Annotated in this window: 48 protein-coding genes, 2 tRNA genes and 1 pseudogene (1 of these 51 cut by a window edge); 14 read left to right on the top strand and 37 right to left on the bottom strand. The window is 72.0% G+C overall.

What is annotated here, in order from left to right:
• Positions 1–546, bottom strand: partial view of a D-alanine--D-alanine ligase family protein gene (locus tag ABZV93_RS14340; RefSeq protein ID WP_354935651.1) — the 5' portion only. It extends 549 nt beyond the left edge of the window; 546 of the gene's 1095 nt are visible here — the first part of the coding sequence; its start codon is at positions 544–546; the stop codon falls past the left edge of the window.
• Between the two features lie 143 nt (positions 547–689).
• On the opposite strand from ABZV93_RS14340, the gene ABZV93_RS14335 reads away from it, so the two are divergent.
• Positions 690–1943, top strand: a complete 1254-nt coding sequence (locus ABZV93_RS14335) for a PLP-dependent transferase (protein WP_354934983.1) — start codon at positions 690–692, stop codon at positions 1941–1943.
• Between the two features lie 40 nt (positions 1944–1983).
• Here ABZV93_RS14335 and ABZV93_RS14330 read toward each other — a convergent pair whose 3' ends face one another.
• Both ABZV93_RS14330 and ABZV93_RS14325 read right to left on the bottom strand, forming a co-directional pair.
• Entirely contained in the window at positions 1984–2991 is a 1008-nt protein-coding gene (locus tag ABZV93_RS14330) for an NAD(P)H-dependent glycerol-3-phosphate dehydrogenase (protein WP_354934980.1), read from the bottom strand.
• Between the two features lie 7 nt (positions 2992–2998).
• Positions 2999–3775, bottom strand: a complete 777-nt coding sequence (locus ABZV93_RS14325) for a lysophospholipid acyltransferase family protein (RefSeq protein WP_354934977.1) — start codon at positions 3773–3775, stop codon at positions 2999–3001.
• Between the two features lie 133 nt (positions 3776–3908).
• On the opposite strand from ABZV93_RS14325, the gene cofC reads away from it, so the two are divergent.
• Together cofC and ABZV93_RS14315 are read left to right on the top strand one after the other, a co-directional pair.
• Entirely contained in the window at positions 3909–4607 is a 699-nt protein-coding gene (cofC, locus tag ABZV93_RS14320; protein WP_354934974.1) for a 2-phospho-L-lactate guanylyltransferase, read from the top strand.
• Between the two features lie 31 nt (positions 4608–4638).
• On the top strand, positions 4639–4848 hold the full coding sequence (locus tag ABZV93_RS14315) for a hypothetical protein (protein WP_092656223.1): 210 nt from the start codon (positions 4639–4641) through the stop codon (positions 4846–4848).
• 118 nt (positions 4849–4966) lie between these two features.
• On the opposite strand, the gene ABZV93_RS14310 is transcribed toward ABZV93_RS14315, so the two are convergent.
• From ABZV93_RS14310 to leuC, 3 genes are all read right to left on the bottom strand, one after another.
• A complete protein-coding gene (locus ABZV93_RS14310; RefSeq protein ID WP_354934971.1) occupies positions 4967–5542 on the bottom strand; it encodes an HU family DNA-binding protein in 576 nt (191 codons plus the stop codon).
• A gap of 724 nt (positions 5543–6266) precedes the next feature.
• Complete coding sequence (gene leuD / locus ABZV93_RS14305; RefSeq protein WP_354934968.1) at positions 6267–6878, bottom strand: 3-isopropylmalate dehydratase small subunit; 612 nt, start codon at positions 6876–6878, stop codon at positions 6267–6269.
• 15 nt (positions 6879–6893) lie between these two features.
• Positions 6894–8306, bottom strand: coding sequence for a 3-isopropylmalate dehydratase large subunit (gene leuC, locus ABZV93_RS14300; RefSeq protein ID WP_354934965.1), 1413 nt, complete (start codon positions 8304–8306; stop codon positions 6894–6896).
• 145 nt (positions 8307–8451) lie between these two features.
• Here leuC and ABZV93_RS14295 point away from each other — a divergent pair, with 145 nt between their 5' ends.
• The gene (locus ABZV93_RS14295) at positions 8452–9171 is read left to right on the top strand and encodes an IclR family transcriptional regulator (protein ID WP_092656227.1); all 720 of its coding nucleotides are present in this window, start codon (positions 8452–8454) and stop codon (positions 9169–9171) included.
• 83 nt (positions 9172–9254) lie between these two features.
• Here ABZV93_RS14295 and ABZV93_RS14290 read toward each other — a convergent pair.
• The 4 genes from ABZV93_RS14290 to ABZV93_RS14275 form a co-directional block, all read right to left on the bottom strand.
• Positions 9255–9327: transfer RNA gene (locus ABZV93_RS14290), tRNA-Glu, on the bottom strand.
• A gap of 47 nt (positions 9328–9374) precedes the next feature.
• A tRNA-Gln gene (locus ABZV93_RS14285) sits at positions 9375–9446 on the bottom strand.
• A 95-nt stretch (positions 9447–9541) separates the two neighbouring features.
• Positions 9542–10558 carry a VanW family protein gene (locus ABZV93_RS14280; RefSeq protein WP_354934962.1) on the bottom strand — a complete coding sequence of 339 codons (1017 nt, stop codon included), beginning with the start codon at positions 10556–10558 and terminating at the stop codon, positions 9542–9544.
• A 117-nt stretch (positions 10559–10675) separates the two neighbouring features.
• Complete coding sequence (locus ABZV93_RS14275) at positions 10676–11242, bottom strand: PadR family transcriptional regulator (protein ID WP_354934959.1); 567 nt, start codon at positions 11240–11242, stop codon at positions 10676–10678.
• Between the two features lie 181 nt (positions 11243–11423).
• Here ABZV93_RS14275 and ABZV93_RS14270 point away from each other — a divergent pair, with 181 nt between their 5' ends.
• Positions 11424–13559 (top strand): GNAT family N-acetyltransferase, encoded by a 2136-nt coding sequence (locus ABZV93_RS14270; RefSeq protein WP_354934956.1) that lies wholly within the window; start codon positions 11424–11426, stop codon positions 13557–13559.
• Positions 13556–14350, top strand: a complete 795-nt coding sequence (locus tag ABZV93_RS14265; protein ID WP_354934953.1) for a VC0807 family protein — start codon at positions 13556–13558, stop codon at positions 14348–14350. Before ABZV93_RS14270 ends, ABZV93_RS14265 begins: the two co-directional genes overlap by 4 nt.
• A 48-nt stretch (positions 14351–14398) precedes the next feature.
• Here ABZV93_RS14265 and gltX read toward each other — a convergent pair whose 3' ends face one another.
• The gene (gene gltX / locus ABZV93_RS14260) at positions 14399–15904 is read right to left on the bottom strand and encodes a glutamate--tRNA ligase (RefSeq protein WP_354934950.1); all 1506 of its coding nucleotides are present in this window, start codon (positions 15902–15904) and stop codon (positions 14399–14401) included.
• Positions 15897–16676 carry a fumarylacetoacetate hydrolase family protein gene (locus ABZV93_RS14255; protein WP_354934948.1) on the bottom strand — a complete coding sequence of 260 codons (780 nt, stop codon included), beginning with the start codon at positions 16674–16676 and terminating at the stop codon, positions 15897–15899. Before ABZV93_RS14255 ends, gltX begins: the two co-directional genes overlap by 8 nt.
• A gap of 115 nt (positions 16677–16791) precedes the next feature.
• Here ABZV93_RS14255 and ABZV93_RS14250 point away from each other — a divergent pair, with 115 nt between their 5' ends.
• Entirely contained in the window at positions 16792–17748 is a 957-nt protein-coding gene (locus ABZV93_RS14250) for a 3-methyladenine DNA glycosylase (protein WP_354934946.1), read from the top strand.
• On the opposite strand, the gene cimA is transcribed toward ABZV93_RS14250, so the two are convergent.
• Positions 17745–19331, bottom strand: a complete 1587-nt coding sequence (gene cimA, locus ABZV93_RS14245; protein ID WP_354934944.1) for a citramalate synthase — start codon at positions 19329–19331, stop codon at positions 17745–17747. The genes ABZV93_RS14250 and cimA overlap by 4 nt on opposite strands.
• 462 nt (positions 19332–19793) lie before the next feature.
• On the opposite strand from cimA, the gene ABZV93_RS14240 reads away from it, so the two are divergent.
• The gene (locus ABZV93_RS14240; RefSeq protein ID WP_354934941.1) at positions 19794–21509 is read left to right on the top strand and encodes an ABC-F family ATP-binding cassette domain-containing protein; all 1716 of its coding nucleotides are present in this window, start codon (positions 19794–19796) and stop codon (positions 21507–21509) included.
• Here ABZV93_RS14240 and ABZV93_RS14235 read toward each other — a convergent pair.
• Positions 21403–22476, bottom strand: a complete 1074-nt coding sequence (locus ABZV93_RS14235; RefSeq protein ID WP_354934939.1) for a winged helix-turn-helix domain-containing protein — start codon at positions 22474–22476, stop codon at positions 21403–21405. The genes ABZV93_RS14240 and ABZV93_RS14235 overlap by 107 nt on opposite strands.
• Before the next feature lie 104 nt (positions 22477–22580).
• Here ABZV93_RS14235 and ABZV93_RS14230 point away from each other — a divergent pair, with 104 nt between their 5' ends.
• Positions 22581–23837, top strand: coding sequence for an alpha/beta hydrolase (locus ABZV93_RS14230; RefSeq protein ID WP_354934936.1), 1257 nt, complete (start codon positions 22581–22583; stop codon positions 23835–23837).
• Here the strand turns inward: ABZV93_RS14230 and ABZV93_RS14225 are convergent.
• From ABZV93_RS14225 to ABZV93_RS14205, 5 genes are all read right to left on the bottom strand, one after another.
• Complete coding sequence (locus ABZV93_RS14225; RefSeq protein ID WP_354934933.1) at positions 23822–24073, bottom strand: hypothetical protein; 252 nt, start codon at positions 24071–24073, stop codon at positions 23822–23824. The two genes, ABZV93_RS14230 and ABZV93_RS14225, sit on opposite strands and share 16 nt — an antisense overlap.
• 22 nt (positions 24074–24095) lie before the next feature.
• Complete coding sequence (locus ABZV93_RS14220; RefSeq protein WP_354934930.1) at positions 24096–24359, bottom strand: DUF397 domain-containing protein; 264 nt, start codon at positions 24357–24359, stop codon at positions 24096–24098.
• A 202-nt stretch (positions 24360–24561) separates the two neighbouring features.
• Positions 24562–25650 carry a branched-chain amino acid aminotransferase gene (locus ABZV93_RS14215; RefSeq protein WP_354934927.1) on the bottom strand — a complete coding sequence of 363 codons (1089 nt, stop codon included), beginning with the start codon at positions 25648–25650 and terminating at the stop codon, positions 24562–24564.
• A 236-nt stretch (positions 25651–25886) separates the two neighbouring features.
• The gene (locus ABZV93_RS14210) at positions 25887–26942 is read right to left on the bottom strand and encodes a 3-isopropylmalate dehydrogenase (RefSeq protein WP_354934924.1); all 1056 of its coding nucleotides are present in this window, start codon (positions 26940–26942) and stop codon (positions 25887–25889) included.
• A gap of 100 nt (positions 26943–27042) precedes the next feature.
• Entirely contained in the window at positions 27043–27198 is a 156-nt protein-coding gene (locus ABZV93_RS14205) for a hypothetical protein (protein ID WP_354934921.1), read from the bottom strand.
• Between the two features lie 147 nt (positions 27199–27345).
• Between ABZV93_RS14205 and ABZV93_RS14200 the strand changes: the two genes are divergently transcribed.
• Complete coding sequence (locus ABZV93_RS14200; protein WP_354934918.1) at positions 27346–27912, top strand: cytidine deaminase; 567 nt, start codon at positions 27346–27348, stop codon at positions 27910–27912.
• A 157-nt stretch (positions 27913–28069) separates the two neighbouring features.
• On the opposite strand, the gene serA is transcribed toward ABZV93_RS14200, so the two are convergent.
• From serA to ABZV93_RS14155, 9 genes and pseudogenes are all read right to left on the bottom strand, one after another.
• Positions 28070–29731, bottom strand: a complete 1662-nt coding sequence (gene serA / locus ABZV93_RS14195) for a phosphoglycerate dehydrogenase (RefSeq protein WP_354934916.1) — start codon at positions 29729–29731, stop codon at positions 28070–28072.
• A gap of 305 nt (positions 29732–30036) precedes the next feature.
• Positions 30037–31068, bottom strand: coding sequence for a ketol-acid reductoisomerase (gene ilvC / locus ABZV93_RS14190; protein ID WP_354934914.1), 1032 nt, complete (start codon positions 31066–31068; stop codon positions 30037–30039).
• Between the two features lie 113 nt (positions 31069–31181).
• Positions 31182–31718, bottom strand: coding sequence for an acetolactate synthase small subunit (gene ilvN / locus ABZV93_RS14185; RefSeq protein WP_092656242.1), 537 nt, complete (start codon positions 31716–31718; stop codon positions 31182–31184).
• A gap of 86 nt (positions 31719–31804) precedes the next feature.
• Positions 31805–33565, bottom strand: a pseudogene (locus ABZV93_RS14180) (acetolactate synthase large subunit); the annotation flags it as partial.
• 299 nt (positions 33566–33864) lie between these two features.
• The gene (locus tag ABZV93_RS14175) at positions 33865–34464 is read right to left on the bottom strand and encodes a pyridoxamine 5'-phosphate oxidase family protein (protein WP_354934910.1); all 600 of its coding nucleotides are present in this window, start codon (positions 34462–34464) and stop codon (positions 33865–33867) included.
• Between the two features lie 35 nt (positions 34465–34499).
• Positions 34500–36176: a dihydroxy-acid dehydratase gene (gene ilvD, locus ABZV93_RS14170; protein ID WP_354934907.1), complete on the bottom strand. Its 1677-nt coding sequence runs from the start codon at positions 36174–36176 to the stop codon at positions 34500–34502.
• A gap of 142 nt (positions 36177–36318) precedes the next feature.
• The gene (locus ABZV93_RS14165; RefSeq protein WP_354934904.1) at positions 36319–37569 is read right to left on the bottom strand and encodes a glycosyltransferase 87 family protein; all 1251 of its coding nucleotides are present in this window, start codon (positions 37567–37569) and stop codon (positions 36319–36321) included.
• Positions 37570–37819: 250 nt separating this feature from the next.
• Positions 37820–38785, bottom strand: coding sequence for a 2-hydroxyacid dehydrogenase (locus tag ABZV93_RS14160; protein ID WP_354934901.1), 966 nt, complete (start codon positions 38783–38785; stop codon positions 37820–37822).
• A complete protein-coding gene (locus ABZV93_RS14155) occupies positions 38785–39966 on the bottom strand; it encodes a patatin-like phospholipase family protein (protein WP_354934898.1) in 1182 nt (393 codons plus the stop codon). The genes ABZV93_RS14160 and ABZV93_RS14155 overlap by 1 nt, the downstream gene beginning before the upstream one ends.
• 110 nt (positions 39967–40076) lie before the next feature.
• Between ABZV93_RS14155 and ABZV93_RS14150 the strand changes: the two genes are divergently transcribed.
• Together ABZV93_RS14150 and ABZV93_RS14145 are read left to right on the top strand one after the other, a co-directional pair.
• Positions 40077–41246, top strand: a complete 1170-nt coding sequence (locus ABZV93_RS14150) for a PQQ-dependent sugar dehydrogenase (RefSeq protein WP_354934896.1) — start codon at positions 40077–40079, stop codon at positions 41244–41246.
• A complete protein-coding gene (locus ABZV93_RS14145) occupies positions 41243–42538 on the top strand; it encodes a PQQ-dependent sugar dehydrogenase (protein ID WP_354934894.1) in 1296 nt (431 codons plus the stop codon). The genes ABZV93_RS14150 and ABZV93_RS14145 overlap by 4 nt, the downstream gene beginning before the upstream one ends.
• A 91-nt stretch (positions 42539–42629) precedes the next feature.
• Here ABZV93_RS14145 and gatB read toward each other — a convergent pair whose 3' ends face one another.
• From gatB to gatC, 3 genes are all read right to left on the bottom strand, one after another.
• Positions 42630–44129 carry an Asp-tRNA(Asn)/Glu-tRNA(Gln) amidotransferase subunit GatB gene (gene gatB / locus ABZV93_RS14140; RefSeq protein WP_354934891.1) on the bottom strand — a complete coding sequence of 500 codons (1500 nt, stop codon included), beginning with the start codon at positions 44127–44129 and terminating at the stop codon, positions 42630–42632.
• Positions 44130–44229: 100 nt separating this feature from the next.
• Positions 44230–45729, bottom strand: coding sequence for an Asp-tRNA(Asn)/Glu-tRNA(Gln) amidotransferase subunit GatA (gene gatA / locus ABZV93_RS14135; protein WP_354934888.1), 1500 nt, complete (start codon positions 45727–45729; stop codon positions 44230–44232).
• Complete coding sequence (gene gatC / locus ABZV93_RS14130) at positions 45729–46046, bottom strand: Asp-tRNA(Asn)/Glu-tRNA(Gln) amidotransferase subunit GatC (RefSeq protein WP_354934885.1); 318 nt, start codon at positions 46044–46046, stop codon at positions 45729–45731. The genes gatA and gatC overlap by 1 nt, the downstream gene beginning before the upstream one ends.
• Before the next feature lie 357 nt (positions 46047–46403).
• Between gatC and ABZV93_RS14125 the strand changes: the two genes are divergently transcribed.
• On the top strand, positions 46404–47078 hold the full coding sequence (locus ABZV93_RS14125) for an ACT domain-containing protein (protein WP_354934882.1): 675 nt from the start codon (positions 46404–46406) through the stop codon (positions 47076–47078).
• A 3-nt stretch (positions 47079–47081) separates the two neighbouring features.
• On the opposite strand, the gene ligA is transcribed toward ABZV93_RS14125, so the two are convergent.
• The 6 genes from ligA to ABZV93_RS14095 form a co-directional block, all read right to left on the bottom strand.
• The gene (gene ligA / locus ABZV93_RS14120) at positions 47082–49199 is read right to left on the bottom strand and encodes an NAD-dependent DNA ligase LigA (RefSeq protein WP_354934879.1); all 2118 of its coding nucleotides are present in this window, start codon (positions 49197–49199) and stop codon (positions 47082–47084) included.
• Positions 49200–49209: 10 nt separating this feature from the next.
• Positions 49210–50787 (bottom strand): D-aminoacylase, encoded by a 1578-nt coding sequence (locus ABZV93_RS14115; protein WP_354934876.1) that lies wholly within the window; start codon positions 50785–50787, stop codon positions 49210–49212.
• Between the two features lie 84 nt (positions 50788–50871).
• Entirely contained in the window at positions 50872–52419 is a 1548-nt protein-coding gene (locus ABZV93_RS14110) for a Na+/H+ antiporter NhaC family protein (RefSeq protein ID WP_354934873.1), read from the bottom strand.
• A gap of 50 nt (positions 52420–52469) precedes the next feature.
• Positions 52470–53591: an o-succinylbenzoate synthase gene (menC, locus tag ABZV93_RS14105; protein ID WP_354934870.1), complete on the bottom strand. Its 1122-nt coding sequence runs from the start codon at positions 53589–53591 to the stop codon at positions 52470–52472.
• 4 nt (positions 53592–53595) lie between these two features.
• Positions 53596–54261, bottom strand: a complete 666-nt coding sequence (locus tag ABZV93_RS14100) for an SIS domain-containing protein (protein WP_354934867.1) — start codon at positions 54259–54261, stop codon at positions 53596–53598.
• Complete coding sequence (locus ABZV93_RS14095) at positions 54258–55145, bottom strand: hypothetical protein (protein WP_354934864.1); 888 nt, start codon at positions 55143–55145, stop codon at positions 54258–54260. The genes ABZV93_RS14100 and ABZV93_RS14095 overlap by 4 nt, the downstream gene beginning before the upstream one ends.
• Before the next feature lie 281 nt (positions 55146–55426).
• On the opposite strand from ABZV93_RS14095, the gene ABZV93_RS14090 reads away from it, so the two are divergent.
• Positions 55427–56641, top strand: a complete 1215-nt coding sequence (locus ABZV93_RS14090) for a M20/M25/M40 family metallo-hydrolase (protein WP_354934861.1) — start codon at positions 55427–55429, stop codon at positions 56639–56641.
• The last annotated feature ends 108 nt before the right edge of the window (positions 56642–56749 follow it).

Below are 56749 nucleotides of genomic sequence, written 5' to 3'. Positions count from 1 at the left end.
GAAGACCGGGTAGCCGAGGGAGGCGACCGCCTCCTCGCACGCGGCCTGGTCGGCGGCCCACGCACCCGGCTTCAGCAGCGTGTACGGCACCACCGGGAAGCCCTGTCCGGAGAAGACGAGCTTGGCGAAGTGCTTGTCCATGGCGACCGCGCTGGCGAGCACACCGGCGCCGACGTAGCGGACGTCGGCCATCTCCAGCAGGCCCTGGAGCGTGCCGTCCTCACCGAACGGCCCGTGCAGCAAGGGGAAGACGACGTCGACCTCGCCGAGGGTGCCGGGCACCGTGGCCGGGTCGAGCGACACCAGCTCACCGCCGCGGTCGTTGGCGAGCACCACGGCGGTGCCCTTCTCGTCGACCTCGGGCAACCTGCCCGCCCCGATCGCGAGCCGCTCCGGATCGTCCGTCTCCAGCACCCAGCGGCCGTCGACGGTGATGCCGACGGGGATGACGTCGTAGCGCTCCCGGTCCAGCGCCCGCAACACGCTGCCGGCGGTCGCGCACGACACGGCATGCTCGGAGCTGCGGCCGCCGAAGACGACGGCCACCCGGGGCTTGCGTCCGGCCCGCGCGGACGGGTCTGCACCCGCCTGCGGACCCCGCTCGTACTCGCTCACCGGCCTGACCCTACCGGTCGCCGACATCAGGCGCTGACCGGTCAGCCCGGCCACGTCTCGGGAAGAATCGGCGTATGTCCGACTTCGAGGAGCACGCAACGCCGGAGCAGCCGCCGGCCCCGTCCCAGTCCACGCCGATGGCGCAGTCGCCGGAAGAGTCCCAGTCGCGGTCGCCCGACCGGCCGCCGGAGGCACCCGCACTCGGCCTGGACACGGTGGCGGTCACCGCCGGCCGGCCACCACACGAACCGGACCAGCCGCTGAACCCGCCGGTGGTGCTCGCCTCCACCTACGTCGCCGGCGGAGAACTGGAGTACGGCCGGTACGCCAACCCCACCTGGTCGGCGTTCGAGGAGGTGCTGGGCGCCCTGGAGGGCGGCCGGGCGCTGGCCTTCCCGTCGGGCCTGGCGGCGGTGGCCACGGTGCTCGACCTGGTGCCGGTCGGTGGTGTGGTGGTCGCGCCCCGGCACGCCTACCTCGGCACGGTCGGGCAGCTGGCCGACCTGGTGGAGTCCGGCCGGCTCAGCGCCGCGCCGCTGGTCGACGTCGCCGACACCGAGGGCACGCTGGCGCTGCTGCCCGGCGCCGACCTGGTGATCCTGGAGTCGCCCACCAACCCCGCGCTGGAGGTCGCCGACCTGCCCGCCCTGTGCGCGGGCGCCCGCGAGGCCGGTGCGGCGGTGGTGGTCGACAACACGTTCGCGACGCCGATGCTGCAGCGGCCGCTGGAGTACGGCGCGGACGTCGTGCTGCACTCGGCGACGAAGTACCTCGCCGGCCACAGCGACCTGGTGCTCGGTGCGCTGGTGACCGCCCCGACCGAGCGCGGCAACGAGCTGTACGACCTGCTGGACTCCCGGCGCCGCAAGCTCGGCTCCACACCCGGTGCGTTCGAGACCTGGCTGGCCCTGCGGGGACTGCGCACTCTCCCCCTGCGGGTCGAGCGGGCATGCGCCAACGCCGCCGTGCTGGCACACCGGCTGGCCCAGCACCCGGCAGTGGAACGGGTGCGGTACCCCGGGCTGCGCGACGATCCCGGCCACACCCGTGCGACCGCCCAGATGACCGCGTACGGCGCGATCATCGCGGTGGAGGTACGCGGAGGCGCCGAGGCCGCCGAGGCGCTCACAGCGGCGACCAGGCTGTGGGTGCGCGCGACCAGTCTCGGTGGCGTCGAGTCGACGCTGGAACGCCGGCGCCGGTGGGCGGGTGAGAGCGCCACGATTCCCGACAACCTGGTGCGGCTCAGCGTCGGCGTGGAGGACGTCGAGGACCTGTGGGCCGACCTGTCCGCGGCCCTGACGGCCGTCAGTCCCGACGCCGGTTGAGACGCCGGTTGGGACGCCGGTCCCGACACCGGTTTGAGAATCACCAGCCGTGGCGCTCGGGCTTCGCGCCGCGACTGACCAGGCTGGCGATCAGGTGCGAGGGTGACAGCTCACCGCGGACGACGCGGGTCACGTGCTCGGCGACCGGCATCTCCACCCGGTGCCGGCCGGCGAGCTCCAGCAGCGCCGCGCAGGTGCGTACGCCCTCGGCGACCTGACGGCTGCCCGCGCGGGCCTCGGCGACCGTACGCCCCTCCCCCAGGGCTTCGCCGAGCTGACGGTTGCGCGACAGCGGGGAGCTGCAGGTGGCCACCAGGTCGCCCAGTCCGGCCAGTCCCGCGAAAGTGTGCGGGTTCGCACCCAGGGCCACCCCGAGCCGGGTCACCTCGGCCAGTCCGCGGGTGATGAGCGAGGCCCGGGTGTTGTCGCCGAACCCCCGCCCCGCGGCGACTCCGACCGCGAGCGCGATGACGTTCTTCGCCGCGCCCGCGAGCTCGCACCCCACGACGTCGGTGTTGGTGTACGGCCGGAACGCCGGTGAGTGACACACCTGCTGCAGTCGCGTCGCGACGTCGGCGTCCACGGACGCGACGACGCTCGCCGCCGGCTGCCGTTCGGCCACCTCGCGGGCGAGGTTGGGACCGGTGACGACGGCGACCCGCTCGGGCGGAACCCCGGCAGCCTCGGCGATCACCTCGCTCATCCGCTTGCCGGAGTGGAGTTCGACGCCCTTGGCCAGGCTGACCAGCACCGCGCCGGCGGGAACGAGCGGCGCCCACCGGGTGAGGTGGGAACGCAGCTCCTGCGCGGGTACGGCGAGGAACACGTGGTGCGCTCCGGCCAACACCGCTTCGACGTCCGCGGTCGCGGTCACCGCCGCCGGCAACCGCACCCCCGGCAGGTAGTCCGGGTTCTCCCGCCGGGCCGTCATCGTCTCGACGAGTGTCCGCCGCCGGGCCCACAGGCCGACGGTCGCCCCCGCGTCGGCGAGCACCAGCGCGAAGGCCGTGCCCCAGGAACCTGCGCCGAGAACCGCCGCCCGGGTCATGCGAAGGTCACGTCCTCGAGGTCCGCCGCTTGTAGGGGTTGCCGATGCTGGGCAGGTCCGTCTTGCCCGGATCGAACCGCGCGGCCGGCGGGGACTCGTGCCGCAGGCCCGCCACCATCCGGGTGAGAACATCCATCAGCTCGTTGGTGGCCTTCTTCAACAGCGAGGGCGTGAACGGGACGTCGCGGTAGGCGGACAGGTCGAACGCCGGGCCTGCCTGCATCCGCATCGTCTTGCGGGGCAGCAACCGGGGGATCTTGGCGTACGGGAGCAACACGTCCTGCGCACCCCACTGGGCGATGGGAACGATCTCACATCCAGTACGCAAGGCGATTCGCACCGCACCCGTCTTGCCGATCATCGGCCACAGGTCGGGGTCCCGGGTGATCGTTCCCTCGGGGTAGACGACGACGCACTCGCCGCGATCGACCGCCTGGCAGGCTTCCTTGAGTGCGTCGCCCGCGGTGCGCTTCTCCCGGTGCACGGGGATCTGCCCGGCAGACCGCAGGAACCGGCCCACCACCGGGACGTCGAACAGGCTCGCCTTGGCGAGAAAGCGAACCGCGCGTCCCTGGTCGTGCAGGAAGTGCCCGAGCGCGATCGGGTCGAAGTAGGACAGATGGTTGGTGACCGCGACGAAACCGCCCTCGCGTGGGATGTGTTCGCCACCCCGCCAGTCACGCCTGGTGAAAGCCACCATGGCCGGTCGAATGGTGCCGACCGCGATGTCGTAGGCCCGACCGGTGCGGGGCAGGGGCACGCTGTCCTCCTCGTCGATCCTCACCAACGTGAGGTAGCTGAGCTGCCGTCGGCCGTCGGCTCCCCGGCCGCGCCGCTTGCCAAAGTGTGAAGTACGCGGCAACCGGTGTCGACCGGCGGGTCGGGGTCACTTGCCCGAGGCTGAGAGGATCGGAGCGATGTCAACGCATGAACGTCCCGTGGCGCCGGCCGGTTCCATCGGCTGGAGCCTGGTGGTGCCCGTGAAACCGGCGGCGGTCGGAAAGTCCCGGCTCGCACCGTTCGCTGGTGGGCATCGGACCGAACTCGCCCAGGCGATGGCGATCGACACCATCACCGCAGCCCTCGCGTGCCCACGAGTGGTCGAACTGTTGGCGATCACTCCCGACCGTGAGCTCGCCGAGGTGCTGGCCGGAGTGGGCGCGGTCGTCGTCACCGACGAACCCGCGGCCGGGCTGAACGCCGCACTGCTGCACGGTGCCCGGCTGGCGCGTTCGCGCCGCCCCGGCGCCGCCGTCGCCGCGATGCTTGCCGATCTTCCTGCCCTGCGGCCGAACGAGCTGACGACAGCGCTCGACGCCGCGACGGCCTGGCCGACGTCGTTCGTCCCGGACGCCGCGGGTGTGGGCACGACGCTGTACTGCGCGGCGCCGGGCGTGGAGTTCGCGCCGCGGTTCGGCGGGCCGTCGCGCCGAGCACATCTCGACGCCGGCGCCGTCGAGCTCACCCCGGTGCCGATCACGTCAGTACGCCGCGACGTCGACACCGGCGCGGATCTCCACCAGGCCAGGGATCTGGGCGTCGGGCCGCGGACCCGGACAGCCCTGGCGGCGATGGCGCGGGCCGGCGACCCGGTGGCGGAGACCGGAACCTCCTGACAACCGGACCGGATGCCCTAGGCTGCCGGTCATGCAGGCGACGGTGCGAACCTTCGACCCCGGCTCTCGCGCGGGCACGGTGCTGGCCGACGACGGCGTCGAGTTGCCGTACGACGCGACCGCCCTTCCCGGCGGCCTTCGCCATCTGCGGATCGGGCAACGGGTCCAGGTGGAGTTGACAGCCCCGGACGAGCCCGCGACCCGGGTGCGCTCGCTGCACATCTACACGCTTCCGCACTGATCCGGCGTACTTCCGGCGTACCGATCTCGCGCAGACGCAAGCGAAGGGCCGAGCCCCTGCGGGGATCGGCCCTTCGCTTTGTCCTGCACGGGTCCGGTCGGTGACCGGTGGAACGCCGTCAGCGCTTGGCGGTGCGCTTGGCCGGAGTCCGCTTGGTGGTGGCCTTCTTGGCCGCCGTGCCCGTGGTCTTCTTGGCCGTGGTCTTCTTGGCCGTGGTCTTCTTGGCGGTCGTGGCCTTGGTGCCGGCGCGCCCGGTCGTCGTGGTCTTCTTCGCCGCCGGCCTCTTGGCCGGCGCCTTGGTGCCGGCGACCTTGCTCGCTGCTGTCTTCGTCGCAGGGGCCTTGGTGGCGGCGGTCTTCGTGCCGGCGCGGCCGGTCGTCGTGGTCTTCTTCGCCGCGGCGAGCTTCGGCAGCTTCTTTGCACCGGAGACGACGGCCTTCAGCTCCGCACCAGCGCGGAACTTCGGCACCGACGTCTTCTTGGCGCGCTTACGCTCGCCCGTGCGGGGGTTGCGGACCATCCGGGCCGGACGGTCGATCTTCTCGAACGCGCCGAAGCCGGTGATCGCCACCTTTTCTCCGGACGCCACAGCACGAGTGATCGTGTCGATCACGGACTCGAGCGCGTGCTGCGCATCCTTCTTGTTGTCGTCGAAGCGCGAAGCGAGCACCTCGACCAGCTGGGACTTGTTCACTGTTTCCCTCCGTGAACGGGATTGATACGAGCCTGCGCTCGGTTCATGCGCACGTTAGGAAATGTAGCGCCGTTCCTCAATCACCGTCGCCATCGGTTCCCAACGTCGACGGGGATTCTGCCCCTTGCGCGCGCACCTGAGGCCTGCCCGTACGCACCGTCCGGACGAGTTGACCACGGTCCCGGCAGGCCGCCGCTCCCCTGCTCTGGTTGGGGATGCGGCGTCCTCCCTGGGCCCTCGCCAGGCCCTCCGCCGGCGGGGCGGCCCGGCGGCCGGAGTGCCCGCCGGTGCGAGTACGTCGACCGGGCCGGTACCGAAACTCCCTTGCATGGTTGGGATCTGGCGTACTCGTCATCGGTCCATGTCGCGTCGTCGGCCGGTCGGCGTTCCGACCTGAGCGCCACCTCGACAGCTGCATTCGCCCAGGTCGCCCCCTCGGCCGACAAGATCGTCAGCCGCCCGGTAGGGCCAGGGATCCTCACCGTGCAAGGGCGGCGCCGCCGGTTCGCGGCGGATGCTCCGACGGTCGAGAAAATCTGAAAAAAAGTCAGCGATGACTTCTCTCGCTTCGGCGTGTCGCACCCGGCATGTCGCGCACGACTGCACGAAGAAGCCCGGTGCGGAGCCAGTTTCGCTGGCATCCGCACCGGGCTGGAAGCGTTCCCAGGACGAGCCCGTCCCTGCGGTCAGGGCCGGTTTCACGCCCCGGGGAAGGCGTTCGCCGTCACGTCCTCACCGGCAACGTGGTCGGCTTGTAGCTGGGCCGACGGGCTTCGTAGGCGTCGATCTCGGTGACGTGGGAAAGGGTGAGCCCGATGTCGTCCAAGCCCTCCAGCAACCGCCAGCGGGTGTAGTCGTCGATGTCGAAGGACTCCCGGATCGCCTCCGGGCCCGAGCCCGCGAGCACCAGCCGGTGCTCCAGGTCGACCGACACCTTGGTGTCCGGGTCCTCCTCCAGCAATGCCCACAGGCGTTCGATCACCTTCTGGTCCACCAGGGCGGCCAGCAGGCCGGCCTTGCCCGAGTTGCCACGGAAGATGTCGCCGAAGCGGGAGGAGAGGACGACCTTGAAGCCCGCGTCCTGCAACGCCCAGACGGCGTGCTCACGCGAGGATCCGGTGCCGAAGTCCGGGCCGGCGACCAGGATCGAGGCGCCCTGGTGTTCGGGCCGGTTGAGTACGAAGTCGGGGTCGCCGCGCCACGCGGCGAACAGCCCGTCTCCGAAGCCGGTACGGGTGACCCGCTTGAGGTAGACGGCGGGGATGATCTGGTCGGTGTCGACGTTGGCCCGGCGCAGGGGCAGCGCCTTGCCGCTGTGCAAGGTGAACTTGTCCATGGTGGGTGCTCCCGGTCAGGCGGTGACGGACGGCAGGTCGGCGGGTGCGGCGAGGTGGCCCGCGACCGCGGTCGCGGCGGCCACCAGCGGGGACACGAGGTGCGTACGGCCGCCCTTGCCCTGCCTGCCTTCGAAGTTGCGGTTGGAGGTCGAGGCGCTGCGCTCGCCCGGTGCCAGCTGGTCGGGGTTCATACCCAGACACATCGAGCATCCGGCGCCGCGCCACTCGGCCCCGGCCTCCTTGAAGATCACGTCCAGGCCCTCGTCCTCGGCCTGCAGGCGAACCCGGCCCGAGCCCGGAACGACCAGCATGCGTACACCTTCGGCCACCGAGCGTCCGCGCACCACGGCCGCGGCCGCGCGCAGGTCCTCGATCCGGCCGTTGGTGCACGAGCCCAGGAACACCGTGTCCACGGCGATGTCGCGCATCGGCGTACCGGCCGCGAGGCCCATGTACTCCAGCGCACGCTCGGCCGAACGCCGCGCGTCGGGGTCATCGAAGTCGGTGGGGTTCGGCACGCTCGCGCCGAGCGGGACGCCCTGGCCGGGGTTGGTGCCCCAGGTGACGAAGGGCGTGATGGACCCGGCGTCCAGGGTGACCTCGCGGTCGAAGACCGCGTCGTCGTCGGTGCGCAGCGTCTTCCAGTAGGCCACCGCGGCATCCCAGTCCGCGCCCTTCGGCGCGTGCGGGCGCCCTTCCAGGTAGGCGAAGGTGGTCTCGTCGGGTGCCACCAGCCCGGCCTTGGCGCCCCACTCGATGGACATGTTGCAGACCGTCATCCGGCCTTCCATCGACATCGTGCGGAACGCCTCGCCGCGGTACTCCACGACGTGGCCCTGACCGCCGCCGGTGCCGACCTTCGCGATCAACGCGAGCACGAGGTCCTTGGGCGTGACGCCCTCGGGCAGCTCACCGTCGACGGTGACCGCCATCGTCCTCGGCCGGCTCTGCGGCAGCGTCTGGGTGGCGAGCACGTGCTCGACCTCACTGGTGCCGATCCCGAACGCCAGCGCGCCGAACGCGCCGTGGGTCGAGGTGTGGGAGTCGCCGCACACCACCGTGGTGCCGGGCTGGGTGAGCCCCAGCTGCGGGCCGACGACGTGCACGATGCCCTGGTCGGCGTCCCCGAGCGGGTGCAGCCGGATGCCGAACTCCTCGCAGTTGCGCCGCAGCGTCTCCACCTGCGTACGCGAAACCGGGTCGGCGATCGGCTGGTCGACGTCGACCGTGGGGACGTTGTGGTCCTCGGTGGCGATCGTGAGGTCGGGACGCCGGACCGGCCGGCCCGCGAGCCGCAGTCCGTCGAACGCCTGCGGGCTGGTGACTTCGTGGACCAGGTGGAGGTCGATGTAGAGGAGGTCGGGCTCACCCTCGCCCCGACGTACGACGTGCTCCTCCCACAACTTCTCCGCAAGGGTGGTCCCCATGCTGCTGCCTCCTGGTATGTGATTGCTCTCGTGAAGTGATGTCGCGGACGCTCCGCGGTCCGTCTCCTCGGTCACCGGGCCGGAGCGACGGCCATTTTGGACTCCTGGACTTGCGTCTCGGAATTCGAGACGGCAATATCGAGTCATGGACAACTCTAGCGGAGTCGGCGTACTTGACAAGGCAGCGCTCGTACTCGGGGCCCTGGAAGCCGGTCCCGCGACCCTGGCCGGCCTCGTCCAGGTCACCGGGCTGGCCAGGCCCACAGCGCACCGCCTGGCGGTCGCCCTGGAGCACCACCGGCTGGTCGCCCGGGACATGCAGGGCCGGTTCATCCTCGGCCCACGGCTCGGCGAGCTCGCCGCCGCGGCCGGCGAGGACCGCCTGCTGGCGGCCGCAGGGCCCGTTCTGGCCCGCCTTCGCGACATCACCGGGGAGTCCGCACAACTGTTCCGCCGGCAGGGCGAGGGGCGCGTCTGCGTCGCCGCCGCCGACCGGCCGACGGGGCTGCGCGACAGCATCCCGGTGGGCACCCAGCTGACCATGCAGGCGGGCTCCGCCGCCCAGATCCTGCTCGCCTGGGAGGAACCGGAGCGGATGCACCGCGGCCTGCAGGGTGCGAAGTTCACCGCGGCCACGCTGGCCGCCGTCCGCCGCCGGGGCTGGGCACAGAGCGTGGGTGAACGAGAGACCGGCGTGGCCTCGGTCTCGTCGGGGATCCGTTCGCCCTCGGGCAAGGTGGTCGCGGCCGTGTCGGTCTCCGGCCCGCTGGAACGCCTGTCCCGCCAGCCCGGCCGGATGCACGCCCCGGCGGTGATGGCAGCCGCCGAACGCCTGTCGGAGGCCTTGCGGCGCGCTGCCGAGTGACCGTGCGCGCCCGCGCCCGGAAAGCCGGCCGAAACGGCGAAAGGCCCTCTTCCCCAGCTGGGGAAGAGGGCCTACGCGGGTTGTAGCCCCGACCGGATTCGAACCGGCGCTACCGCCTTGAGAGGGCGGCGTGCTAGGCCGCTACACAACGGGGCCTTGAAGAAGCGAGCTGAACTCTAGCAAGTGCCTTACCAGCTCACTCGCTGGGGTACTAGGACTCGAACCTAGACTAACTGGACCAGAACCAGTCGGGCTGCCAATTACCCCATACCCCATGGGACGACCCTCCCCCCGAGCCGGTGAAAGCGCCGGGGTGGTGAGCCGCGAAGCACAATACCGGAGACCGGTCGCGGACCCCAAAGCGACCGGGTCACCCACGCTTCGACCCGGCCTGTCCCTCCTCGAAACCCTTTGGCACGTAGGTCGCGAGAGCGAAGTTCCGCTTGAGGAGTTCCTCGCGTACGCGGTTGCCGGTACGCCGGTCGATCACCGACCGCCAGATCTCGTTGCGGCGGAAGTGCCGGCCGCCGAGGGTCAGGAACTGCTCGTCCTTCGCGTACACCGAGTACGAGTGCGGCAGCTCCCGGTCGGCGCGCAGCTCGCCCTCGAGGTAGCGGTCGCCGACCCCGGCCAGCACCTGGAACGTCGCGTCGGTGTCGTTGCGCACCTGCAGGTCGACGTAGTTGTAGAAGACCGCGCAGCCGGTGCCCCAGGGGATCACCCTGCCGTTGTCGGGGAACGGGTCCCAGCCGTGCGCGGAGCGTTCGACGACGGTCAGCGGACTGTGCAGGAACATCCAGTGCAGGAGGTTCGCCAGCTGGCAGATCCCGCCGCCGAGGCCGGCCCGCGCCTTGCCGTTGGACAACAGCATCCCGTCGACGTACCCGCGCCGCCTGGTCGCCTTGCCGACCGTACGGCAGAACGACAGCGTCTCCCCCGGCCCGACCAGCAGTCCCGACACCCGCGGCGCCGCCAACCTGAGGTTGGCGACCTTGTTGTGCTGCAGCCACATCTCGCTCTCACCCAGCTGGCGCAGCAACAGGGAGTTGTGCCGCTTCACCCGGACCGGCAGCGGCTCGGCGGCGCGTCCGTGCGCCCAGCGCGTTCCGGAGGTCATCCAGCGCACCCGCCTGCGGGCACGGTGGGCAGCGACGGCGACCGGATAGAGCGCGGGCGCGACCTGCGCGACCCTGCGCCGGCGCCCGGTCAACGCCACCGGAAGCTCCCAGCCGTCGGCGACCAGGGAGCGCAGCAACTCCTCCTCGGCCGGTGACAGCGGGCCGACCTGCCCGGGCCCGGCGGCCCGCTCGGAACCGGACTTCGGTTGCCCCGGCCCGTCGGTGAGTTCGGGCCTGCCGGGCTGAACCCGCTCAGGTGCGTACGCCATCAGTGATTTCCCCCGTCGAGCACGCCTGGTCGTCGCGTGTGCGCGAAGATCATGCACCCGCGCCGGGGTCACCTACCACCATGCGCAGGCAAATCCTGGTGACCAGGGGCTTCTGGGTCACGCCCCCGACTCCTGGCCGTCTCCTTCGTCCGGGGTGGCGGACTCCACGCGGGCCAGCGCCCACTGCGCCCAGTCGTGGAACGCGGCGTACTGCCGCACGCCGAACTCCGCGGCGAACCGGCCGAACCGCTGGGGCTCGCCCGCCTGCTCCGACGCCTCCAGGTCGGCCACCACGGCCTGGAGCTCGGCCAGGTCCCGTGCGGACCGGTCGACGTACCCGCGCAGGAGCAGGGCCGCGTCGGCGGGCTCGAGCGTGGACAGCAGGAACGTCCGCAGGACGGCTTCGTTGCGGACGCGCCGGGGTCCGCCGCCCGACGTGAGCAGCCACTCGCGCAGCGCCTCCCGGCCGGCGTCGGTGATCGCGTACGTACGCCGGCCACGGGCGCCCTCCTCGACCACGGTGACCAGGCCGTCGGCCGCCAGCTTGGCGAGCTCGGGATAGATCTGGCTGTGGTTGGCGTGCCAGGCGTACTTCTGCAGCGACTGCTCGAACCGCTGGGTCAGTGCGTATCCGCTGGCCGGCCGTTCGGAGAGCAGCCCGAGCAGGGCGTATCTCAGCGACATCTGGCGATCTCCTCGGGCTTTCCCGGCTGCCGCCGGTGGTCTCGTCCACGTCGTTCCCACGTGCCGCCGAGCCTACCGTCAAAACTGACATGTTGATATTGACATGTCGAGACCGAATGGTCATAGTTCTGGTGGCACGACGGGGAAGCGGTACGACGGGGAAGCGCACGAGGAGGAAGCGATGCCCGGGACAGTGAGCGACGTCACGATCCGGCCCGCCCGGCCGGCCGACACCCGCTCGCTTTCCCGGGTACTCGCGCTCGCGTTCGCCGACGACCCGGTGACCAGCGCGATCCTGCCCGACCCGGCGGCCAGGCCCTGGCGGCTGCGGCGGATGTTCGCGACCATGGCCCGGCACTTCTACCTGCCGCACGCGAGCAGCGCCCTCGCCGACCGGGACGGAACGCCGGTGGGCGCTGCGCTGTGGACCCCGCCCGGGCACGCCGTGCCGCCCTGGCGCGCGGCCCTGTCGCTGCCCGGCCTGGCCTTGGCGACCGGGCGGCGCCTCGGTGCGGCAGCGAGGATCGCCGCGGCGCTGGAACGCAGCCATCCGTCCCAGCCGCACTGGTACCTCGCCTTCGTCGGAGTGAGCCCGCACGTCCAGGGCACCGGCGTCGGCGAACGCCTGCTCCAGGACCACCTCGCCGACTGCGACCGGGACGGCCTGCCGGCCTACCTGGAAGCGAGCCGGCCGGAACTCACCGCGTACTACGAACGATTCGGGTTCGCCGTCACCGCCGAGATCCCGCTGCCGGGCGGACCGCCGGTGTGGGGCATGTGGCGGGAGCCTCTGACACCGACACGGGGGAACGACATGCCAGCGCTCCACACCACGAACGCATCCGAGACCACCGAAGCCCGGCCCGCGCACATGCTGGGCCACCTCGCGCCCGTCCCGGACGAGATCACCGCGGCGGACCTCCCGGTGACCGGCACGCTGCCGCCGGAGCTGTCCGGCCAGTACCTGCGCAACGGCCCGAATCCCCTGCCTGGACAGCGAACCCCGCACTGGTTCACCGGCTCCGGCATGCTGCACGGCGTCCGCATCCGCGACGGCCGGGCCGAGTGGTACCGCAACCGCTGGGTGCGCACCCGGCTGCTGGAGGGTGCGAATCCCTACGGCCCCCACGGCACCCGTGACCTCGCCGCGACCGTCGCCAACACGCACATCGTCGAGCACGGCGGACGGCTGCTCGCCCTGTGCGAAGGGGGTCTGCCGTACGAGGTGACGCCCGACCTGGACACGGTCGGCCCGTGCGACTTCGGCGGCCGGCTGACCACCGCGATGACCGCGCACCCCAAGACCGACCCGGTGACCGGCGAGCTGTTCTTCTTCGGCTACAGCGTGACTCACCGGCCGTACGTCACCTACCACCGGATGTCCGCGGACGGGCAGTTGCAGGACAGCGTTGCGATCGACGTGCCCGGCCCGACGATGATGCACGACTTCGCGATCACCGCGCACCACGTCGTCTGGCTGGACCTGCCGCTCACGTTCCACCCGGAGCTGGGCGGCAAGGGGATGCCGTTCCAGTGGGACGACGATTACGGCGCCCGGCTCGGCGTGATGCGCCGCGACGGAACCGGCGGCGTGCGGTGGTTCGACGTCGAGCCCTGCTACGTCTTCCACGTCGGCAACGCCCACGAGCAGGCCGACGGGCGGATCGTGCTGGACGTCGTTCGCTACAGCCGGAGCGCGTGGGACTCCAGCTGGGCCCGGATCGGGGGCGACGCGAAGGCCGACGGCGCCGGCCGGGGCCTGCCGGGAGGTCCTGCCGGGATGGCGAACGCGGTCGCCGAGACCGGCGTGAGCGCCTTGTACCGTTGGGTTCTCGACCCTCGGGACGGCTCGGTGAGCGAGCAGCCGCTGGACGACCTGGGGGTGGAGTTCCCCACCCACGACGAGACCCGCACCGGGCTGGGCAGCCGCTACCTCTACACCGTCGGCACGGTCGGCACCGACGAGGACGGCGCGCACACCGGACGTCCTGGGTCCGGCGCGATCGTGAAGTACGACGTGGAGTCCGGAAACAGGCAGTACCACGACCTCGGCCCGGAAATCGTGCCCGGCGAGGCGATCTTCGTTCCTGCCGAGGGCGTACGCCGGGAGGACGACGGCTGGCTGCTCACGGTCGTCACCGACAAGGCCGGCAGCGGCTCGGACCTGTTGGTACTGGACGCGAGCGACGTGACCGGTCCGCCGGTCGCCACGGTCCACCTGCCCCGCCGGGTGCCCGCGGGGTTCCACGGAAGCTGGATTCCCGACCACCACGACAACGACGCAGACCACACCGACGAGAAGGGCTTCCGCGCATGACCGCGCCGGACCACAACGACACCGACACCACCGCCAGCACGGCCCGCCCCGACAGCACCGCCGGCACCTCCGACGCCGGCGCTCTCGCCGCTCAGGCCGGTGGGCGGGCGCAGTTCCGCGAGATCCTGCTGGGCATGGTGTGGGACGTCGTCCCCTCGATCGCCGCCTACTACGCCTGCCGGGCCCTGGGCGCCAGTCCGTACGTCTCGCTGCTCGCCGGCACCCTGGTCGCGGGAGTCCGGGTGGCCTACGTCGCAATCAGGGCCCGCACGTTCGACGCGTTCGCGGCCTTCATGGTGGCGATCTTCGGCTTCGGCCTGGTGATGTCATTGGTCACCGGCGACGCGCGCTTCCTGCTGGTGAAGGAGTCCTTCGGCACCGGCGCCGCCGGACTGGCCTTCCTGGGCAGCTGTTTCGTCGGCCGGCCGCTGATCTTCTACGCGGCGCGCAGGTTCTCCGCGCGCACCGTAGCCGCCCGGGCCGGCTGGGAGGAGATGTGGCACTCCTCCCCTGGTTTCCGGCGTACGTTCTTCGTACTGTCGGCGGGGTGGGGCGCCGGCCTGCTGGTGGAGGCGGCGGTGCGGGTGGTGCTCGTCTATCTGCTGCCGGTGGACGTGATGGCCGGGCTGTCGTCGGTACTCGGCATCGCGGGCTTCGTCGTCCTGCTGACGTGGAACATGTGGTACATCAGGCGGGTGCGTGCCCGGCGTGCGGCCGGCCTGGGCGCGCAGCCCCGGCCCTCGACCGCGGACACTCACGACGGCAGCGCCGCACAGGGCGCCACCACCTGAGGTTCGGTGCCGTCCGACGGGCGCACCTGCCCGTCGGACGGTCGTTCCTCAGACGCCGACGTGGTGGTCGAGGGCGCGGGTGATCCTCGCCAGCGTGCGCTCGCGGCCCAGCAGCGTGAGCGACTCGAACAGCGGGGGCGACACTCTGCTCCCGGTCACCGCGACGCGCACCGGACCGAACGCCCGCTTGGGCCGGCGGCCGAGCTCGTCGACCAGGGTGCGCCGCAGGGCGCGTTCGATCGCCTCGTCGGTCCAGTCCGGCAACGCCCGCAGCGCCGCCTCGGCGGCCTCCAGCACCGCCTTGGCGTCCTCGGTGAGGATCCGGGCGGCCTCCTCCGGATCGACGTCGAAGACGTGCTCGGGCACCAGCAGGAACGCCAGCATGTCGGCCGCCTCGGTGAGGTGGACGAGGCGTTCCTGGATCAGCGGGGCGGCGGCCGCGACGGTGCGGGTCTGCCCCGGCGCCGGCGGATCGCTCACCAGGCCGGCCCGGGTGAGGAACGGCATGGTCCGCCCGACGAACTCCTCCGGGGAAAGCGCGCGGATCTTGTCGCCGTTGATGGCGTCCAGCTTGCGCGGGTCGAGCCGGCCGGCGGTCGCGCCGACGCGTTCGAGGTCGAACGACTCGACCAGCGAGTCCAGCGTCAGCTCCTCCCGGTCACCACCCGGCGACCAGCCCAGCAGCGCGAGGTAGTTGACCACCGCCTCCGGGAGGTAGCCGTGGTCGCGGTACCACGAGATGCCCGCCGCCCGGTGCCACGACGACAGCGGCGAGCCGTCCGCAGCCAGGATGTCCGGGGTGTGGGTGTAGACGGGCAGGTCGTCCTCGGCCACCCCCATCGCTGCGAGGATGGCGATCTGGCGGGGCGTGGAGGCCAGCAGGTCGTCACCGCGGACGATGTGGGTGATCTTCATCAGGGCGTCGTCCACCGACACCGCGAGGTTGTAGAGCGGATACCCGTCGGAACGCTGCACCACGAAGTCGGGCACGTTCGCGTGGTCGAAGACGATCTCGCCGCGGATGGTGTCGCGGACGACCGTGGAGCCCTCCGGCATCCGGAAACGGACCACCGGCCGCCTGCCCTCGCGGCGGTAGGCGGTGACCTGCGCGGTGGTGAGCTCGCGACAGTGGCCGGCATATCCCGACGGGAGACCCTGGGTGCGTTGCTCGTCCCGCTCGCCGTCGAGCTCCTCCTGGGAGCAGTAGCAGTGGTACGCCGTACCGTCGGCGAGGAACTTGTCGACCCACTCGCGGTACAGCCCCAGCCGCTCGCTCTGGCGGTACGGCCCGAACTCCCCGCCGACGTCGGGCCCCTCGTCCCAGTCCAGGCCCAGCCAGGCCAGTGCGCCCATCGTCGCGGCCACCGCGTCCGGTGACACCCGGGACCGGTCGGTGTCCTCGATCCGGACCACGAAGCTTCCGCCGCAGTGGCGCGCCCAGGCCCAGGAGTACAACGCCGTCCGGACGGCACCAACGTGGAGGTCACCGCTCGGTGACGGCGCGAACCTGGTTCGGGTACGGGCCGAGCCCCTACTTGAACCCTCCCTAGCCATGCCCGATCACCCGGTTGGTGAGGGTGCCGAGGCCTTCCACGGTCACCGACACCTCCTCACCCACGCGCATGGGGCCAACCCCCGCGGGCGTACCGGTGAGGATGACGTCGCCCGGCAGCAGCGTCATGAAGCTGCTGACATAGGAGATCAGCGAGGGGATGTCGTGGATCATCTGGGACGTACGACCGGACTGGCGTACCTCCCCGGCCACTGTCGTGGTCAGCGCGAGGTCGGACACGTCCAGGCTGGTCTCGATCCACGGGCCGAGCGGGCAGAACGTGTCGAATCCCTTGGCCCGCGCCCACTGTTTGTCCGACCGCTGCAGGTCACGGGCGGTGACGTCGTTGCCGATGGTGTAGCCGAAGACCACCTCGGCGGCGCGCTCGACCGGCACGTGCCGGCAGATCCGGCCGATCACCGCGGCCAGCTCGCCTTCGTACTGCAGGTCGCTGGTCTGCGGTGGATGGACAATGCCGTCGCCGGGCCCGATCACCGAAGTGTTCGGCTTGAGGAAGACCAGCGGCTCCTCCGGCACCTCGTTGCCCAGCTCGGCGGCGTGCTCGGCGTAGTTGCGGCCGATGCCGATCACCTTGCTGCGGGGAATGACCGGGGCGAGCAGTCGCACGTCGGCGAGCGGCAGGCGTTCGCCGGTCAACTGCACCTGGCGGTAGAGCGGATCTCCGTCGAGGACGGCGAGGACCTCAGCGCCTGGTTCACCTTCCACCGCGGCGTACCTGGGGTCGTCGCCGGCACTAAAGCGGGCGATGCGCAAGGGGCTCTGGCCTCCATCTGTCGAACCTACCGGCGTGCGCAGCCTACCGGGCGTGGGCGAGAGACGCCGGTCGGTGTGGGTCGGGCGGTCGCCGGCCGCGGGTACCGTGGCTCCCGTGAGTGCACCCAGTCCCACCCGCCCGGGCGCCCCCGCGGGTCCGGTCCCGGCGGGCCCGGCGGTCCCCGACGGCAGGGTGCTCTCCGAGCAGGAGTGGCCGGCGCGCCGGGACGCCCACGAAACCCGGGTGGACGCCTGGCTTCGCCCCCACCTCCACCGCCGCGGGGAACGCCGTGCGCACCCGGTCGAGGACTTCCTGTTCACCTACTACTCCCACCGGCCCGCCCGGCTGCGCCGCTGGCATCCCGGCGCCGGGGTGGTGCTGGCCGGCGACGCGGCCCGGGCGGCGTACGGCGACAGCCGCGACTACACCACCGTGCCGGGCGGCGTGACGGTCGACCCGGCGGCGCTCGCGGCCCGCGTCGGCACGGTTCGCTGGATCCGCGACCTGCTGGCCGCCACCCGTGCGCGGCCCGCGTTCCTCGGCTGCTTCGGCCTGCACGAGTGGGCGATGGTCTACCGGCAGCCCCCGGAGGAGGTCCGGCACGCCGGGTGGCCGCTGCGCCTGGGTGCCGACGGCACCGACCAGGTGGTGGAGTCGCACCGGATCCGCTGCTCGCACTTCGACGCGTACCGCTTCTTCACCGGGCCGGCGCGGCCCCGCAACACCCTGAGCCCGGCCCGGGAGACCCAGCGCGACCTCGAACAGCCCGGCTGCCTGCACGCCAACATGGACCTCTACAAGTGGGCGTACAAGCTGTCACCGCACCTGCGCTCGGAGCTCGTCGCGGACTGTTTCGAGCTGGCTCGGGAGATCCGCGAGCTGGACATGCGGGCCTCGCCGTACGACCTGTCCGCGCTGGGCTACCGGCCGGTCCCGATCGAGACCCCGGAGGGCCGGGCGGAGTATGCCGCCGCCCAGCGCGGCTTCGCCGAGCGTGCCGGGATCCTGCGCGACGAGCTGGTCCGGGCCTGCGACGACCTCCTCGCGCTCGCCGGACAGGACGCTTCCTAGGAGACGTGCGGCTCGACCCCGGCCCGCACCAGGGCGTAGGTCACGCCGTCCACCAGCGCCTCCCACGACGCCTCGATGATGTTGTGCCCGACCCCGACGGTCTCCCACGACTCCTCGCCGTCGGACAGCTGGATCAGAACTCTGATCACCGCGTCCGTCCCGTGGCCGGCGTCGAGGATGCGGACGCGGTAGTCGATCAGGTCGAGCTTCTCCACCACCGGGTGCGCCTGCCCGATCGCTCCGCGCAGGGCGGCGTCCAGCGCGTTGACCGGGCCGTTGCCCTCGCCGGTGACGATCGTGCGTTCGCCGCCGGCCCGCAGCTTCACCGTCGCCTCCGACAGTGCCTCCTCCCCCGGCCGGGAGTCGGTGAGCACCCGCCAGGACTCCACCTCGAAGAACGTCGGGCGTACGCCATCGACCTCCTCCATCAACAGCAGCTCGAACGACGCGTCGGCCGCCTCGAAGGTGTAGCCGCGTGCCTCCATCGCCTTCACCCGGTCGGTGATGCGGGTCACCAGCTCACGGTCACCGGCGAGGTCGTAGCCCAGCTCGCGGCCCTTCAGCTCGATGCTCGCCCGGCCGGCCATGTCCGACACCAGCAGCCGCATGTCGTTGCCGACGTCGGCGGGATCGGCGTGCTGGTAGAGGTTCGGGTCCACCTTGATCGCGCTGGCGTGCAGGCCCGCCTTGTGGGCGAAGGCAGACGCGCCGACGTAGGGCTGACGGGAGTACGGCGGGATGTTGGTGAGCTCGGCGACCGCATGGGCGATCCGGGTCGCCTCCGCCAGCGCGTCCGTGGGCACCAGACTCATGCCCCGCTTGAGCTGGAGGTTGGCGACGATCGTCACCAGGTCGGCGTTGCCGGTGCGCTCCCCGTAGCCGTTGAGCGTTCCCTGCACGTGGGTGGCCCCGGCGTCGACCGCGGCGATCGTGTTGGCGACCGCACAGCCCGCGTCGTTGTGGCAGTGGATGCCCACCCTGGCACCGGTGCCGGCGAGCACGTTCGCCACCACCTCGCCCACCTGGTCCGGAAGCATGCCGCCGTTGGTGTCGCACAGCGCAACGACGTCCGCACCGGCCTCCGCGGCCACGCGCACCACCTCCAGCGCGTACGCCGGGTTGTCGCGGTAACCGTCGAAGAAGTGCTCTGCGTCGAGGAAGACGCGCTGACCGCCGGCCCGCAGGAACTCCACGGTGTCGCGGACCATGGCGAGGTTCTCCGCCAGCGTGGTGCGCAGCGCGTGCTCGACGTGCCGGTCGTGGCTCTTGGCCACCAGCGTGACCACACCCGCGCCGGAGTCGCGCAGCGCGCGGACCAGCGGGTCGTCGGCGGCCGCCACCCCGGCGCGGCGGGTGGCGCCGAACGCCGCGAGCGTGGCCCGGCCCAGGCGCAACTCCTCCCCCGCCCGGCGGAAGAACTCCGTGTCCTTCGGGTTGGCGCCGGGCCACCCGCCCTCGATGTAGCCGACCCCGAGCTCGTCGAGGTGGCGGGCAATCGCCAGCTTGTCCTCGACCGAAAGACTGAGGCCCTCTTGCTGGGCCCCGTCGCGCAGCGTCGTGTCGTACACGTGGAAGTCGCTCATCGGGGGACGCTCCTTGCGAACCGGAAAATCGAAGTCAGGTCGGGGGTTCGGTTGAGAGTTCTGGTGTGGGTCCTGCTGGGGTTCTGTGTGGCCGGAGCTCGGTCGAGGGGTGGGACCGGGCCGGACAAACAAAAAACCTCTCGCGGGGTGCGAGAGGTCTGCGCGCGGGACGGGGTGGTGTCCGGCGCGCCTAGGTAATGATCACGGTGTAGGAGGCGACCATGCGGGTCAGTGTGGCACATCGACGTACGTCCGGTCACGTGACCCACCGTTCCCGGCCGGTTCCGGGCCGTCCGGCGAGCGGCCGCCCGTGTCCGGAATGCCGGCCTGGTCACGTGGATACCGGTTGAGCGGCCGTCCGGCGTTGGCTATGGTCTGGTCCGTGGGCAGCTGAGTGGAACTCATCGAATCCTGTGCCGCGTGGTGATCCACCCGCGGCTCCCTTCGAGTTCCCGGGATCTCATGCCTGCCTCCACCGCTTCCCTCGTTCCTTCTGCTGTTTCGTCCGGCGCGCCCACCGGTGCGCCCGTCCTCACCGCCTCCGGCCTGACGAAGACCTACGACGGTGAGCCCTTGTTCACCGACGTGAGTCTGGTCGCCAACGCGGGCGAACGTATCGGCCTGGTAGGCGAGAACGGCGCCGGCAAGTCCACCTTGCTCCGCATCCTCGCCGGCCGGGACCACGCCGACCGCGGATCGGTGCGGTACGGCCCTCACGACCGGGTCGGATATCTCGACGCCCAGGTCGCCGACACCACCACCACGATCGGGGCGTTCCTGGACGCCGGTCTGGGCGAGATCGCCGAACTCGCGGCCCGGATGCGGGTCCTGGAAGCGGCGATGTCGTCCGGTGGCGGTGAGGACGGGCTCGCCGACGAGGACGTGCTCGCCGAGTACGCCGCCGCCCAGGACCGGTTCGCCCTGCTGGGTGGCTGGCAGGCGCAGGCACGGGCGGACGAGGTACGCCACCGGCTGGGTGTCGCCGACCTCGACCTGGACCGCAGCCTGGGCGACGTCAGCGGCGGCGAACAGGCCCGGGTCCTGCTCGCCCGGCTGTTGCTGGAGGAACCCGCCATCCTGCTGCTGGACGAACCCACCAACCACCTCGACGCCACCGGCCTCGCCTGGCTGGGCGAGTACCTCACCGGCTACCGCGGCGTGGTCGTCGTCGTCACCCACGACCGGGCGTTCCTCGACCGTCTGGTGCACCGCATCGTCGAACTCGACGTGCTCACCGACCGGGCGGAGTTCTACGTCGGCGGCTACACCGCCTACCGCGAGGAGAAGCGGCGGCGGCGCGCCCGGCTGCTGGCCGACCTGGAGGCGCAGGAGAAGTTCCGCCGCCGGTTGGCAGAGGACATCGAACGCACTGCCAACCAGGCCTTGCGTACCGAACTCGGCACCCACAACGACAAGGCCCGCCGCTACGCCAAGAAGGTCGCCCGCAAGGCGAAGGCACGCGAGCGCAGGTTGATGCGGGAGATGACCTCCGCACGCTGGCTGGAGCGCCCGGAGGAACGACCGCCGCTGGTGCTGGGCCTGGCCGGCCAGGCGTCACCGGACGAGGTCATGGTGAAGGTCGCCGAGCTGGTCACCGACCGGGGCAACGGCCCACTGTGGCAGGCGTTCTCGGCGTCCGTACGAGGTGGCGAGCGGGTCCTCGTCTCCGGGGAGAACGGCACCGGCAAGTCCACCTTGCTCTCGTTGCTGAGCGGTGAGCTCGCCCCGGCCGGCGGTGCGGTGCGGCTCGCCCACACCCCCGGCGTCCTCCCGCAGGTGCATGACAACCTCCCGTTGACACTGCCGGTGCTGGACTATCTGCGCCGGCAGGTGCCGATCTACGAGGAGGACGCCGAACGCCTGCTGGACTCCTACCTCTTCGACGCCGACCAGATCCGGCGACCGCTGGGCACGATGTCGGCCGGTGAGATCCGCCGGGTGCTGCTGGCCTGCCTGGTGAACGGGGAGTCGGACCTGCTCCTGCTGGACGAGCCGACGAACTACCTCGACTTCGAGTCGCTGGACGTGCTGGACGAGGCCCTCGCCGGTTACGGCGGAACGGTGCTGGCGGTCAGCCACGACGAACGCTTCGCCGAGAGCTTCCGGCCCACCCAGCGCTGGCGGTTGCACCGGCAGCCGGACGGTCCGGCGTACTGGCAGGTGACGTCGCAGAGCTGACACCGCGCCGCGCGAGCAGGTCACCGAGCGCGGTGCGCCGGTGCAGGACGGAACGCCCGGCGCGCACGGTGGTGATCAGGCCGGCCCCGCGCAGTGCCGCGGTGTGGGCGGAGGCGGTGGCGTTGCTGACTCCGAGCAGCCGGGCGAGGCCACTGGTGGTGTGCTCGTCGGCCAGCAGGATCAGCAGCTCCAGGCGGGTCCGTCCGAGCACCTCGGCCAGTCCGGCGCCGGGCTCACCAGTCGAGAGCGGTGTCCCCGGGCCGGCGGGGTAGGCGACGACGACCGGCAGGTCCGGCAGCGCCGGCAGGTCGCAGACCAGCGGGTGCCCGGTCCAGTGGAACGTCGGCGCCAGCACCAGGCCGCGGCCGGCCACGTCGACGTCTCGTTCGAACGGCGCGCCGAGCTCCCACACCTGGCCACTCAGGCGCGCACCGGCCACCAGTCCGCGGAGCGCGGCACCGATGCCGAGTTCGGCGACGGTCACCGCGTGCCGGGTGAACTCCGCATGGTGCAGGTCCTGCACCACGTCCCACACCGGCCGGACGGCGGCCTCGAACGCCGCGCGCTGCCCGCGGCGCAGCACCTGCCAGGCGTCGGTATCCCCTCGGTGCAGCCCGCGGATCCAGGCCGGCACGGGCGTCGTCGAGGGGGCACCCGCGTACACGCGTTCGAGCTCGGTGCGGACGAGCTCCGGCCGCCACGTCCGCGGCCGGTCCAGCGCCGCCGGCAACGAGTCGTCGTACACGTCGAGGAATCCCGGCGCCACCCCGACCGGCACCAGGTCGGCGAGCGGACGCACGGCCGCGGGCAGGGAACGCGCCAGCCGCCGTCGCCAGCCGCCGAACAACAGCCCGTCGCCGGGCCTTCCCATCATCAGCAAGGCGGTGTTCAGCTCGAGCATCGGTGCCGGGCGGGCCGCGAACCGCACCCCGGCCAGGTCCTCGGCGGTGAGCCGGATTCGGATCATCGTTCCCCCCGGTTGTGCGAGCCACAGGCCGACCTTCGTGTCCAGCCTTGAGGGCCAGATCGAAACCATGGTGTCGGTTCCGGGCGCGGGACACCATGCGGTTCATGTCCCACGTACGCACACATCCCGACGGTCCCCGGCCCGCTCGCCCGTCCCGGCGGGCGGTCACCGCCTCCGCCGTCCTCGGCGCCTTCCTGGTCGCGTCGGGTGCGGACGTCGCGGCCGCCCGCACCGCCTCGGCCGACCTACGCCTGCGCCTGCCGGCACCGACCGGACCGCACCCGGTCGGGCTCACCACCTGGTACCTCGTCGACCGCTCCCGGCGTGATCCGTGGGACGGCGCCATCCCGGTGCGCGAACTCGTGGCGACGGTCTTCTATCCCGCGCGCGGCGTCCGGCGTCACCCGCCCGCTCCGCAGCTGGGCCCGGCCACGGCAGCGGTGTTCGGTGCACTGGCTCCCTACCAGCATCCGGGGCTGCCGCCGGCCGGGGTGGACTGGGCGGCCACCATGACGCACGCCCACCAGGACGCGCCGGCCTCCCCCGTACGCCGGCCGGTGCTGCTCTACAGTCCGGGTGGCGGCGACCCGCGCGGGTTCGGCACCGGGCTTGCCCAGGACCTCGCCGGCCACGGGTTCGTGGTGGTGGCGGTCGACCATCCCGGCGACGCGCTGGTGGTGGAGTTTCCCGCCACGACCGACTTCCGTGACGACGTGGTCCGCACCACGGCGTTCCGCCAGGATCCCCGCGCCGACCCGGCGACGTTCGCCACCATGATCCGAACCCGCATCGCGGACCTGCGGTTCGTGCTCGACCAGGTGGAGTTCCTGGCCGCGGGCGGCAACCCGGACGCCGCCGGACGCCCGCTTCCGGAGGGGCTCGCCCGCGCCGTCGACCCGCGCCGGGTCGGCGTGTACGGACACTCGGCGGGCGGCACCGCCGCGGCCCAGACGACGTACGACGATCGAAGGGTCGGCGCTGCGGTCGACCTGGAGGGCTACCTGGACCATCCGGGCGCCCGGCCCGGCGAGACGGGGCCGTTGTTCCCGGTCGCGGAGTACGGCGTCAACCGGCCGTTGCTCCTGTGGGGAACCGACGGCTTTCCCGACCGGGCGGGGATGGAGCGTTCCTGGCAGGCGTTGCTCGCGCACCCGGGCGGGTGGACGAGTCGGCTGGAGCTACGCGACGCGGCGCACTGGGTGTTCACCGACTTCGCCGCGTTCGCACCCCAACTGCAGCAGGCGGGGCTGATGAGCGCGGCCGCCCGCACCGACCTGGTCGGCGCGATCGAGCCGGCCAGGTCGGTGCCGGCCGTGCGGACCGGCGTACGGGAGTTCTTCGCCCGTCACCTGTGCGCGTAGCGGCGTACTCGGAGGAGCGAGAGCAGGCGGACGGCGCGCCACCGAGCCGGAGCAGGATGGTGCGCGGTGGGCCGCGCCTGTCCGCGCTGCCGCGGGATGCGGACAGCTGGGTGGAGCGGAGCGCAGGGCCGTGGCTTGCGGGCGAGCCGGGCCAACTGCCGGGCCGCGACCTCGCGGTGCAGGTCCGCGATCCGTTCGTGGGCAAGGTCGTTGAGCATCAGGTTGTGCATGAGCATGGGTTCACCGGGCCTTCGGCACTCAGGTCTGCGGTATCTCCAGCTCCTCCGGGTCGAACTCGCCGTCCTTGGCGCCGGCCAGGAACGCCTCCCATTCGTCCTCGGTGAACACGAGCACCGGGCCGTCGGGGTCCTGGGCGTTGCGCATGCCGATGAGTTCGTCCACGAAGGCGACCTCGATGTCACCGCCGGCGGCGGAGGAGCGCCACTCGGCGCGGTCCAGATCGAAGGTGCCCTTGAGGGGGTGGCTCACCCCGGCGCTGTCGTGGGTCGGTCGTTCGGTCATGTGTGGTGCGTACTCCCTGTGTGAGGATCGGCCCGCGCGGGGCGCCGGAGAAGGCCGGGCGCCGCCGCGATCCCGCTGCGCAGCAGCCAAGGTACTCCCCCTGACGCTCCGCGTGTACACAGGGTTCCGATTCGTACGCGCTGAGTCAGGGGAACGAGTCGGAAGACGTCACGGCACGGAGCTCCGCAAAGCTCAGCAGGACTCAGCAGACGCGGTGCAGCCAGCCGTAGGTGTCCTCGGTCCGGCCGTACTGGATGTCCAGCAGCTGCTGCCGGATCCGGGTGGTGACCGGGCCGGCGCCGCCGTCACCGATGACCAGCTCACCCTCGCGCGAACGCAGCGTCCCGACCGGGGTGACCACCGCGGCGGTGCCGCAGGCGAAGACCTCGGTGATCCTGCCGGAGGTGGCACCCTCGCGCCACTCGTCGATGCCGATCCGGCGCTCCTCGACCTTGTGCCCGGACTCGGTGGCGAGGGTGATGATCGCCTCGCGGGTGATGCCCTCGAGGATCGTGCCCAGCTCGGGGGTGACGATCTGCCCGTCTTCGTAGACGAAGTAGAGGTTCATCCCGCCGAGTTCCTCCACCCAGCGGCGGTCAACCGCGTCCAGGAACGCCACCTGGTCGCAGCCGTTGGCGATCGCCTCCTGCTGCGCGACCAGGCTGGCGGCGTAGTTGCCGCCGCACTTGGCCGCGCCCGTGCCACCGACGGCCGCCCGGGTGTAGTCCTCCGACAGCCAGATCGAGACCGGCTTCACTCCCTGGGAGAAGTACGCACCGGCCGGGGACGCGATCACCACGAAGCTCACCTGCTGCGCCGGCCGCACCCCGAGGAAGACCTCGGAGGCGAACATGAACGGGCGGAGGTACAGACTCGTCTCGCCGCCGTTGGGCACCCACGCCTCGTCCACCTTCACCAGGGTGTCGAGCGCGGTCACGAAGTCGTCAACCGGGAGTTGCGGCAGCGCCATCCGGGCGGCCGACCGCTGGAACCGGGCCGCGTTGGCTTCCGGACGGAACGTCCACACCGAGCCGTCGGCGTGCCGGTAGGCCTTCAGGCCCTCGAAGATCTCCTGGGCGTAGTGGAGGACGGCCGTGGCCGGGTCGAGCGCGATCGGCCCGTAGGGCTTGACCACCGCGTCGTGCCACCCCTGCTCCGGTGTCCAGGTGACCGTGACCATGTGGTCGGAGAAGTGTTTGCCGAACCCCGGTGCGGCGAGGATCTCCTCCCGGCGCGCGGTGGGCACCGGGGAGTCGGAGAGCTGCTGGCGGAACTCGAGGCTTGCGGTCATGGCTGCACCGTACCCAATCATTGCTCGACCCGCGGAGGCTGAGATCCTCGCACGGCCCTCCGGCGCCCACGCGTGGAGGGAGATGACGTACGAAAACCGGCGAACGGACAGCCGGGAACGACCAACGAGAACCGCCGCCCACGCTGATCGCGGGCGGCGGCCGGCTTCGACGCAGAGGTACGCGACGAAGCCCAGGGCATTTGCCGTGGGTCATGCGGCGACCCACAGCAAACGCCCTAGTTGGATACTCGCTCGGCGATGTCGTCGCCGATCTGGCTGGTCGTGCGGGCGGGTGCGTCCACCCGGGCGGCGATGTCGGCGGTGACCGCGTCCTCGACGCGCTGGGCCGCGGCCTGCTCGCCCACGTGGTCCAGCAGCAGCGCTGCGGACAGGATCGCCGCCGTCGGGTCGGCCTTGCCCTGCCCGGCGATCGACGGCGCGGAGCCGTGCACCGGCTCGAACATCGACGGCGCGGTGCGGTCGGGGTTGACGTTGCCGCTGGCGGCAAGGCCGATTCCACCGGTGACGGCCGCGGCCAGGTCGGTGATGATGTCGCCGAACAGGTTGTCGGTGACGATCACGTCGAACCGCTCCGGCTCGGTCACCAGGAAGATGGTCGCCGCGTCCACGTGGAGGTAGTCGACGGTCACGTCCGGGAACTCCGGCGCCACCTCGGCCACGATCCGCGACCAGACGCCGCCGGCGTGCACCAGGACGTTCGTCTTGTGTACGAGGGTCAGCCTGCCCCGCCGGCCCTGCGCCCGGACGAACGCGTCACGCACCACGCGTTCGACCCCGAACGCGGTGTTGACGCTGACCTCGGTGGCCAGCTCCTGCGGCGTGCCCTTGCGGACCACGCCGCCGTTGCCGACGTACAGCCCCTCGGTGCCCTCGCGGACGACCACGAAGTCGATCGCGGCGTCAGAGGCGAGCGGGGTCGGGACACCCGGGAAGCTGCGCGAGGGGCGGAGGTTGACGTAGTGGTCGAGCTCGAACCGCAACCTGAGCAGCAGACCACGCTCGAGGATGCCCGCCGGCAGGTTGGGGTCACCCGGACGACCACCGACCGCACCAAGCAGGATCGCGTCGTGCTCGCGAAGCTCGCCCAGCACCGTGTCGGGGAGCACCTCGCCGGTGGCGAGGTAGCGCTGTGCGCCGAGGTCGTAGTGCGTCGGGTCGACCTTGATGTCGTACGCCGGGCAGACCGCCGACAGGACCTTCAGCGCCTCCTCGGTGACCTCGGGGCCGATGTAGTCGCCGGGGATCACCGCGAGACGAATGCTCTGCGCCATGGGCTCACCGTACTTCGCCGTGTCCACATCCCGACACGCGGGTCTTGCGATGCGGACGATCGTCTTGGGCTGGAAACGAGCGGATCACGAGCGAACCGAGCTACCGGACGGGTACGCGCTCCTCGGCACCACGCCGGTCGGCCGCGAAGGACCCGGACTCCGGCGACTCCGACTCCAGCTCGCTCCGGCCACCGTTGTCGCGTCGGTCCATCGCTTCCTGCAGGGCGCGGTAGGCCAACTGCTGAGCCTCGTTCATGGGTGAATCTCCTTTCTGGGCAGCAAAGGACGTATACCCACAATCACTTGGCCGACATTAGTAGGGCGTCCTAGTAGTTGTCTCGCCAGACGGCCCGTTGTCTCGGATTACGAGATCCGGTCGGACCTTGTGCCAAACTCTGGCCGCATGAGTGCTCCGCCCCAGATCCCCGGTGTGGTCGCCCGCGCCCACGAGCTCTCCCGCCGGCGCGGATTCGTGTCCTCCTGCCGCAACGAGACCGGCTGGCTGCTGGCCTCCCTGGCCGCCTCGCGCAACGGCACCCTCGCGGAGTCGGGTACCGGCTGCGGCGTCGGCTCGGCCTGGCTGCGCAGCGGGATGCGCACCGGCTCCCGGCTCGTCACCGCCGAGCACGACTCCGGCCTGGTCGAGGCGGTCCGGGAGATGTTCGCCGGCGACGAGGCCGTCGACGTCCTGGAGGCCGACTGGAAGGAGCTCGCGCCGCGGGCACCGTTCACGCTGCTGTTCCTGGACGTACGCGAGGCCAAGCGGGCCGGGCCCGACCTGGCCGCCGAGCTCGTCGAACCCGGCGGTCTGGTCGTGCTCGACGACTTCACCCCCTGCGCCACCTGGCCGCCGATGTACCAGGGACGGGTCGACGCCACCCGCCAGCAGTGGCTCACCGACCCGCGGTTCACCACCGTCGAGGTGATGGTCGCCGTCGACGCCAGCGTGCTGATCGCGACCAGGAACTGACACCGCGGCCCCGGGATATCCACAGACGGCGCGAAGATCGGAGCCGTGAAACGGATTCGGCGACAACGCAAACGAACGCAAACAACGCACCGAACGGAGTCCGAACGGTGCGTTGGTCGCGTAGCTCTCGGTGCCGCGAAGGACGACTCGCGCGTCGTCAGTCGTCCAGGTCGATGGCGCGGACGCCCTCGGCACTGATCTCCTGGGCGATCTCGTCAAGTGCGGCTTGCGGGATGGTCGAGTCGACCGTCATCGCGGCCAGTGCCTCTCCCCCGCGGCGGTCCCGGCTCACCTGCATACCGGCGATGTTGACCCCCGCCGCACCGAGGATCCGGCCGACGATGCCGACCACGCCGGGCCGGTCGACGTACCGCAGCACCGCCATGTGCGAGGTGAGCTCGATCTCGATGTCGAACCCCTCGACCTCGACCAGCCGCTCGATGTGCCGCGGGCCGACCAGGGTGCCGCCGACCGAGACCTGCCGGCCGTCGGCGAGGGTGCCCCGCAAGGTGACGAGGTTGCGGAAGTCGGGGCTCTCGGGGTCGGTGCGCAAACGCACCTCCAGGCCGCGCTCGGCCGCGAGCAAGGGGACGTTGACGTAGGAGACCTGCTCCTCCACGACGGAGGCGAAAATGCCTTTGAGGGCAGCGAGTTCGAGCACCTTGACGTCGTGGTCGGTGATCTCGCCGCGGACCTCCACGTCGATCTGCACGGCAACCTCGCCGGCCAGCGCGGTGAAGATGCGGCCGAGCTTCTCCGCCAGCGGGATGCCGGGCCGGACGTCCTCGGCGATCACTCCGCCCTGCACGTTGACCGCGTCGGGTACGAGCTCACCGGCCAGCGCCAGCCGCACCGAACGGGCCACCGCGACGCCGGCCTTCTCCTGCGCCTCCGCGGTGCTCGCACCCAGGTGCGGAGTCGCCACCACGTTGGGCAGCTCCAGGAGCGGGGAGTCGGTGCACGGCTCGGTGGTGAACACGTCGATGCCCGCGCCGCCCAGCCGGCCCTCCTTCAACGCGACGTACAACGCGTGCTCGTCGATGATGCCGCCGCGGGCGGCGTTGACGACCAGCGCACCCGGCTTCATCGTGGCCAGCTGGGCCTCACCGACCAGCCCGAGCGTCTCCGGGGTCTTCGGCAGGTGGACGGTGATCGCGTCGGCGACCTCGAGGAGCTCCTCCAGCGGGACCAGCCGGACGCCCATCTGGGCCGCCCGGCCGGGCTGGACGTAGGGGTCGTACGCCACCACCTTCATCCCGAACGCCGCCAGCCGCTGGGCGACCAGGACGCCGATCCGGCCCAGGCCGAGCACGCCGAGGGTCTTGTCGTACAGCTCGACTCCGCCGAACTTGCTCCGCTTCCACTCCCCCGCGCGCAGCGACGCGTCGGCCGCCGGAACGTGCCGGGCCACCGCGAGCAACAGCGCGATCGCGTGCTCGGCGGCGGAGATGATGTTGGACTGCGGGGCGTTGACCACCATGACGCCGGCCTGGGTGGCGGCCCGCACGTCCACGTTGTCCAGCCCGACGCCGGCCCGGGCGACGACCTTCAGCCGACGAGCCGCTGCCAGCGCCTCCGCGTCGACCTTGGTGGCGCTGCGGACGAGGAGCGCGTCGACGTCGGCGAGCGCGGGCAGCAGGGCGGACCGGTCGGCGCCGTCGCAGTGCCGGATCTCGAAGTCGTCGCCGAGGACGTCCAGGGTGGCGTCGGACAGTTCCTCCGCGATGAGGACGACCGGCCTGCGCGCGGTGAGAGATGTTGCCGAGGTGGCAGGGACGTCCGCAGGGGTGGCGGATCCTGCCGAAATGGGGGAATTCACGGCTGCAGGCCTCCAGCACGTCGCAAGGCGAGGGATGGTCCCCCGAGCACGACGTTGGGCCCGGCATGTGCGGTCAGGATAGCCAGGCGGGCCGCCCGGCGCAGTGACGGCGCCGGGTCCGGCCGGGGGATGGCCGAACCCTCACCCTCGCCCGTCCCTGGTCTGCACGGAACTCAGCGGATTCTTCCGCGGAAGAATCCGCCCGGTCGTCCGGCGACAACGACGAGGTGGGAAGACCTGTGGGTGCTCTGGGCCCCACAAGTCCTCCCACCTCGTACCGATCGCCGTGCCGGCGACCACGAACATCAGCCGCGGGCGGCGGTGCCCTCGACGTAGTCGTCGTCGTGGCTCTTGACCCAGGCCATCAACTTGCGCAGGTCACGGCCGACGCTCTCGATCGGGTGCTTCTCCGACTGCTCGCGGAACTTCCTGAACTCAGGACCACCCGCGTCCTGGTCGTCGATGAAGCGCTGTGCGAACGTGCCGTCCTTGATGTCGGAGAGCACGTCGCGCATCCGGGCCTTCACCGACTCGTCGATGATCCGCGGGCCGGACACGTAGTCGCCGTACTCGGCGGTGTCGGAGATCGACCAACGCTGCTTGGCGATTCCGCCCTCGTACATCAGGTCGACGATCAGCTTCAGCTCGTGCAGGCACTCGAAGTAGGCGACCTCGGGCTGGTACCCGGCCTCGATGAGCGTCTCGAAGCCCGCCTGGATCAGCGCCGAGGCGCCGCCGCACAGCACGGCCTGCTCGCCGAAGAGGTCGGTCTCGGTCTCCTCGGTGAAGGTCGTCTTGATGCCGCCGGCGCGCAGGCCGCCGATGGCCTTCGCATACGCCAGGGTGAGCGGCCAGGCCTCACCGGTGGCGTCCTGCTCGACCGCGACGAGCACGGGGACGCCGCGCCCCTCGGTGTACTCGCGGCGGACCAGGTGACCGGGCCCCTTCGGCGCGACCATCGCCACGTCCACCCCGGCCGGCGGCTTGATGTAGCCGAACCGGATGTTGAACCCGTGGCCGAAGAACAGCGCGTCACCGTCGGCGAGGTTGGGCTCGACCGCGTCGGTGTACAGCTTCCGCTGCACCGGGTCCGGCGCCAGGATGACGATCAGGTTGGACTCCTCCACCGCCTCCGCCGGCGTGAGGACCCGAAGGCCCTCCGCCTCGGCCTTGGCGCGGCTCTTCGAGCCCTCGGGCAGGCCGACGCGGACGTCGACACCAGAGTCCCGCAGTGACAGCGCATGGGCGTGGCCCTGACTGCCGTATCCGAGTACGGCGACGGTACGGCCCTGGATGACCGCGAGATCGGCATCGTCGTCGTAGAACAGCTCTGCCACAACTTCTCCTTTACGCAATTCATGGTGTGGGTCGTACGAGGGGTACGGCCCCGGTGTGTTCGGCGGCTGAACACGCGGGCCGGCTCCCGGCAGGAGCCCGTCCGCGCCCGCCCTCAGGCGCTCCGCTCGCCCACCCGGTCCAGGGAACGAAGCGTCCGGTCTGTGATGGAACGGCCGCCCCGCCCGACGGCGACCATGCCCGACTGCACGAGCTCGCGGATGCCGTACGGCTCGAGGACCCGCAGCATCGCGTCGAGCTTGTCCGGGCTGCCCGTCGCCTCGATCGTCACGGTATCGGTCCCGACGTCGACCACCTTCGCCCGGAACAACTGGACCGTCTCCAGCACGCTGCCCCGGGCCTGGCCGTCGGCCTTCACCTTGACCAGCAGCAGCTCACGCTGGACGGAGGTGGAGGGCTCGAGCTCGACGATCTTGATGACGTTGACCAGCTTGTTGAGCTGCTTGGTCACCTGCTCCAGCGGGAGTTCCTCGACGTTGACCACGATCGTCATCCGGGAGATCTCCGGGTGCTCGGTCGGGCCGACCGCGAGGGAGTCGATGTTGAACCCGCGCCGGGAGAAGAGTCCGGCTATCCGAGCCAGGACACTTGGTTTGTTCTCGACCAGCACGGAGAGGGTGTGTCGGGACATGTGCCTCGTCCTTGTCCTTTCGAGAGGCGCCGGCTACGACGACCTGTGGGACGCGACGTCGTTTCGGGTCGGCGACGCTGCGGGGTCTAGAGGTCGTCGTTCTCCCAGACCGGCGCCAGGTCGCGCGCGATCTTGATGTCGTCGTTGCTGGTGCCGGCCGCCACCATCGGCCACACCATGGCGTCGCGGTGGACCACGAAGTCGATCACCACCGGGACGTCGTTGATCGCCATCGCCTTGGCCAGCACGTCGTCGACGTCCTCGGCCTTGTCGCAGCGCAGCCCCACACAGCCGTACGCCTCGGCCAGCTTGGCGAAGTCGGGGATCCGGCTGGAGTGCAGGTCGGTGTTGGAGTAGCGGCCCTCGTAGAAGAGCGTCTGCCACTGGCGCACCATGCCCAGGCTGGAGTTGTTGATCACCGCGACCTTGATCGGGATGTTGTCCAGCGCGCAGGTGGCCAGCTCCTGGTTGGTCATCTGGAAGCAGCCGTCGCCGTCGATCGCCCAGACGGTGGCGTCGGGGCGGCCGGCCTTGGCGCCCATCGCGGCGGGCACGGAGTAGCCCATCGTGCCGAGTCCGCCGGAGCTGAGGAACGTGCCGGGGTTTTCGTAGGAGATGAACTGCGCGGTCCACATCTGGTGCTGGCCCACGCCCGGGACGTAGATCGCCTCCGGGCCCGCGACCTTGCCGATCCGCTCGATCACCTGCTGCGGCGACAGCGAACCGTCGTCGGGCTGGTCGTAGCCCAGCGGGTAGCGCGAACGCCACTCCTCCAGCAGCCGCCACCAGCCGGTGTAGTCGCCGGTGCGGCCTGCGGCGTGCTCGGCCTGCAGGGCGACCACCAGGTCGGCGATGACCTCCCGGCAGTCGCCGACGATCGGGACGTCGGCGGTGCGGTTCTTGGAGATCTCGGCCGGGTCGATGTCGGCGTGCACGACCTTCGCCCGCGGTGCGAACGTGTCCAGCTTCCCGGTCACCCGGTCGTCGAAGCGGGCGCCCAGGCTGATCAGCAGGTCGGACTGCTGCAGGGCGCCGACCGCCGCGACGGTGCCGTGCATGCCGGGCATGCCGAGGTGCAGCGTGTGGTTGTCGGGGAACGCGCCGCGGGCCATCAGCGTGGTGACCACCGGGATCCCGGTCATCTCCGCCAGCACCCGCAACTCGCGCGCGGCGTGGGCGCGCAGCACCCCGCCGCCGACGTAGAGAACCGGGCGCCGGGCCTCGCTGATCAGCCGGGCCGCCTCGCGGACCTGCTTGGCGTGCGGGCGGCTCACCGGGCGGTAGCCGGGCAGGTCGACGCTCGTCGGCCACTCGAACGTCGTCATCGACTGCATCGCGTCCTTGGACACGTCGACCAGGACCGGGCCGGGCCGGCCGGTGGAGGCGATGTGGAACGCCTCGGCGATCGTGCGCGGGATCTCCGCCGGATCGGTGACCAGGAAGTTGTGCTTGGTGATCGGGAGCGTGATGCCCTGGATGTCGGCTTCCTGGAAGGCGTCGGTCCCGATCGCGCTGGCGGCGACCTGGCCGGTTACCGCGACCATCGGCACGGAGTCCATGTAGGCGTCGGCGATCGGGGTCACGAGGTTGGTGGCGCCGGGCCCGGAGGTCGCCATGCACACGCCGACCTTGCCGGTGGCCAGGGCATAACCCTCGGCGGCGTGCCCCGCGCCCTGCTCGTGGCGGACCAGCACGTGCCGGATCTTGCGGGAGTCCAGGAGCGGGTCGTAGGCAGGAAGGATCGCCCCGCCGGGAATGCCGAATACCGTGTCGACGCCGGCTTCCTCCAGCGATCTGATCAGGCTCTGTGCCCCCGTCATCTGCTCACTCATGAGCGTCCTCTCGCTGTCGTGCCGTCTGTCCCGCTGCTGGAACTGCCGGACCTGCCGGAACTGGTGCTGGTGGTGCTGGTGGTGCTGGTGGTGCTGGTGGTGCTGGTGGTGCTGGTGTCGTGATCGTGGTGGGTCTGGTGGGTGTGGTCGGCGCCGTCATGATCGTCCCCTGGGAAACAAAAACCCCCCGGCCCGTGTGGGCAACGAGGGGAGCGCGCTGGCTGGAGGCTTCGAGAGCGGTCAGCCGGCGCGCGAGTGGAGTACGAGAATCTGCGGACGCACCCATGCAGAGTTTCCGACCGGCCGCCTTCACGTCAAGCCGAACCCTTGACCGTCTCGCCATTCGGACGATCCGTCCACATGTCGTCGTCGGCGAACGCGGGCAGGCCGTCGACGCTGCACTGGTTCTTCTTCCGGCGGTAGTCGCGCAGCCCCTCCTCGCCCTTGCGGTCCATGTGCGCGGGCAGCAGGTCCCGCTCCCCCACGTGGTCCATCAGGGGTACGCCGTAGCCGCAGGAGTCGGAGACCCGGGTGACGTCGACGACGATCACCGCCCGGGCGCCGCGCCGCTCGGTGAACAGCGCGGCCAGCTCACCGAACTCCTCGTCGTACATCGACACCACCCGGCCCCGCCCGTGCAGCCGGACGACGTTGGGCGGGCCCTCGAAGGCGCAGAACATCAGCGTGATGCGGCCGTTCTGCCGCAGGTGCGCGATGGTCTCCGCCCCGCTCGCGGTGATGTCGAGGTAGGCGACGGTGTGGTCGTCGAGCACCGCGAACGTCCCGCCGATGCCCTTCGGCGAGACGTTCACGTGCCCGTCGGAGCCGCTCGGTGCCGTGGCGACGAAGAACACCCGCTGCGCCTCGACGAACTGCCGCAGCCGCCCGTCGATGCGTTCGTGCACCTTGCCCATCAGCGCTCCCAGAGAGCTCGGTCGAGATCGAGCGGTCAGCCGCACACGGCGCCGTGCGCCGCGGAGGTGACCAGCCGGGCGTACTTGCCGAGCACACCGCGGGTGAACGTGGGCGGCAGCGGCGTCCAGTCGGCGCGGCGGCGTTCGAGCTCGTCGGCGTCGACCAGCAGGTCGAGCGTCCGGTTGGTCATGTCCAGCCGGACCACGTCGCCGTCGCGGATCAGCGCGATCGGCCCGCCGTCGACCGCCTCGGGCGCGACGTGGCCGACGCACAGGCCGGTCGTCCCGCCGGAGAACCGGCCGTCGGTGAGGAGCAGGACGTCCTTACCCAGGCCCGCGCCCTTGATCGCGCCGGTGATGGCCAGCATCTCCCGCATCCCCGGCCCGCCCTTGGGTCCTTCGTACCGGATGACCACCACGTCGCCACCCTGGATGGTGCCGTCCTCGAGCGCGTCCAGCGCGCCGCGCTCGCGCTCGAAGACCCGCGCGGGGCCCTCGAACACCGCCGCCTCCAGACCCGCACTCTTGACCACGGCACCGTCCTCGGCCAGCGAGCCGCGCAGGATCGTCAGGCCGCCGGTGCGGTGGATCGGGTCCTTGATCGCCCGGATGATGGTGCCGTCCAGGTCCGGCGGGTCGATGTCGTCGAGGTTCTCCGCCACGGTCTTCCCGGTCACCGTCATCGGGTCACCGTGCAGCAGGCCCGCGTCGAGCAGTGCCCGCATCACCACCGGGATGCCGCCCACCCGGTCGACGTCGCTCATGACGTACCGGCCGAACGGCTTGAGGTCGCCGAGGTGCGGCACCTTGTCGCCGATCCGGTTGAAGTCGTCGAGGGTGAGGTCGACCTCGGCCTCGCGGGCGATGGCGAGCAGGTGCAGGACGGCGTTGGTGGAACCGCCGAGCGCCATCACCACGGCGATGGCGTTCTCGAACGCCTCCTTGCTGAGGATCTGCCGGGCGGTGATGCCCTGGCGCAGCATCTCCACCACGGCCTCGCCGGAACGCCGGGCGATACCGTCGCGGCGCCGGTCGACCGCCGGCGGGGCCGCCGACCCGGGCAGCGCCATGCCGAGCGCCTCGGCCGCGCTGGCCATCGTGTTGGCGGTGTACATGCCGCCGCACGCGCCCTCGCCGGGGCAGATCGCCTTCTCGATCCGGTCGACCTCCTCGCGCGTGATCAGCCCTCGGGCACAGGCGCCGACCGCCTCGAACGCGTCGATGATGGTGACGTCGCGGCCGTCGACCTTGCCGGGCAGGATCGAGCCGGCGTAGACGAACACCGAGGCGAGGTCGAGCCGGGCGGCGGCCATCAGCATGCCGGGCAGGCTCTTGTCGCAGCCGGCCAGCAGCACCGAGCCGTCCAGGCGTTCGGCCTCCATGACCGTCTCCACCGAGTCGGCGATGATCTCCCGGGACACCAGGGAGAAGTGCATGCCGACGTGGCCCATCGAGATGCCGTCGGACACCGAGATGGTGCCGAACTCCAGCGGGTAGCCGCCGGCGGCGTGCACTCCGTCCTTGGCGGCCTTGGCCAGCCGGTCGAGGGAGAGGTTGCAGGGGGTGATCTCGTTCCACGACGAGGCGACGCCGATCTGGGGCTTCTCCCAGTCCTCGTCACCCATCCCGACCGCGCGGAGCATGCCGCGGGCCGCGGCGCGCTCCAGCCCGTCGGTGACCTCCCGGCTGCGCGGCTTGATGTCGCTACTCATGTGCGTTGGGCTCCTCGTTCACCGTGGCGGTGGTGATGCTTGCTGGGGGTGGCGCCGGTACGCCGAGCGGTCGGCTGCGGATGCGCAGCAAATCGCGGGAACGTGCACCCGGGCCGAGGTGTCGGGCGGGGTCACCGCACGCTCACTTTACGGCGGCGTCCGCGAGGGGCCGACGGTCGGGCTCGGGGGTGACCTGCCGGCCGGTCGCGTACGCCACCGCGAGCAGGGCCAGCCCGAGCACCGGGCCGACCACGCTGAGCGCCTGTTGCCAGGGCGCGTAGGAGAGTTCGACGTCGCTGCCCCACGGCAGGACGTACTTGAAGATCGCGGCCGCCACCCACACCACGAACACCGCACCGGTCCAGCGCAGCGACCGCGGCAGGTGCGAACCGACCAGCACCGTCGCGCCGAGCGGCACCACCCAGACGAAGTGGTGCGTCCACGACAGCGGGGAGGCGAGCAGCGTCGCCAGGCCGCACAGCGAGACCGCCAGCATCGGCTCGCCGCGCCGCCACCACACCGACGCGACGTACGCACCGGCGACGCCCGCCGCGGCGCCGAGTGCGAGCCCGGCGTAGTGCTGCCAGCCGCCGAGGCCGAACAGCCGGACGACCACGGCCAGCATCGACTGGTTCATCAGGAAGTGCGCGGGGCCGGTGCGGGTGTCACCGGACAGCAGCAGTTTCGCGAAGCCGATGGTCTCCCGGGGCATCACCACGGCGGTGGCGACCGTGATCGCGGCGGCGGTGAGGACGGCGGTGCGAGCCTCCCGCCACCGCCTGGCGAACAGCAGCATCACCACGAACAACGCGGGCGTCACCTTGATCGCCGCCGAGATGCCGGTGAGCACGCCGGTGGGCAGCAGCCGGCCGCCGGGGTCGTCACCGACGGGCGAACGCCGGCCGAACCGTGGCAGCCATCGGCGCCCGGGCACCAGGTCGGCGACCACCAGCGCCATCAGGAACACGTTGATCTGGCCGAAGCTGACCGTGGCGCGCACCGGCTCGACCACCAGCGCGCAGACGGTGGCCAGCAGCGACAGCGGCCAGCCGCGCAGGCCCGCCCGGTGCAGGACGAACAGCAGCGCGAGGCCGTTCAGGACCGTCCAGAGCACCTGCAACAGAGTCTGGGGTACGAACACCAGCGGGACGCTGAGCAGCGCCGCCACCGGCGGGTAGATGAACGCGAGCGCGGTATCCGGCGTCCGGGCGGTGAGGATGTCCCCGCCGCCGAGAAGGACGTGGCCGGTGTAGACGTACACGTCCAGGTCGACGGTGTTGGGCTGCCAGGGCCAGAACTCGCCGTAGGACTGGGCGAACGGCAGGATCGCGAGCAGCGCGACGATCGGCAGCGCGATGCGTGCGGCCACCCCGGCCACGGACGTCCCGCTCACCCGGGGCGCCCTGGCAGGCCGGGCCGTCCTGGGCGTCCGGGCCGTCTCGCTGGGCCGGGCCGTCTCGCTGGGCCGGTCCGTCTCGCTGGGCCGGGCCGTCTCGGTGGGCCGGTCCGTCTCGGTCGGCTCGCCGCTACTGCCCGTACTGTTCGTGCTGGTCGGCACGTCGCTCCTGTCCGCTGGTTCCGGGGCACCTTCATACCCGGTCCGGCTCGGTGGCGGAATCCCGGGCCGGTCCCGATCTTTTCCGTCAGTACGCCCCGGCGACGATGTTGACCAGCGGCTCCCCGGCCGCGTACCGGCGAAGCTGCGCGCTCACCAGCCGCCGCCCGCGGGGGACGAACGCGGAGGTGTTGCCGCCCACGTGCGGACTGAGCAGCAGCCCCGGCGCGTCCCACAGCGGATGGCCGGCCGGCAGCGGCTCGGGATCGGTGACGTCCAGCGCCGCCCGCAGCCGCCGGGCGGTCAGCTCGACCAGCAGGGCGTCGGTGTCGACCACCGGCCCGCGGGCGAGGTTGACCACGAGGGCGCCGTCGGCGAGCTGGGACAGGAACTTCGCGTCCACCAGGCCGTGGGTCTGTTCGGTCAGCGGGACCAGCAGCACCACCACGTCGGCGGTGGGCAGGAGCTCGGGCAGCCGGTCCATGCCGGCCACGCCGTCTGCCGGCGTACGGCTGACCCTGACGATCTCGCACTCGAACGGCTCCAGCCGGCGCTCGAGCGCCCGGCCGATCGCGCCGTACCCCACGAGAAGCACTCGCCGGTCGGCCAGGGACGTCCGCCGGCCGGCAGCCCAGCGGTGCTCGTCCTGGGCGCGGACGAAGTCGGGGAAGCCACGCAGCGAGGCGATGATCAGGCCGACGCCCAGTTCGGCGGTGCTGGCGTCGTGCACGCCGCGGGCGTTGCACAACGTGACGCCGGGCCCGACGAACGGGCGGACGTTCTCCACACCGGCGGTGAGGGTCTGCACGACCTCCAGCCCGGGCATGTCGGCAATGACCTCGACGGTGTGCTGCGCTCCCATGTACGGGGGTACGTAGAACGCCACGTCGCCGATCGTGGCCGGCGGCTCCCCCAGCCCGTCGTACACGTCGATCGCCAGGCCGGCGGGCAGGTCGTCGTACACCTCCGGCGGCTCCGGCAGCCACACCCGCCGACCGGTGCGGGCCCCGTCCGCGCCGCTCGTCTCGTCCGTCTCGCTCTGTGCTGCTCCCACTACTGAGGTCCTCCTCGGCACTTCGTGACGTACTGGTCGAAGTCCCACGTGCGCAGGAACTCCCGGGCCGACTGCGCCCCCTCGGCCAGCAGCGCGTCCTGCTGCTCGGAGGTGACGTCGAAGTCGATCGCGGACACCGCCGAGGAGTCCACGAACGTCGTCCGGACCAGGCTGCACGGCTGCTGGGCGAGCTCGAGGTTGTGCGCCTGCAGTAACGTCTCGACCAGCGCGGCGGTCAGCGCGACCGGCCCGCGTACCGGGTGGGAGCGTGCCACAGGTCCGGGTCGACTGGAAAGACGGACGCCGAATGTCGGCCACCGGGGCGGTGTGCCGTCGGTGCGGTCGAAGATGGTGATCGGGAAGTTCCACAGCAGGCCGCCGTCGACCAGCGTGGCGTCGCCCGCGCCGGCACCTCTGCCCGCGACGGCCGCCCTGGCAGCGTGCGCCCGGCCGGCCCGCAGCGTGTAGGGCTCGAAGAAGTACGGAATGGACGCCGAGGCCCGCACGGCGTCGGCGACCGGCTGGTCGTCGGGGTCCAGGCCGTACTCCGGGTAGTCCCACGGCAGCCGGGCCGTCCGCTGCCGGGAGACGTCCGTGGCCAACACGACCAGCCGGTAGCGGTGACCGTCCGGCAGGTCGCTGCCGGGGTCGGGCGGCAGCCGCAGGTCACCGAACCTCGTGACGCCGAGGTCCTTCAGGACGCCGGCCATCCAGTCGTGGAGGTACTTCCCCTCGAACATGCCGGACTCCGCCGCCAGCGACATCCCGTCGACCAGGAGCCCGAGGCCCACCCGGTCGGCGACTTCCCCGACGACGTTGCCGACGCGGCCGCGGTCGCGGAACCTGCGGTAGTCGAGGGTGCGGGCGATCTCCTCCAGCCGGTCCAGCGGCTCACCGGCCACCTGAAGACCGGCGACGACCGCGCCGACGAGGGCGCCGGCCGACGTTCCGGCGATCCGCCGGAAGCCGTACCCGCTCTTGGCGAACGTACCGACCGCGCCGACCAGCCCGATCCCCTTGACGCCGCCGCCTTCCAGAACGAGGTCCGCCGGACGGGTTCCGGCGGCCTCGTCCGTCCGCTTGTCCGCCCGCCCGGGCCGCTTCTCGGGCCGCTTGGCCGCCCGCTTCTCCGTCCGCCCGGCGCGACCTTCCGCGCCCGGGCTCTCTCGCGTGGTGCTCATACCTGAAAATAGTCCGATCCGCGACGGTGAGCGACTGGTTCGTGTCCGAGCGCGACACTGCCCATTGGCGCTGTGGGCCACCCTCGCCGGTCGCCGTGCAGACTGGGCCCATGCGTCGCGTCAGGCTACTGCTCGCCCGGCCGGTCACCAGCGCTGTCCGCAGGGCGGCGATCGGGTCCGTCACCGCCGCACTGGTCGCCGGTGCGGTCGGGTGTTCGCCCGCGTCCCGGAGCGGGGAGGACACCCGTCCGTCGCCCACCGGCACGGGCTCGACCGGCGACGCTGCACACCGGCCACGGGTCGCGGGCACCGTCGCCACCGGGCTGGCCGCGCCGTGGGGGATCGCGTTCCTGCCCGACCGCAGCGCGCTGGTCGCCGAACGCGACACCGGCCGGGTACGCCGGATCCTCCCGGGCGCCGCCGGCAGGGACCAGGGCGGGCGGCCCGGCGAGGTCGGCCGGGTGCCCGGGGTGCAGTCCGGCGGTGAGGGCGGCCTGCTCGGGCTCGCGGTGGGCCCGACGTTCGACAAGGAGCCGTACGTCTATGCGTACCTCACCACCGCGAGGGACAACCGGATCGTGCGGATGCGCTACGTCGGCAGACGGCTCGGCACCCCGGAGGTGCTCGTGAGCGGCATCCCGTCGGCCGGCGTGCACAACGGCGGGCGGCTGGTGTTCGGACCGGACGGCATGCTGTACGCCGGGACCGGCGACGCCAGCGACACCGACAACGCGCAGAACCGCCGCTCCCTGGGCGGCAAGATCCTCCGGCTGACCCCGGACGGCAAGCCGGCGCCCGGCAACCCGTTCGGGGACTCGCCGGTGTGGAGCTACGGGCACCGCAACGTCCAGGGGCTCGCGTTCGACCCCGGCGGCCGGCTGTGGGCCAGCGAGTTCGGCCAGGACACCTGGGACGAGCTCAACCTCATCCGCAGGGGCGGCAACTACGGCTGGCCGCAGGCGGAGGGGGTCTCCCAGGACCGCAGGTCGCTGGACCCGGTGGCGCAGTGGCCGACCAGCGAGGCCTCGCCGTCCGGGCTCGCCTACGCCGACGGCGCACTGTGGATGGCCGGGCTGCGCGGGCACCGGCTCTGGCGCATCCCGGTACGGGACGGCCACCGGACCGGCGAGCCGCAGGCGTACCTCACCGGCACCTACGGCCGGCTGCGTACCATCGCGGTCGCGCCGGACGGCAGCCTGTGGCTGAGCACCAGCAACACCGACGGACGGGGAGCACCCGAACCCGGCGACGACCGGGTCCTTCGACTGAGGCTTCCATGACCAGATCCCGAATCCCCCGCCCGGCCCTTCGCGCCGTTGTGCTGATCGTCGCGCTGTGCACGGCCACCGCCTGTGGGCTCACCGGCTCAGGCGGATCCGGCGCCGACGACTCCGGCGGACCGGACCGGCGGGCCACGCCGGCGAAGAGCGCCCGGCCGACCCCGACGCCGAGTACGGCCACCCCCACGCCGTCGGCCACCACCGCCTCGCCGAAGCCGTCCGCCCGGGCCACCTCGGCGTCCCCCGCCCGGCGAGCCGCCCCGCCGCGGCCGAAGGCCTCCCGGAAGGCGCCGCCCGGGCGGCCGGCCGGTCCCGCCCGGCCGGTCGTCGCCGGCACCATCGCGAAGGGGCTCACCACACCGTGGGACCTCGCGTTCCTGCCCGACGGGTCCGCACTGCTGTCCGAACGCGACACCGCGCGTGTCGACCGGGTGACGCCGGGCGGCAAGGTCGGCTCCGTCGGCCGGGTGCCCGGCGTGGTGCACGAGGGCGAGGGCGGGCTGCTCGGCCTGGCGCTGTCACCGCACTTCTCCCGCGACCACCTGCTGTACGCGTACATCACCACCCGTACAGACAACCGGGTCGTCCGCATGACCTACGACGGCTCCGGGCTCGGTGCGCCGGAGGCGGTCTTCACCGGAATACCGCGCGGGCCGCAGCACCACAACGGCGGGCGGCTGCGGTTCGGGCCCGACGGCTACCTCTACGTACCCACCGGCGACGGCGAACAGCGTGCCCGGGCCCAGAACCGCTCCTCGCTCGGCGGCAAGATCCTGCGGATCACCGCGAGCGGGAAGCCCGCGCCGGGCAACCCGTTCGGCACCGCGGTCTGGACCTACGGCCACCGCAACGTGGAGGGTCTGGTCTTCGATCCGCAGGGCCGGTTGTGGGCCAGCGAGTTCGGTGACAAGGCGGCCGACGAGCTCAACCGCATCCGGGCCGGCGGCAACTACGGCTGGCCCGTGCTGGAAGGGCGCGGCGGCGCGAAGCGCGGGTACGTCGACCCGCTGGCGCAGTGGCCCACCGACGACGCCTCGCCCTCCGGGCTCGCCTACGCCGACGGCTCGATGTGGCTGGCCTCGCTGCGCGGCGAACGCCTGTGGCGGGTCCCGGTCGCCGGCGGTCGCGTGACGGGCGCGTCGAAGGCGTTCTTCGTCGGTACGTACGGACGGCTGCGGCACGTCGCCCGGGCACCGGACGGATCGCTGTGGCTGCTCACGAACAACACCGACGGCCGGGTCTCCCCACGGCCCGGCGACGACCGGATCCTGCGGGTGACGTTGACGAGGTAGCCCCGCGTCAACCGCATCTTGCCTGCGGACACGTGACCCTTCCGGGACGCGGCGCCCTCGGTCACCGACCGAGGGCGCCGCGTCGATTCGGTCACTGCCCCAGGCGCTGCAGGATCAGTTCGCGGACGCGGCCCGCGTCGGCCTGACCGCGCATCTCCTTCATCACCGCGCCGATCAGCGCCCCGGCCGCGGCCACCTTCCCGCCGCGGATCTTCTCAGCGACGCCGGGGTTGGCCTCGATCGCCCGGTCGACCGCCGCCCCGAGTGCGGAGTCGTCGCTGACGACCGCGAGCCCACGCTTGTCGACGACCTCCTCCGGGGTGCCCTCACCGGCGAGCACGCCGTCGATGACCTCCCGTGCCAACTTGTCGTTGACAGTGCCGGCGTCGACCAGGGCCTGCACTCCGGCGACCTGCGCGGGCGTGATCGGCAGCGCCTCCAGCTCGACCTCGGTCTCCCTCGCCCGGCGGGCCAGCTCGCCCAGCCACCACTTGCGGGCCGCCGCCGGAGTGGTACCGGCGTCCACCGTCGCCTCGACCAGGTGCAGCGCACCCGCGCCGAGGATGTCGCGGAACTCCATCTCGGTGAAGCCCCACGCCTCGAACAGCCGGCGCCGGTGCCGGCTCGGCGGCTCCGGCAGTGACCCGCGCAGCTCCTCGACCCACTCCTTCGACGGGGCGATCGGCACCAGGTCCGGCTCGGGGAAGTAGCGGTAGTCCTCCGCCTCCTCCTTCGACCGGCCGGACGTGGTGACGCCGGTGTCCTCGTGCCAGTGCCGGGTCTCCTGGGTGACCTTCCCACCGCCGGCGAGAACCGCGGCCTGCCGGCAGATCTCGTACGTCAGGGCGCGTTCGACCGACCGCAGCGAGTTGACGTTCTTGGTCTCGGTCCGCAGGCCGTACGCCGTCTCGCCCTGCCGGCGCAGGGAGACGTTCGCGTCGCAGCGGAGCGAACCCTGCTCCATCCGCACGTCGGACACGCCGAGCGCGCGGAGCAGGTCGCGCAGCTGCGAGACGTAGGCCCGGGCCACCTGTGGCGCCAGCCGGCCCGCGCCCTCGATCGGCTTGGTGACGATCTCGATCAGCGGGATGCCGGCGCGGTTGTAGTCGACGATGGAGTAGTCGGCGCCGTGGATGCGGCCGCTGACCCCGACGTGGGAGGACTTGCCGGTGTCCTCCTCCATGTGGGCGCGCTCGATCTCCACCCGGAACGTCCGGCCCTCGACCTCGACGTCGACAGCACCGTTGACCGCGATCGGTTCGTCGTACTGGCTGATCTGGAAGTCCTTCGGCATGTCCGGGTAGAAGTAGTTCTTCCGCGCGAACCGGCCCCACGGCGCGATGTCGCACCCGAGGGCCAGCCCGATCCGTATCGCGGACTCGACCGCGCGGCCGTTCACCACCGGCAGTGCACCCGGCAGGCCGAGGCAGACCGGGCACACCTGGGTGTTGGGGGGCGCGCCGAACTCCGTCGGGCACCCGCAGAACATCTTGGTGGCGGTGTTGAGCTCGACGTGCACCTCCAGACCCATCACCGGGTCGAAGAGCTCCAGCGCCTCGTCGTAGGACATCAGGTCGGTGGTGACGGTCATGATGCGGCGTTCTCCTCGCCTGCCGGCGTCGTGGGCGCAGCCGGCGTCGCGTACGTGGCGGGTGCCGGGTGGGTGGCCGGCGTCGTGTGCGTGGCTGGTCTCACAGCTCCGGCACCTCCGCCAGCAGCGGGTGACCCCAGCGCCGCTCGAACTCCTGCTCGACGGCGGCACCTACGCGGTAGAGCCGGTCGTCGGCCATCGCCGGCGCCACCACCTGCAGGCCCACGGGCATTCCGTCCTCGGGCGAGCGGCCCGCCGGGAAGGACGCCGCGGCGTTGCCCGCGAGGTTGGCGGGGATGGTGCACAGGTCGGCGGCGTACATCGCCAGCGGGTCGTCCACCCGCTCACCGATCCGGAACGCCGTGGTGGGCGTGGTCGGCGACACCAGCACGTCGACCTGCTCGTACGCCCGCTCGAAGTCGCGGGTGATGAGCGTGCGGACCTTCTGCGCCTGGCCGTAGTAGGCGTCGTAGTAACCGCTGGACAGCGCGTAGGTGCCGATCATGATGCGCCGCTTGACCTCGTCGCCGAACCCGGCCTCGCGGGTCACCGCCATCACCTCCTCGGCGCTGTGCCGGCCGTCGTCGCCGGCCCGCAGGCCGTACCGCATCCCGTCGAAGCGGGCGAGGTTGCTGGACGCCTCGCTCGGCGCGATGAGGTAGTAGGCGGCCAGGCCGTAGGTGAAGTGCGGGCAGGACACCTCCACCACCTCAGCACCCAGGTCGGAGAGCAGGTCGACCGCCTCGCGGAAGCGCTGCTCCACCCCGGGCTGGAAGCCGGCGCCGCCGAGCTCCTTCACCACGCCGACCCGCAGGCCGCGTACGTCGGGGTTGCGGGCGGCGTCCACCACCGGCGGCACGGGCCGGTCGATCGAGGTGGAGTCCAGCGGGTCGTGGCCGGCGATCACGCTGTGCAGCAGGGCGGCGTCGAGCACCGTGCGGGCGCACGGCCCGGCCTGGTCCAGGCTGGAGGAGAACGCCACCAGGCCGTAACGGGAGACCCCGCCGTAGGTGGGCTTCACCCCGACCGTGCCGGTCACCGAGCCGGGCTGGCGGATCGAGCCGCCGGTGTCGGTGCCGATCGCCAGCGGCGCCTCGAACGCCGCCAGCGAGGCCGACGAGCCGCCGCCGGAGCCGCCCGGGATCCGGTCGGTGTCCCACGGGTTGCGAGTCGGCCCGAACGCGGAGTTCTCCGTGGAGGAGCCCATCGCGAACTCGTCCATGTTCGTCTTGCCCAGGACGACCACGCCGGCCTCGCGCAGGCGCCGGACGACAGTCGAGTCGTACGGTGGCCGCCAGCCCTCCAGGATCCGCGAGCCGCAGGTGGTCGGCACGTCCTTCATGGTGAGGACGTCCTTGAGGGCGAGCGGCACGCCGGCCAGCGGCCCGAGCGCGTCACCGGCCGCGCGCCGGTCGTCCACCTGACGGGCGGCGGCGAGCGCGCCCTCGGTGTCCAGGTGCAGGAACGCGTGGATCCGGTCGTCCACCTTGCCGATCCGGTCCAGGTGGGCTTGGGTGACCTCCACCGCGGAGGCCTCGCCGGTGCTGACGAGCTCGGCGAGACGGGCGGCGGTGAGCCTGGTCAGGTCGTGGTCGCTCATCAGGCCTCCTCACCGAGAATGCGCGGAACGCGGAAGCGGTTGTCCTCGACCGCGGGCTCACCGTCGACGACGGGAGCGCCGGCCAGCGCCTCCTCCGCCGTCAGCCCGGGGCGGGGCTCGTCGGCGCGGAAGACGTTGGTGAGCGGCACCGGGTGGGAGGTGGGCGGAATGTCCTCGGCGGCCACCTGGCCGACCTGGGCGACCGACTCGAGGATGACGCCCAGCTGGCCGGCGTAGTGGTCGAGTTCGTCGTCGGTCAGCTCGATCCGAGCAAGGCGCGCTAGGTGCGCGACCTCCTCGCGGGTGATCGCAGGCACTGGAGTGCTTCCTTTACCTCGTTCGCGGAGCACCCCGGCGGATGCGGAGTGCTTCTGGCTTTGGTGGAGTCCTGATGGAGTCCTGGTGGAGTACGGACGACGGCGGCCGACGGCTGCCGTACGTCGGCCGTAGGGCAATCCTAGGAGCCTACGCGGCGGCGCCCGCGACCGCCGCGAGCCGAACCGCCGCGCCCGGACCGGCGAGGCCACCAGGTCGCGGCCGCGTCGCGATCACGGGGCGGCCGCCGGACGATCACGGACGGGTCGGACGGGATGGTCCCGGCTTGGCCGGGTCTGGTCGCGCGAGGTTGATCGGTAACGTCCGCGCAACCGCGAAAAGCTCCTGATCGGTCCACAATGAGCAGCGTGTACCTGCTGCGGATCGCGCTACCCGACCAGCCCGGCGGGCTCGGCGACGTCGCCTCGGCCCTGGGCAAGGCCGGCGCCGACATCGTCGCCGTGGACGTGGTGTCCCGGGGCGCCGACGGCACCGCGATCGACGACTTCGTGGTCGAACTCCCCCTCGGTGGGCGTGCCGACTCGCTGGTGTCGGCCTGCCTGTCGGTGCCCGGCGTCCGGGTGATCTGGCTGTCCCGATACGCCGCCGGCGGCACGCTGCGCCACGACCTCGAGGTGGTCGAGTCGATGACGGAGCAGCCGGCCGAGGCCGAGCGGGTGCTCGTCCGGCACGCGCCGGTGGTGTTCCGCGCCGACTGGGCGTTCCTGGTGTGCCGGGACGGCGACTCCGGAAAGGCGGTGGTGGAGGAGTGCACCCCGGCCGCGCCCGACCTGCCCGGCGACGACGCGCCCTGGCTCCCGCTGGATCGTCCCCGGCGGCTGGTCGTCCCGGCCGAGTGGGACAACCGGGGATGGCGGCACATCACCGCGGCGGCCACCCCGATGGGCAACCCGAACCGGGCTCTGGTGATCGGGCGGTCCGGCGGACCGGAGATCCTGGACTCCGAGCTGGCCCGGCTGGCTCACCTGGCCGCGCTCACCCAGACCGTCCGGCAGGCGCTCTCGCAGAGCTGACCGTCACTCGGACTGCGCGGACTGCGCACGCTCCCGCGCCGCGTCGGGGCCGTCGGCCAGCAGCACCCGGAAGCCCTCCTCGTCGAGGATCGGGACACCGAGGTCGCGGGCCTTGTCGAACTTCGAGCCGGGGTTGTCACCGGCCACCACGAAGCCGGTCTTCTTCGACACCGAGCTGGACGCCTTGCCGCCCTGGGCCTGGATCGCCTCGGAGGCCTCGTCGCGGGAGAAGCCCTCCAGGCTGCCGGTGACCACGACCGTCACGCCGTCCAGCGGACGCGGCCCCTGGTCGACGATCTCCTCTCGGAACCGCACGCCCGCCGCCCGCCACTTCTCCACGATCTCGCGGTGCCAGTCGACGGAGAACCACTCCACCACCGACGCGGCGATGGTCGGGCCCACCCCCTCCACGGCGGCCAGCTCCTCCTCGCCGGCCTCGGCGATCCGGTCGAGGTCGCCGAACGTGCGGGCCAGCGCCTGCGCGGCGGTGGGCCCGACGTGCCGGATCGACAGCGCGACCAGCACCCGCCACAGCGGCCTGGTCCGGGCCGCCTCCAGGTTGTCCAGCAGCCGTTTGGCGTTGGCCGACAGGGCACCGGCCTTGGTGGTGAAGAACTCCGCGCCCTTCAGCTGCTCCGCGGTCAGCGCGAACAGGTCGCCCTCGTCGGCGATCAGGCCGCCGTCCAGCAACGCGGTGCCGGACTGGTAGCCGAGCACCTCGATGTCGAACGCGCCCCGCCCGCCCAGGTGGAACAGCCGCTCCCGCAACTGGGCCGGGCAGTGCCTGGTGTTGGGGCAGCGCAGGTCGGCGTCGCTCTCCTTCTCCGGCCGCAGCTCGGTGCCGCACTCCGGGCACCGCACGGGCATCTCGAACTCCCGCTCGGAGCCGTCGCGCAGGTCGGCGACCGGGCCGACGATCTCGGGAATCACGTCGCCGGCCTTGCGCAGCACCACGGTGTCGCCGATCAGGACGCCCTTGCGGCGTACCTCCGAGGCGTTGTGCAGCGTGGCGTACTCCACCGTCGACCCGGCGACCTTTGTCGGCTCCATCACGCCGTAGGGGGTGACCCGGCCGGTGCGGCCGACGTTGACCCGGATGTCGATCAGCTTGGCGTTGACCTCCTCCGGCGGGAACTTGAACGCGATCGCCCACCGCGGCGCCCGCGAGGTGGACCCCAGCTGGCGCTGCAGGGTGATCTGGTCGACCTTCACCACCACGCCGTCGATCTCGTGGTCGAGGGAGTGCCGGCGCTCGCGGTAGTCGCGGGCGTAGGCGTCCACCTCCTCCAGCGTGCGGCGGACTCCCACGTGGTCGCTGACCGGGATGCCCCAGGCCGCGAGAGTGGCGTAGGCCTCCGACAGCCGCTGCGGCTGCCAGCCCTGAGTGCGGCCGATCCCGTGCGCGGTGAAGTGCAGCCGGCGGCGGGCGGTGACCCGGGGGTCCTTCTGCCGCAGCGATCCGGCCGCGGAGTTGCGCGGGTTGGCGAACGGCGGCTTGCCCGCCTCCACGAGTGCGGCGTTGAGCTCCTCGAAGTCGCGGACCCGGAAGTAGACCTCGCCGCGCACCTCGAGCACCTCGGGGGTGGGCGCGTCGGCCTTGGCCAGCCGGTGCGGGATGCCGTCGATGGTGCGGACGTTGAGCGTGACGTCCTCGCCGACCCGGCCGTCGCCGCGGGTGGCCGCGCGCACCAGGCGGCCCCGCTCGTAGACCAGGTCGATGGCGAGGCCGTCGATCTTCAGCTCGCAGAGGTATTCGGCCTCGGTGCCGATCTCCCGCTCGACCCGGGCTGCCCAGGCCCGCAGCTCCTCCAGCGCGAACGCGTTGTCCAGCGACAACAGGCGCTCGAGGTGCTCGACGGGCTCGAACTCCGTCGACCAGGTGCCGCTGACCCTCTGCGTCGGCGACTCCGGGGTGCGCAGCTCCGGATGGGCCTCCTCGAGCGCCTTCAGCTCCCGCATCAGCGCGTCGTAGTCGGCGTCGGAGGCCGTCGGCCGGTCGAGGACGTAGTAGCGGTAGTTGTGCTCCTCGATCTCCTGGGACAGCACCGCGTGCCGCTCCAGCGCCTCGGTGGGGACGCCCGCGACCTTGGTCTTCGCCGACTTCGACGCGCTCTTCGCCATGGCCCGAACGCTACCGCTGCCCACCGACAATCCGCCCCGGAGCGGCGCCGGTCGCGGCGCCGTTCTCCCACACCGGCGTACCGGCGACGAGGGTGTACGACACTCCGCGCGCGAGCTGCCACGGTGCGTCGTAGGTGGACGGATCGGCCACTTCGCCGGGGTCGAACACCGCGAGGTCGGCGACCGCGCCCGGACGCACCACGCCGCGGTCGCGCCGGCCCAGCCGGGCGGCCGGCAGCGAGGTCATCTTCGCCACGGCGGTGGGCAGGTCGAGCACGCCCTCGCGTACGTAGTGCCCGAGCACCCGGGCGAAGGTGCCGAAGCTGCGCGGGTGCGGCGTACCGGCGCCCGGGCAGTCCAGGATCCAGCCGTCGCTGGCGACCGCGACCGTCGGGTCGGCGAGGATCGTGCGTACGTCGTCCTCGGCCATGCCGTGGCTGATGATCGACGCCACCCCGCGCTGGCGGCGCAGCAGGTCCACGGCCGTCTCCGCCGGCGTCCGGCCGACAGCCCGGGCGATGGCCGCGAGGTCCCTGCCGAGGTGCCGGCGGTACGGGCCGTCCGGGGTGTCGGACACCACGATCCGCTCGGGCAGGAACGTCGTCCCCGTCCGGGCGGTGAGGTCGGCGACCAGCCGGTCGCGGTCCTCCGCGCGCTCCAGCCGCTCCCGCAGCGCCGCCACCCCGCCGTCCATCGCCCAGCCGGGCAACCGGGCGGTGAGCGTGGTGCTCGACGCGGTGTAGGGGTACTGGTCGCCGTGCGCGTCCACGCCGTCGCGCCGTGCCTGCGCGAGGGTGTCCAGGACCTTGCCGACCCGGCCCCAGTTGGGCGGGCCGACCGCCTTCAGGTGCGAGATCTGTACGCGCACGCCGGTACGCCGGCCGACCTCCAGCGCCTCCTCCACCGCGTCGTCCAGCAGGTCGGCCTCGTCGCGGATGTGGGTGGAGTAGACCAGCCCGGCGGCCGCCACCGGCTCGGCCACCGCGGCCAGTTCCTCCGCCCGGGCATATGACGCGGGTGCGTAGATCAGCCCGCTGGACAGTCCCACGACGCCTTCGTCGACCGCCGCCGCGACCAGCGCCCGCATCCGGTCCAGCTCGGCCGGCGTCGGCGCCCGGTCGGCCACGCCCATCGCGCCGATGCGTACCGCGCCGTGGCCTACCTGCAAGGCGAGGTTGACACCGAGCGGAAGGCGTTCGACGGCCGCGGCGTACTCCCCCGCGCCCGACCACTCCCAGGGCAGGTCCGCGTCCAGGAAGCCGGCGTGCGCACGCAACTCGTCCTCGTGACCCGGCACCACCGGGAACGGCGAGAAGCCGCAGTTGCCGGTGACCAGGGTGGTGACGCCCTGGGCGATCTGGGTGAGCGCACCAGGTGCGCCGAACACCGTGAAGTCCGCGTGGGAGTGCAGGTCGACGAACCCCGGGCAGACCACCGAGCCGGTCACGTCGATCCGGCGCCTCGCTAGCGTTCTGGAAACCTCACCCACGAAGGCGATCCGGCCGTCCTCGACCGCCACGTCGGCCACCACACCGGGAGCACCGGTTCCGTCCAGGACGGTGCCGCCGGCGAGTACCACGTCGTACATCTGCTGACCTCCGGGTCGCGGTCTGGGGAGTGTGGAGATCGGAGTCCGGTCGCGCGGATCCTGCGTCAAGACGTGGTTGCGGGGTCAGGTCATGAACACCAGCAGGATCGCGTACATCACGCAAGCCGGGACCATCACCAGCCAGCCCGTCAACAACACGTTGCGCAGGTTCTGCGAGCGGGCAAGACCCATCGCGCCGATCATGTTGGCGTTCGGGAACGGACCGTACGTGTCGCCCTTGGACGCCCACAGCAACACGATGACCCAGGCGCCCGCCGACACCCCGAGGGTCGCACCCAGCCCGCCGAACACCTTGTCCAGCAGGACGACCTGGGCCGCCGTCGCCCCCGGGACGCCCACCCAGCCGAGCAGCCCGATCGCCACCGCGAACGGGAACGCGCCGAGGTGGGACAGCTGGGAGCCGAACGTGTCCAGGATGACGTCGTACGGCTTCAGCCACTGGTCGATGATCCCGAACAACGCGGCCAGCAGCCAGAACAGAATGAAGATGCTGAGCAGCCGGGCACCGCCGCGGTACATCCTCCCCGCGATCTCCACACTGGACAGCCCGCCGGCGAAGCCGGTGACGATGCCGAGCAACGGCAGGGCCAGCAGCGGGAACGCCGTACCCGCGTTGGTCACGGTGGCGTAGACGACGCTCACCACCAACAGGACGAGGAACGCCGCGGTGGCCCGGCCCGCCTTCGGGTTGCGGTCGGCACCGCCCGCGCTCGCGGCGTCGTCGGAGGCCTCCTCCGCGGTGTAGAAGTCGTTGCCGGCGGCCGCCGTACGCCGCTGCATCCACGGCACGATCAGCATGGCCAGCGCGATCGACAGCACCGCCAGCGGTCCGGCACCGACCCGCAGGTAGGTGAGGTAGTCGACGTCCGCCGCGGTGAGGATGGCGACGTTGGAGCCGGCGAACGGCGCCAGGGCCAGGCCCGCGCACCCGCCGACGAACATCATCGAGGCCGTCGCCGAACGGGTGAACCCCATCCGCGCGGTGATCGGGATCAGGATGGGCGCGGCGATGGCCAGCGCGCCGGCGAGCGTGCCGAGGCTCGCGACCAGGACCAGGCAGGCGACCATCACGCCGAACGTCACCGCGTGCCGGCTGCGTTCGCCGACCGCGCGCATGATCGCGCTGACGATGGTGTCGGCCACCCCGGTGACGCGCAGCACCTCACCGACCCCGGCGCCCAGGACGATGATCAGGCCGATCATCGTCACCAGGTCACCGAGGGAGGTGCCGAGGAGTTCGCCCACCTCGGTGGGCGGCCGGGCCGCGATCAGGATGCCGGAGATCACGGCGACGACGGTGGCGACCACGATGTCCAGGCCGAGCAGGCACAGCACCGCGTACAGCAGGATCGGTAGCAGGCCCCACAGTGTCGGCGCCTGTACCACCTGGCCGAGCACCAGCGAGGCCAGCAGCCCGGCCAGCGCGATCACCGTGCAGATCCGGCGGCGCGCCGGCGGCAGCCCGACCGCGTACGCGTTCGACTCCCCGGCCTCGCCGCCGGGCTTGGTGGCGGCCTTGGTGGCGGCCTTGGTGGCGGCCTTGGTGGCCTCGCCGCGCTGAGTGGCGGGCTCGGCGGCGGTTTCGCTCGGGCCAGATCGGGACTGGGACATGGCACTCCTTGTTCGGTGCTGGACTTTTCCGGCGGGTGCGCGGGTGAGGTTCAGTCGGCGTCGACCCGAGCCGTGCGCGAGGAGATCTCCCGTACGAACTCCTCGTCGACCTCGTGCCCGCTGCCCGCCTGCTTCCACGGCACGTCGACCAGCCCGTGGTCGGCGGTGATCGGCGGCCGCACGACGTCGCGGGCGTAGTACTTCTCCGACGCGGACACGTCGGAGGGCAGGGTGAAGCCGGGCAGACTGGACAGCGCGACGTTGGCCGCACGGCCGATCCCGAACTCGTGCATGCCGCCGCACCACACCGGTACGTCGTGCTCGCGAGCGAGGTCGTGTGCGGCGACCGCGGCGGTCAGCCCGCCCATCCGGGAGACCTTGATGTTCAGGATCGCGACCGCGTCCAGGGCCAGCGCCGTGCGCAGGTCGTGCAGGTCGGCGACCGACTCGTCCAGGCAGACGGGAGTACGCAGGACGCGGCGCAGCCGGGCGTGCGCCAGCAGGTCGCGCGGCGCGAACGGCTGCTCGACCATCGTCAGACCGAAGTCGTCCAGCCCGCGCAGCGCCGCCAGGTGGTCGGCGTCCTCGGTGTAGGCGCCGTTGGCGTCGACGTGCAGGTCCAGGTCGGGAAACGCCGCGCGCACGGCGCGGACCGGCTCGACGTCCCACCCCGGCGCGATCTTCAGCTTCACCCGCGGGTAGCCGGCCTCGACCTGGCGAGCCACCTGCGCCACCAGGTCGTCCGGCGTCGGCTCGATCCCCAGGCTCGCCCCGGCCACCACCCGCTCCCGCGTCCCGCCGAGCGCACCGGCCAGCGGCACGTCCGTCGCGGTGGACCACAGGTTCCAGCACGCCATGTCCACCCCGGCCTTGGCGAACTCGTTCCCGCGTACCTTCGACCACAGCGCCGGCACTTGCGACGGATGCGACCAACCGGCGCCGACCACGGCCGGCAGCAGGTGCTGCTCGGCGACGTGCCAGCAGCTCTGCACGGTCTCCGCGCAGTAGTACGGCCCGGACGGCGAGGCGATCTCGCCCCACCCCACCGCGCCGTCGGCGCCGGTCACCCGGACCAGGATGTGCTCCAGGTAGGTCTTGCGGTGCGAGCTGGTCTCGAACTCGTGCACCAGCGGCAGCCGGGCCGCGAAGAGTTCGGCGGCGGAGATCTGCATGCGCTCAGGCCCCTTCGTAGAGTTCGAGGTCGCGGGTGACCTCCTCGCGCCGGGCGAGCCGGCGGCGTGCTCCCTTGGCGCTGGCCGCGGTGAGCGTGGCGAGGATGTGGGTCACCGCCGCCACCGCGGTCGGTGAATCGACGTACGACGCGCTGCGGGTGCCCACCACCACGGCCACCTCCGCCAGCCGGGCCAGCGAACTGTCCGGGTCGTCGGTGATGCCCACGACGGTGCCCCCGGCAGCGGCGAACTCCCGCGCCACCGCGATGGTCTGGCGGGTGTAGCGGCGGAAGGAGAAGGCCACCAGCACGTCGTCGGACCGCACGTCGCACAGCACGTCCACCGGGCGGGCCGCGATGCCGTCGACCAGGGTGACGTTGGCGAGGCTGGCGGACAGGTCGATGGCCAGCAGGGCGGCGTACGCGGACGACTTGGAGCCGCCGACCACGAACCTGCGGCGGGCGGCGACGATTCGGGCGGCAGCCTGCTCCAGGGTGCCGTCCACCCGGACCCGGCGGGCGGTCTCGGCGAGGTTGGCGGTCTCGTGGTCGAGCAGCCGGTCCAGCAGGATCGACGAGGACGAACGCCGGCGCAGCCGGGCGCCGTACCGCTGGTCGGGACTGCTCGGGTCCGGGCTGCTCTGCTCGGGACTGCTCCGCTCGGCGCTCATCCGGCCTCCCCCGCCGGGGCGAGCACGTAGACGGCGGTTTCCGGCGTGACCCGGCGGCACGACGTCAGGACGTACCCCGCGTCGAGCGCGTTCTCCAGTGCGGCGGCCACCCGGTCGCGGACGTCGCCGGATCGGGCCGGGTCGGGTCCGTCCGGCGCTCCCCAGCGGGCCGGGATGGCCAGCAGCCGGCGGTCGGTGGCGGTAGCGCGGATCGTCCCCCACGCGAGGTCCGGGTCGTCGCCAAGCCGCTCGGCCCCGCGCGTCGAGTCGGTCGCGCCGGTCGAGTTCGTCCCGCCGGCCGAGTCCGTCGCCCCGGTCGGGTCGGTCGGGTCCGCGTCGGTACGCCACTCCACGAGCACCCGGTCGCTACGCCCGCCGGCGTCGGTGAGGCCGTAGTAGTCCCGGACGAACCACCGGCCACGGGCGCCGAGGACGTCGAGGTTGAAGTGTGCGTTGCGGGCGAGCATCGGGTCGTACGCCCAGCGCATCGCGCGGACGCCGGCCCGAGACGCCTCGGCGGCCTGCGCCCGCTTGAGCACCCGGCCGACGCCCTTTCCCTGCGCGGCCGCGTCGACCACGGCCGCCTGGGAGTAGTGGTAGGTCGCGCCGTCCTGCGTACCGACGAATCCGTAGGTGAACCCCACCAGCCGTCCGGACGGGTCGAACGCGCCGAGCGCCGAGCCGCCGTTGCGCTGCAGGGCGACCAGGAGCTTCGGGGTCATCGCCGGGTCGCCGGCGCCGAGGCCGAACACCTGGCGGTACAGGCCCACGGCCGCCTCGCGCTCGCCCTGGCTGCGCAGCGGGCGGGCGGTGACCGCGGAGTCGGGCGTATGCAGCGTGGGCTGCGTCTGCTCTGTGCGCAGCGTGGGTCGGGTGGCCCGCATGGCACCCCCAGCGAAGACCGACGACCGGCCGAGCCGGCCGTCACAGACGATGTGTGTGCCCCTGGGAGGGGGCCCGGGCGCCTGACGACACTGACGAGGCGACCGCCAAGAGACGAAGATACGCGACAGATATCCGCGAGATGTCTAGCAGGGGTACGCCGCCGGGGTCAATGCCCGGGGCGACAACCCCCGCGGTTACTGACGATTTCGAGACCGCGAGGGAGTGTCCGAGTGCGGGTCGATGACCACCTCGCGAAGATACGCGTCATATCCTGCGGTGCATGGATCCTCTCGAACGGCTCGTGCTCCGTGCCCGTGAGCTCGAGCCGCGGATGCGGGAGCGGCTCGCCGCGTACGTCCACCACGAGACGCCCACCGGAGACGCGGACGCACTGAACCGCCTCGGTGAGGTGCTCGGCGGCCACTACGCCGAGCTCGGCGCCGCCGTGACCGCGGTCCCCAGCGACACCGGCGACCACCTGGTCGCTGCCTGGCCCGCGGGCGAGGCAGACGGAGGGGCAGCCGGCGACGGCACCCCGACCGAGCGGCCGCACGTGGTGGTGCTCGGCCACCACGACACGGTGTGGCCGGTGGGCCAGCTCGCCGGGCGGATGCCCTACGTCGACGACGGGACGCTGATCCGCGGGCCGGGTGTGTTCGACATGAAGGGCGGCCTGGTCGCCTTCGAGACGGCGATCGCGGTGCTGCGCGACTGCGACGTCCCACTGGCCCAGCCGGTGCGGCTGGTGGTCACCGCCGACGAGGAGATCGGCACGCCGACCGGCCGGGCACTGGTCGAACGCGAGCTCTCCGGTGCGGCCGCCGCCCTCGGGCTGGAGCCGCCGCATCCGAAGGGCGGGCTGAAGACCGGGAGGCACGGGAGTACGCGGGTCCGCCTGGAGGCCATCGGGGTGGAGGCACACGCGGCGCTGGACCGCACCCGCGGGGTCTCCGCCATCGACGAGCTCGTCGACCAGCTGGTCCGGCTGCGGGGCATCGCGGAGGCCGAGGAAGGCGTGCTCTACAACGTCGGGACCGTGTACGGCGGCACCCGCACCAACGTGACCGCGGGGAGGGCCGGCGCAGAGCTCGGGTTCCGGTTCGGGGACGCCGAGGTCGAACGCCGGGTGCTGGACCAGCTGGCCCGGCTCGAACCCATCCGTGCCGACGCCGGCGTACAGGCTCAGATCCTCACCAGCCGCCCGGCCTGGGCCGGCACCGGCAACGAGGGCATGCTCGCCGCCGTGGTCGCCGCGGGTGAGCGGGTCGGGCAGCAGGTCCGGGGGGCGCACGCGCTCGGCGCGGCCGACACCAACTTCGCCGGCGCGGCCGGCGTGCCCGCACTGGATGGGTTCGGCCCACGCGGACGCGGAGCCCACGCGGTGCACGAGGAGGTCGTGGCGGAGTCGCTGGTCGAACGCGCCGCGCTGATCGCCTCCGTGCTCGCCTCCCCGCTCGGCCCGGTCTCGGATGACCCGCTCACTACTCGACCCTGATCCGCAGGACAGACCCTAATGGGGTTCGACCGGCGTTTCGCGCCCAAGGCTAGGGCTGTTGGGCGTGAGGCTGGTCGCCGAGCCGCCGTCGGGTGAGCACTCTTCAGT

This window comes from Actinopolymorpha sp. NPDC004070 (assembly GCF_040610475.1).
GTDB lineage: Bacteria > Actinomycetota > Actinomycetes > Propionibacteriales > Actinopolymorphaceae > Actinopolymorpha.
The sequence above is the reverse complement of the archived record's forward strand: the minus strand, read 5'-3'. Positions and strand labels throughout refer to the sequence as shown.

Bases quoted from the DNA above. Each gene is read 5' to 3' on its own strand.
- ABZV93_RS14110 (WP_354934873.1), bottom strand. From the start codon at position 52,419: ATGTCCCAGTCCCGATCTGGCCCGAGCGAAACCGCCGCCGAGCCCGCC.
- ABZV93_RS14230 (WP_354934936.1), top strand. From the start codon at position 22,581: ATGTCCCACGTACGCACACATCCCGACGGTCCCCGGCCCGCTCGCCCG.
- gatA (WP_354934888.1), bottom strand. From the start codon at position 45,729: ATGAGCGACCACGACCTGACCAGGCTCACCGCCGCCCGTCTCGCCGAG.
- ABZV93_RS14265 (WP_354934953.1), top strand. From the start codon at position 13,556: ATGACCGCGCCGGACCACAACGACACCGACACCACCGCCAGCACGGCC.
- ABZV93_RS14225 (WP_354934933.1), bottom strand. From the start codon at position 24,073: ATGCTCATGCACAACCTGATGCTCAACGACCTTGCCCACGAACGGATC.
- ABZV93_RS14220 (WP_354934930.1), bottom strand. From the start codon at position 24,359: ATGACCGAACGACCGACCCACGACAGCGCCGGGGTGAGCCACCCCCTC.
- ABZV93_RS14125 (WP_354934882.1), top strand. From the start codon at position 46,404: ATGAGCAGCGTGTACCTGCTGCGGATCGCGCTACCCGACCAGCCCGGC.
- ligA (WP_354934879.1), bottom strand. From the start codon at position 49,199: ATGGCGAAGAGCGCGTCGAAGTCGGCGAAGACCAAGGTCGCGGGCGTC.
- ABZV93_RS14215 (WP_354934927.1), bottom strand. From the start codon at position 25,650: ATGACCGCAAGCCTCGAGTTCCGCCAGCAGCTCTCCGACTCCCCGGTG.
- cimA (WP_354934944.1), bottom strand. From the start codon at position 19,331: ATGAGCGACTTCCACGTGTACGACACGACGCTGCGCGACGGGGCCCAG.
- leuD (WP_354934968.1), bottom strand. From the start codon at position 6,878: ATGGACAAGTTCACCTTGCACAGCGGCAAGGCGCTGCCCCTGCGCCGG.
- ABZV93_RS14115 (WP_354934876.1), bottom strand. From the start codon at position 50,787: ATGTACGACGTGGTACTCGCCGGCGGCACCGTCCTGGACGGAACCGGT.
- ABZV93_RS14315 (WP_092656223.1), top strand. From the start codon at position 4,639: ATGCAGGCGACGGTGCGAACCTTCGACCCCGGCTCTCGCGCGGGCACG.
- ABZV93_RS14200 (WP_354934918.1), top strand. From the start codon at position 27,346: ATGAGTGCTCCGCCCCAGATCCCCGGTGTGGTCGCCCGCGCCCACGAG.
- ABZV93_RS14090 (WP_354934861.1), top strand. From the start codon at position 55,427: ATGGATCCTCTCGAACGGCTCGTGCTCCGTGCCCGTGAGCTCGAGCCG.
- ABZV93_RS14270 (WP_354934956.1), top strand. From the start codon at position 11,424: ATGCCCGGGACAGTGAGCGACGTCACGATCCGGCCCGCCCGGCCGGCC.
- ABZV93_RS14235 (WP_354934939.1), bottom strand. From the start codon at position 22,476: ATGATCCGAATCCGGCTCACCGCCGAGGACCTGGCCGGGGTGCGGTTC.
- ABZV93_RS14095 (WP_354934864.1), bottom strand. From the start codon at position 55,145: ATGCGGGCCACCCGACCCACGCTGCGCACAGAGCAGACGCAGCCCACG.
- cofC (WP_354934974.1), top strand. From the start codon at position 3,909: ATGTCAACGCATGAACGTCCCGTGGCGCCGGCCGGTTCCATCGGCTGG.
- ABZV93_RS14240 (WP_354934941.1), top strand. From the start codon at position 19,794: ATGCCTGCCTCCACCGCTTCCCTCGTTCCTTCTGCTGTTTCGTCCGGC.
- ABZV93_RS14150 (WP_354934896.1), top strand. From the start codon at position 40,077: ATGCGTCGCGTCAGGCTACTGCTCGCCCGGCCGGTCACCAGCGCTGTC.
- gatB (WP_354934891.1), bottom strand. From the start codon at position 44,129: ATGACCGTCACCACCGACCTGATGTCCTACGACGAGGCGCTGGAGCTC.
- ilvD (WP_354934907.1), bottom strand. From the start codon at position 36,176: ATGAGTAGCGACATCAAGCCGCGCAGCCGGGAGGTCACCGACGGGCTG.
- ABZV93_RS14205 (WP_354934921.1), bottom strand. From the start codon at position 27,198: ATGAACGAGGCTCAGCAGTTGGCCTACCGCGCCCTGCAGGAAGCGATG.
- ABZV93_RS14330 (WP_354934980.1), bottom strand. From the start codon at position 2,991: ATGACCCGGGCGGCGGTTCTCGGCGCAGGTTCCTGGGGCACGGCCTTC.
- ABZV93_RS14335 (WP_354934983.1), top strand. From the start codon at position 690: ATGTCCGACTTCGAGGAGCACGCAACGCCGGAGCAGCCGCCGGCCCCG.
- ABZV93_RS14145 (WP_354934894.1), top strand. From the start codon at position 41,243: ATGACCAGATCCCGAATCCCCCGCCCGGCCCTTCGCGCCGTTGTGCTG.
- ABZV93_RS14210 (WP_354934924.1), bottom strand. From the start codon at position 26,942: ATGGCGCAGAGCATTCGTCTCGCGGTGATCCCCGGCGACTACATCGGC.
- menC (WP_354934870.1), bottom strand. From the start codon at position 53,591: ATGCAGATCTCCGCCGCCGAACTCTTCGCGGCCCGGCTGCCGCTGGTG.
- ABZV93_RS14295 (WP_092656227.1), top strand. From the start codon at position 8,452: ATGGACAACTCTAGCGGAGTCGGCGTACTTGACAAGGCAGCGCTCGTA.
- ABZV93_RS14175 (WP_354934910.1), bottom strand. From the start codon at position 34,464: ATGGGCAAGGTGCACGAACGCATCGACGGGCGGCTGCGGCAGTTCGTC.
- ilvN (WP_092656242.1), bottom strand. From the start codon at position 31,718: ATGTCCCGACACACCCTCTCCGTGCTGGTCGAGAACAAACCAAGTGTC.
- gltX (WP_354934950.1), bottom strand. From the start codon at position 15,904: ATGGCTAGGGAGGGTTCAAGTAGGGGCTCGGCCCGTACCCGAACCAGG.
- leuC (WP_354934965.1), bottom strand. From the start codon at position 8,306: ATGGGGACCACCCTTGCGGAGAAGTTGTGGGAGGAGCACGTCGTACGT.
- ABZV93_RS14280 (WP_354934962.1), bottom strand. From the start codon at position 10,558: ATGGCGTACGCACCTGAGCGGGTTCAGCCCGGCAGGCCCGAACTCACC.
- ABZV93_RS14155 (WP_354934898.1), bottom strand. From the start codon at position 39,966: ATGAGCACCACGCGAGAGAGCCCGGGCGCGGAAGGTCGCGCCGGGCGG.
- ABZV93_RS14275 (WP_354934959.1), bottom strand. From the start codon at position 11,242: ATGTCGCTGAGATACGCCCTGCTCGGGCTGCTCTCCGAACGGCCGGCC.
- ABZV93_RS14100 (WP_354934867.1), bottom strand. From the start codon at position 54,261: ATGAGCGCCGAGCGGAGCAGTCCCGAGCAGAGCAGCCCGGACCCGAGC.